Origin of the sequence: Thermotoga sp. Cell2 (genome assembly GCF_000789375.1) — a bacterium.
Taxonomy (GTDB): domain Bacteria; phylum Thermotogota; class Thermotogae; order Thermotogales; family Thermotogaceae; genus Thermotoga; species Thermotoga petrophila.
In genome coordinates this window covers 401,836-459,506 of sequence record NZ_CP003409.1, presented here as the reverse complement: position 1 = coordinate 459,506, position 57,671 = coordinate 401,836, and the positions used below count along the sequence as shown (strand labels likewise).

Annotated in this window: 54 protein-coding genes, 4 tRNA genes, 1 other RNA gene and 3 pseudogenes (2 of these 62 only partly in view); 14 read left to right on the top strand and 48 right to left on the bottom strand. The window is 47.1% G+C overall.

All coding sequences use genetic code 11. From position 1 onward, the window contains the following. Positions 1 to 1,857, top strand: the final stretch of a protein-coding gene (gene rpoC / locus CELL2_RS02395; protein ID WP_038033610.1) for a DNA-directed RNA polymerase subunit beta'. Its footprint begins 3,216 nt before the window's first position; only the last 1,857 of its 5,073 coding nucleotides appear in the window; its start codon lies beyond the left edge, outside the window; its stop codon occupies positions 1,855 to 1,857. Between the two features lie 50 nt (positions 1,858 to 1,907). Here the strand turns inward: rpoC and CELL2_RS02390 are convergent, their stop codons facing one another. The 26 genes and pseudogenes from CELL2_RS02390 to CELL2_RS02270 all read right to left on the bottom strand — a co-directional run bounded on the left by CELL2_RS02390 (position 1,908) and on the right by CELL2_RS02270 (position 25,671). Further along, on the bottom strand, positions 1,908 to 3,755 hold the full coding sequence (locus CELL2_RS02390; RefSeq protein ID WP_038033612.1) for an ABC transporter substrate-binding protein: 1,848 nt from the start codon (positions 3,753 to 3,755) through the stop codon (positions 1,908 to 1,910). Positions 3,756 to 3,815: 60 nt separating this feature from the next. Continuing rightward, positions 3,816 to 6,344, bottom strand: coding sequence for a DNA polymerase III subunit alpha (locus CELL2_RS02385; protein ID WP_038033614.1), 2,529 nt, complete (start codon positions 6,342 to 6,344; stop codon positions 3,816 to 3,818). Next, on the bottom strand, positions 6,341 to 7,222 hold the full coding sequence (locus CELL2_RS02380; protein ID WP_235231274.1) for an RluA family pseudouridine synthase: 882 nt from the start codon (positions 7,220 to 7,222) through the stop codon (positions 6,341 to 6,343). The genes CELL2_RS02385 and CELL2_RS02380 overlap by 4 nt, the downstream gene beginning before the upstream one ends. Further along, complete coding sequence (gene lspA / locus CELL2_RS09495) at positions 7,134 to 7,694, bottom strand: signal peptidase II (protein ID WP_081952617.1); 561 nt, start codon at positions 7,692 to 7,694, stop codon at positions 7,134 to 7,136. The genes CELL2_RS02380 and lspA overlap by 89 nt, the downstream gene beginning before the upstream one ends. Beyond that, entirely contained in the window at positions 7,695 to 8,543 is an 849-nt protein-coding gene (locus CELL2_RS02375) for a protein-glutamate O-methyltransferase CheR (protein WP_038033618.1), read from the bottom strand. Beyond that, positions 8,485 to 9,201 carry a hypothetical protein gene (locus tag CELL2_RS02370; RefSeq protein ID WP_038033620.1) on the bottom strand — a complete coding sequence of 239 codons (717 nt, stop codon included), beginning with the start codon at positions 9,199 to 9,201 and terminating at the stop codon, positions 8,485 to 8,487. Before CELL2_RS02370 ends, CELL2_RS02375 begins: the two co-directional genes overlap by 59 nt. A gap of 8 nt (positions 9,202 to 9,209) precedes the next feature. After that, entirely contained in the window at positions 9,210 to 9,971 is a 762-nt protein-coding gene (locus CELL2_RS02365) for a YebC/PmpR family DNA-binding transcriptional regulator (RefSeq protein WP_038033622.1), read from the bottom strand. Then, complete coding sequence (locus CELL2_RS02360) at positions 9,971 to 11,308, bottom strand: PP2C family protein-serine/threonine phosphatase (protein WP_038033624.1); 1,338 nt, start codon at positions 11,306 to 11,308, stop codon at positions 9,971 to 9,973. The genes CELL2_RS02365 and CELL2_RS02360 overlap by 1 nt, the downstream gene beginning before the upstream one ends. Further along, complete coding sequence (locus CELL2_RS02355) at positions 11,301 to 11,669, bottom strand: response regulator (RefSeq protein WP_011943094.1); 369 nt, start codon at positions 11,667 to 11,669, stop codon at positions 11,301 to 11,303. The genes CELL2_RS02360 and CELL2_RS02355 overlap by 8 nt, the downstream gene beginning before the upstream one ends. After that, positions 11,662 to 12,255 carry a TIGR03936 family radical SAM-associated protein gene (locus CELL2_RS02350; RefSeq protein ID WP_012310559.1) on the bottom strand — a complete coding sequence of 198 codons (594 nt, stop codon included), beginning with the start codon at positions 12,253 to 12,255 and terminating at the stop codon, positions 11,662 to 11,664. Before CELL2_RS02350 ends, CELL2_RS02355 begins: the two co-directional genes overlap by 8 nt. Next, positions 12,252 to 13,241: a YbhN family protein gene (locus CELL2_RS02345; protein WP_081952616.1), complete on the bottom strand. Its 990-nt coding sequence runs from the start codon at positions 13,239 to 13,241 to the stop codon at positions 12,252 to 12,254. The genes CELL2_RS02350 and CELL2_RS02345 overlap by 4 nt, the downstream gene beginning before the upstream one ends. 40 nt (positions 13,242 to 13,281) lie before the next feature. After that, positions 13,282 to 13,911, bottom strand: coding sequence for a diguanylate cyclase (locus CELL2_RS02340; RefSeq protein WP_038033629.1), 630 nt, complete (start codon positions 13,909 to 13,911; stop codon positions 13,282 to 13,284). Next, positions 13,908 to 14,474 carry a pyridoxal 5'-phosphate synthase glutaminase subunit PdxT gene (gene pdxT, locus CELL2_RS02335; protein WP_012310556.1) on the bottom strand — a complete coding sequence of 189 codons (567 nt, stop codon included), beginning with the start codon at positions 14,472 to 14,474 and terminating at the stop codon, positions 13,908 to 13,910. Before pdxT ends, CELL2_RS02340 begins: the two co-directional genes overlap by 4 nt. A gap of 3 nt (positions 14,475 to 14,477) precedes the next feature. Continuing rightward, on the bottom strand, positions 14,478 to 15,359 hold the full coding sequence (gene pdxS / locus CELL2_RS02330; RefSeq protein ID WP_004081493.1) for a pyridoxal 5'-phosphate synthase lyase subunit PdxS: 882 nt from the start codon (positions 15,357 to 15,359) through the stop codon (positions 14,478 to 14,480). Between the two features lie 13 nt (positions 15,360 to 15,372). Further along, positions 15,373 to 16,668, bottom strand: coding sequence for a nicotinate phosphoribosyltransferase (locus tag CELL2_RS02325; protein WP_038033632.1), 1,296 nt, complete (start codon positions 16,666 to 16,668; stop codon positions 15,373 to 15,375). Between the two features lie 10 nt (positions 16,669 to 16,678). Further along, positions 16,679 to 17,203: a cysteine hydrolase family protein gene (locus tag CELL2_RS02320; protein WP_012310554.1), complete on the bottom strand. Its 525-nt coding sequence runs from the start codon at positions 17,201 to 17,203 to the stop codon at positions 16,679 to 16,681. Positions 17,204 to 17,240: 37 nt separating this feature from the next. Continuing rightward, positions 17,241 to 17,329, bottom strand: a tRNA-Ser gene (locus CELL2_RS02315). Positions 17,330 to 17,396: 67 nt separating this feature from the next. Beyond that, positions 17,397 to 18,680 carry a hypothetical protein gene (locus tag CELL2_RS02310; protein WP_038033635.1) on the bottom strand — a complete coding sequence of 428 codons (1,284 nt, stop codon included), beginning with the start codon at positions 18,678 to 18,680 and terminating at the stop codon, positions 17,397 to 17,399. A 34-nt stretch (positions 18,681 to 18,714) separates the two neighbouring features. Next, positions 18,715 to 19,917, bottom strand: a complete 1,203-nt coding sequence (locus tag CELL2_RS02305; protein WP_012895888.1) for an S-layer homology domain-containing protein — start codon at positions 19,915 to 19,917, stop codon at positions 18,715 to 18,717. 82 nt (positions 19,918 to 19,999) lie between these two features. Continuing rightward, positions 20,000 to 21,205 (bottom strand): tyrosine--tRNA ligase, encoded by a 1,206-nt coding sequence (gene tyrS / locus CELL2_RS02300; protein ID WP_012310551.1) that lies wholly within the window; start codon positions 21,203 to 21,205, stop codon positions 20,000 to 20,002. A gap of 4 nt (positions 21,206 to 21,209) precedes the next feature. Next, positions 21,210 to 21,440, bottom strand: coding sequence for a preprotein translocase subunit SecG (secG, locus tag CELL2_RS02295; protein ID WP_004081487.1), 231 nt, complete (start codon positions 21,438 to 21,440; stop codon positions 21,210 to 21,212). A 19-nt stretch (positions 21,441 to 21,459) separates the two neighbouring features. Further along, a complete protein-coding gene (gene uvrA / locus CELL2_RS02290; protein ID WP_038033638.1) occupies positions 21,460 to 24,210 on the bottom strand; it encodes an excinuclease ABC subunit UvrA in 2,751 nt (916 codons plus the stop codon). Then, positions 24,207 to 25,309: pseudogene (locus CELL2_RS02285) on the bottom strand (TIGR00529 family membrane protein). Before CELL2_RS02285 ends, uvrA begins: the two are co-directional and overlap by 4 nt. A 108-nt stretch (positions 25,310 to 25,417) precedes the next feature. Beyond that, positions 25,418 to 25,492: transfer RNA gene (locus CELL2_RS02280), tRNA-Gly, on the bottom strand. Positions 25,493 to 25,503: 11 nt separating this feature from the next. Beyond that, positions 25,504 to 25,590, bottom strand: a tRNA-Leu gene (locus tag CELL2_RS02275). Positions 25,591 to 25,595: 5 nt separating this feature from the next. Further along, positions 25,596 to 25,671: transfer RNA gene (locus CELL2_RS02270), tRNA-Lys, on the bottom strand. 99 nt (positions 25,672 to 25,770) lie between these two features. Between CELL2_RS02270 and CELL2_RS02265 the strand changes: the two genes are divergently transcribed. Beyond that, positions 25,771 to 29,208: an acyl-CoA dehydratase activase gene (locus CELL2_RS02265; RefSeq protein ID WP_235231266.1), complete on the top strand. Its 3,438-nt coding sequence runs from the start codon at positions 25,771 to 25,773 to the stop codon at positions 29,206 to 29,208. Then, complete coding sequence (locus CELL2_RS09490; protein WP_235231265.1) at positions 29,205 to 30,017, top strand: hypothetical protein; 813 nt, start codon at positions 29,205 to 29,207, stop codon at positions 30,015 to 30,017. The genes CELL2_RS02265 and CELL2_RS09490 overlap by 4 nt, the downstream gene beginning before the upstream one ends. Here CELL2_RS09490 and CELL2_RS02260 read toward each other — a convergent pair. The 4 genes from CELL2_RS02260 to CELL2_RS02245 are packed head-to-tail and all read right to left on the bottom strand — an operon-like array spanning position 30,001 to position 32,660. Next, positions 30,001 to 30,780, bottom strand: coding sequence for an ABC transporter ATP-binding protein (locus tag CELL2_RS02260; protein WP_235231264.1), 780 nt, complete (start codon positions 30,778 to 30,780; stop codon positions 30,001 to 30,003). The two genes, CELL2_RS09490 and CELL2_RS02260, sit on opposite strands and share 17 nt — an antisense overlap. Next, positions 30,705 to 31,655: an ABC transporter substrate-binding protein gene (locus CELL2_RS02255; RefSeq protein ID WP_011943079.1), complete on the bottom strand. Its 951-nt coding sequence runs from the start codon at positions 31,653 to 31,655 to the stop codon at positions 30,705 to 30,707. Before CELL2_RS02255 ends, CELL2_RS02260 begins: the two co-directional genes overlap by 76 nt. Beyond that, positions 31,652 to 32,404 carry an ABC transporter permease gene (locus CELL2_RS02250; protein WP_011943078.1) on the bottom strand — a complete coding sequence of 251 codons (753 nt, stop codon included), beginning with the start codon at positions 32,402 to 32,404 and terminating at the stop codon, positions 31,652 to 31,654. The genes CELL2_RS02255 and CELL2_RS02250 overlap by 4 nt, the downstream gene beginning before the upstream one ends. After that, positions 32,376 to 32,660 (bottom strand): MTH1187 family thiamine-binding protein, encoded by a 285-nt coding sequence (locus CELL2_RS02245; protein ID WP_011943077.1) that lies wholly within the window; start codon positions 32,658 to 32,660, stop codon positions 32,376 to 32,378. Before CELL2_RS02245 ends, CELL2_RS02250 begins: the two co-directional genes overlap by 29 nt. A gap of 72 nt (positions 32,661 to 32,732) precedes the next feature. Here CELL2_RS02245 and CELL2_RS02240 point away from each other — a divergent pair, with 72 nt between their 5' ends. Continuing rightward, positions 32,733 to 33,041, top strand: a complete 309-nt coding sequence (locus tag CELL2_RS02240; protein ID WP_011943076.1) for a metal-sulfur cluster assembly factor — start codon at positions 32,733 to 32,735, stop codon at positions 33,039 to 33,041. Further along, positions 32,990 to 33,838 (top strand): peptide chain release factor N(5)-glutamine methyltransferase, encoded by an 849-nt coding sequence (gene prmC / locus CELL2_RS02235; protein WP_012310546.1) that lies wholly within the window; start codon positions 32,990 to 32,992, stop codon positions 33,836 to 33,838. The genes CELL2_RS02240 and prmC overlap by 52 nt, the downstream gene beginning before the upstream one ends. On the opposite strand, the gene CELL2_RS02230 is transcribed toward prmC, so the two are convergent. Genes CELL2_RS02230 through CELL2_RS02220 form a run of 3 tightly spaced genes read right to left on the bottom strand, consistent with a single transcriptional unit; the run spans position 33,819 to position 35,669 of the window. Beyond that, entirely contained in the window at positions 33,819 to 34,343 is a 525-nt protein-coding gene (locus tag CELL2_RS02230; protein ID WP_011943074.1) for a DUF6115 domain-containing protein, read from the bottom strand. The two genes, prmC and CELL2_RS02230, sit on opposite strands and share 20 nt — an antisense overlap. Further along, positions 34,340 to 35,074, bottom strand: coding sequence for an NAD-dependent protein deacylase (locus CELL2_RS02225; protein ID WP_011943073.1), 735 nt, complete (start codon positions 35,072 to 35,074; stop codon positions 34,340 to 34,342). Before CELL2_RS02225 ends, CELL2_RS02230 begins: the two co-directional genes overlap by 4 nt. Further along, positions 35,046 to 35,669: a DUF4897 domain-containing protein gene (locus CELL2_RS02220; RefSeq protein WP_227738421.1), complete on the bottom strand. Its 624-nt coding sequence runs from the start codon at positions 35,667 to 35,669 to the stop codon at positions 35,046 to 35,048. Before CELL2_RS02220 ends, CELL2_RS02225 begins: the two co-directional genes overlap by 29 nt. A gap of 48 nt (positions 35,670 to 35,717) precedes the next feature. On the opposite strand from CELL2_RS02220, the gene trpS reads away from it, so the two are divergent. From trpS to scpB, 3 genes are read left to right on the top strand one after another with little or no spacing between them, the layout of a single operon-like run. Next, a complete protein-coding gene (gene trpS, locus CELL2_RS02215) occupies positions 35,718 to 36,704 on the top strand; it encodes a tryptophan--tRNA ligase (protein WP_011943072.1) in 987 nt (328 codons plus the stop codon). 9 nt (positions 36,705 to 36,713) lie between these two features. Next, a complete protein-coding gene (locus tag CELL2_RS02210) occupies positions 36,714 to 37,403 on the top strand; it encodes a ScpA family protein (RefSeq protein ID WP_011943071.1) in 690 nt (229 codons plus the stop codon). Further along, the gene (scpB, locus tag CELL2_RS02205) at positions 37,381 to 37,884 is read left to right on the top strand and encodes an SMC-Scp complex subunit ScpB (RefSeq protein WP_038033641.1); all 504 of its coding nucleotides are present in this window, start codon (positions 37,381 to 37,383) and stop codon (positions 37,882 to 37,884) included. The genes CELL2_RS02210 and scpB overlap by 23 nt, the downstream gene beginning before the upstream one ends. On the opposite strand, the gene CELL2_RS02200 is transcribed toward scpB, so the two are convergent. The 9 genes and pseudogenes from CELL2_RS02200 to CELL2_RS02160 all read right to left on the bottom strand — a co-directional run bounded on the left by CELL2_RS02200 (position 37,849) and on the right by CELL2_RS02160 (position 46,180). Beyond that, a complete protein-coding gene (locus CELL2_RS02200) occupies positions 37,849 to 39,105 on the bottom strand; it encodes a PhoH family protein (RefSeq protein ID WP_012310545.1) in 1,257 nt (418 codons plus the stop codon). The genes scpB and CELL2_RS02200 overlap by 36 nt on opposite strands. A 4-nt stretch (positions 39,106 to 39,109) precedes the next feature. Continuing rightward, positions 39,110 to 39,671: pseudogene (locus CELL2_RS02195) on the bottom strand (PolC-type DNA polymerase III). A 12-nt stretch (positions 39,672 to 39,683) separates the two neighbouring features. Then, entirely contained in the window at positions 39,684 to 40,538 is an 855-nt protein-coding gene (locus tag CELL2_RS02190) for a VIT1/CCC1 transporter family protein (protein WP_011943067.1), read from the bottom strand. Further along, positions 40,522 to 41,514 (bottom strand): ABC transporter ATP-binding protein, encoded by a 993-nt coding sequence (locus tag CELL2_RS02185; protein ID WP_008192160.1) that lies wholly within the window; start codon positions 41,512 to 41,514, stop codon positions 40,522 to 40,524. Before CELL2_RS02185 ends, CELL2_RS02190 begins: the two co-directional genes overlap by 17 nt. Before the next feature lie 12 nt (positions 41,515 to 41,526). After that, entirely contained in the window at positions 41,527 to 42,015 is a 489-nt protein-coding gene (locus CELL2_RS02180; protein ID WP_008192162.1) for a hypothetical protein, read from the bottom strand. Further along, positions 42,012 to 43,166, bottom strand: a complete 1,155-nt coding sequence (locus CELL2_RS02175) for an ABC transporter ATP-binding protein (protein ID WP_008192163.1) — start codon at positions 43,164 to 43,166, stop codon at positions 42,012 to 42,014. Before CELL2_RS02175 ends, CELL2_RS02180 begins: the two co-directional genes overlap by 4 nt. 3 nt (positions 43,167 to 43,169) lie before the next feature. Beyond that, positions 43,170 to 44,175: pseudogene (locus CELL2_RS02170) on the bottom strand (ABC transporter ATP-binding protein). Between the two features lie 12 nt (positions 44,176 to 44,187). Then, positions 44,188 to 45,129, bottom strand: a complete 942-nt coding sequence (locus CELL2_RS02165) for an ABC transporter permease (RefSeq protein ID WP_038033643.1) — start codon at positions 45,127 to 45,129, stop codon at positions 44,188 to 44,190. 13 nt (positions 45,130 to 45,142) lie between these two features. After that, complete coding sequence (locus CELL2_RS02160; protein WP_039446201.1) at positions 45,143 to 46,180, bottom strand: ABC transporter permease; 1,038 nt, start codon at positions 46,178 to 46,180, stop codon at positions 45,143 to 45,145. Positions 46,181 to 46,302: 122 nt separating this feature from the next. Here CELL2_RS02160 and ssrA point away from each other — a divergent pair. The 3 genes from ssrA (at position 46,303) to groL (ending at position 48,763) form a co-directional block, all read left to right on the top strand. After that, positions 46,303 to 46,659: a transfer-messenger RNA gene (gene ssrA / locus CELL2_RS09090) on the top strand. Positions 46,660 to 46,856: 197 nt separating this feature from the next. Next, positions 46,857 to 47,132 carry a co-chaperone GroES gene (gene groES / locus CELL2_RS02155; RefSeq protein ID WP_008192171.1) on the top strand — a complete coding sequence of 92 codons (276 nt, stop codon included), beginning with the start codon at positions 46,857 to 46,859 and terminating at the stop codon, positions 47,130 to 47,132. Between the two features lie 14 nt (positions 47,133 to 47,146). Beyond that, complete coding sequence (gene groL / locus CELL2_RS02150; RefSeq protein ID WP_008192177.1) at positions 47,147 to 48,763, top strand: chaperonin GroEL; 1,617 nt, start codon at positions 47,147 to 47,149, stop codon at positions 48,761 to 48,763. 188 nt (positions 48,764 to 48,951) lie between these two features. Here groL and CELL2_RS02145 read toward each other — a convergent pair whose 3' ends face one another. The 4 genes from CELL2_RS02145 to tmung are packed head-to-tail and all read right to left on the bottom strand — an operon-like array spanning position 48,952 to position 52,750. Next, the gene (locus tag CELL2_RS02145; protein WP_038033646.1) at positions 48,952 to 50,751 is read right to left on the bottom strand and encodes an AAA family ATPase; all 1,800 of its coding nucleotides are present in this window, start codon (positions 50,749 to 50,751) and stop codon (positions 48,952 to 48,954) included. Next, complete coding sequence (locus CELL2_RS02140) at positions 50,723 to 51,652, bottom strand: SDR family oxidoreductase (protein WP_038033648.1); 930 nt, start codon at positions 51,650 to 51,652, stop codon at positions 50,723 to 50,725. Before CELL2_RS02140 ends, CELL2_RS02145 begins: the two co-directional genes overlap by 29 nt. After that, positions 51,649 to 52,167 carry a metal-dependent transcriptional regulator gene (locus CELL2_RS02135; protein ID WP_004081427.1) on the bottom strand — a complete coding sequence of 173 codons (519 nt, stop codon included), beginning with the start codon at positions 52,165 to 52,167 and terminating at the stop codon, positions 51,649 to 51,651. Before CELL2_RS02135 ends, CELL2_RS02140 begins: the two co-directional genes overlap by 4 nt. A gap of 4 nt (positions 52,168 to 52,171) precedes the next feature. Continuing rightward, positions 52,172 to 52,750, bottom strand: coding sequence for a type-4 uracil-DNA glycosylase (gene tmung / locus CELL2_RS02130; RefSeq protein WP_038033650.1), 579 nt, complete (start codon positions 52,748 to 52,750; stop codon positions 52,172 to 52,174). Positions 52,751 to 52,859: 109 nt separating this feature from the next. On the opposite strand from tmung, the gene fliJ reads away from it, so the two are divergent. Then, complete coding sequence (gene fliJ / locus CELL2_RS02125) at positions 52,860 to 53,294, top strand: flagellar export protein FliJ (protein WP_038033652.1); 435 nt, start codon at positions 52,860 to 52,862, stop codon at positions 53,292 to 53,294. On the opposite strand, the gene CELL2_RS02120 is transcribed toward fliJ, so the two are convergent. Together CELL2_RS02120 and CELL2_RS02115 are read right to left on the bottom strand one after the other, a co-directional pair. Further along, on the bottom strand, positions 53,291 to 54,796 hold the full coding sequence (locus CELL2_RS02120; protein ID WP_004081420.1) for a YifB family Mg chelatase-like AAA ATPase: 1,506 nt from the start codon (positions 54,794 to 54,796) through the stop codon (positions 53,291 to 53,293). The two genes, fliJ and CELL2_RS02120, sit on opposite strands and share 4 nt — an antisense overlap. Further along, positions 54,793 to 56,526 carry a proline--tRNA ligase gene (locus tag CELL2_RS02115; protein WP_038033659.1) on the bottom strand — a complete coding sequence of 578 codons (1,734 nt, stop codon included), beginning with the start codon at positions 56,524 to 56,526 and terminating at the stop codon, positions 54,793 to 54,795. The genes CELL2_RS02120 and CELL2_RS02115 overlap by 4 nt, the downstream gene beginning before the upstream one ends. Before the next feature lie 71 nt (positions 56,527 to 56,597). Here CELL2_RS02115 and CELL2_RS02110 point away from each other — a divergent pair, with 71 nt between their 5' ends. After that, entirely contained in the window at positions 56,598 to 57,509 is a 912-nt protein-coding gene (locus CELL2_RS02110) for a TIGR01212 family radical SAM protein (protein WP_012310537.1), read from the top strand. Between the two features lie 114 nt (positions 57,510 to 57,623). Then, on the top strand, positions 57,624 to 57,671 hold the beginning of the coding sequence (locus tag CELL2_RS02105; RefSeq protein ID WP_039446261.1) for a clostripain-related cysteine peptidase. The gene runs 873 nt beyond the window's last position; 48 of the gene's 921 nt are visible here — the first part of the coding sequence; its start codon is at positions 57,624 to 57,626; its stop codon lies off the right edge, out of view.

Below are 57,671 nucleotides of genomic sequence, written 5' to 3'. Positions count from 1 at the left end.
AGAAAGGGACAGGTTGACACGGCAATGAACACATCCTTTGCGGGATATCTGACGAGGCGTCTTGTGGATGTAGCCCAGAGCGTCACAGTATCGGAACCCGACTGTGGAACACATGAGGGAATCAGAGCCATGGATCTGATAAAAGAAGGAACAGTCGTGGAAAAGATGAACGAGTTCCTCTTCGGTAGAGTGCTCGCAAGGGACGTGCTTGATCCAGAAACAAAAGAAGTTTTAAAGAATCCAGAAACGGGCAAGGAATACACGAGAAACACCATGCTCACAGACGACGATGCGAACTTCCTGGCTTCTTACAAGAAAATGGTTGACGTTGTGAGATACGAAGAGATAGACATAACAGAACTCTCGCTTCCCAACATGTACGCCGAGATAGCAGAACCCGTTGGAGAGTACGAAGAAGGAACGGAACTCACCTGGGATGTGGTAAAAGCTGCTAAGAACGAAGGGAAATACCGCATAAAGGTGAAGGTCTATCCTGTCGTTGGAACCGTTTACGCGGAAGAGGAACCTTTGTACGATAAAAAAGGTGAAAGACAGCTTCTCGTGTACCAGGAAGTGATAAACGAGATCGTGGCGAAGATGCTCGAAGAGAATGGAATAGAAAAAGTTCCCGTGAGACCCGATATCATTGTGAGATCACCTCTCACCTGTGAGTCTGAGTACGGCGTCTGCGCTGCCTGCTACGGTATGGATCTTTCCAACCACAAGATAGTGAACGTCGGTGAGTCTGTGGGAATCGTAGCCGCTCAGTCCATAGGAGAGCCTGGTACACAGCTCACAATGAGAACATTCCACGTTGGAGGAGTCATGGGTGCGAGCGACATCGTCAGCGGTCTCACAACTGTGGAGAAGACGTTCGAACCGTACGCGTTCTTGAGAGAAGAAAAGAGCGGTGGAAAGAAAGAAATCAGAAAATACTATGGATCCGAAGCCATTCTGTGTGAGGTCGATGGTTTCGTTAAAGACATAGCAACCGATGAAAGTGGTAGAACGGTGATTTACATCGAGGATTACGCCGGTAACATCCACGCTTACAAAGTACCGAAGAGAGCGAAAGTAAGGGTAGAAAAAGGCCAGAAAGTCCTGAGAGGAGAAACCCTCACCAGCGGTGCCATTGTGTGGTGGAAACTCCTGGAGCTCGAATCGGAAAAAGGTGTAATGACGGCGATGAATCTTCTGAAGATCATAAAGAACGCCTATGTCCAGCAGGGCGTGAGTATACACGACAAACACTTCGAGATCATATTCAAACAGATGCTCAGCATGGCAACGATCATCGATCCAGGTGACAGCGATTATCTACCGGATCAGCTTGTACCGCTTGTGGATATAAAGAGATTCAACAGGGAAATCCTCGAAGGAAATGCGAAAGTGGAAGAGAACAGGAAGTGGGTCATAGGAAAGACGCTCGCAAAGAGGATCATCACGGAAACAGAAGGGGGAGAACTTGTAGAACTCGCTCAAAAAGGCGATGAAGTGACTGAGGAACTTTTGAAGAAGATCATAGAAGCGGGAATAAAAGAGATCGACGTCTTCGAAAAAGATAAAGTTGTGACGTACCAGATTCTCCCGAAGGAACCTATCAAGTACAAGAGAAGACTCCTGTCGCTCAAAAAAGCAGCTCTCAACTACCCTGGCTGGCTCAGTGCGGCTGCGTTTGAAGAAACTGCGTGGGTGTTGACCGCAGCGGCGATCGAAGGAAAGGTCGATCCGCTCATTGGATTGAAGGAAAACGTGATCGTTGGTCAGTTGATACCCGCAGGAACCGGTCTCGATGTCTTCGCGGGAATCCAGGTGGAAGAAACCCCAAGGGCCGCGGTGGAAGAAGAACTCGCGTGAAGAACAAAAAGAAAAAAAGAAGGGGCTCCGAAAGGAGCCCCTTTTATTTTTTACTCTTCTGCTTTCCAGAGCACGTAGTAGTCGTCACCAGGTCTCATTGGATTGTAGTACCATCCTTTGACCCAGCTTCTCTGGACTCTCACACCGAGCGGCTGGTAGAGAGGCATACCAAGGGCGTGCTTCATTGCGAACCTCTGGATCTCTTCGTAGAGTGCCTGTCTTTCTGCGGGATCGGTCTTCGCGATCGCTTCTTCTATGAGCTCGTCGAGGCTTCTACCACCAAGGTCGGGATGTGGTGTGGAAACGAACTTCCTGAAGTTCTCACCCTGTCTTCCAGAGTAAACTCCTGCACTATGGTAGTATGTGAAGATGAAGTTGTGAGGATCCGGATAATCTGCGAGCCATCCTATGATGAAGACAGGCACTTCTCCTCTCTTGGTTGCGTCGAGATACGTAGGCCACTGAACGCCTCTCACTTCGACCTTGAACTTCGTCGGATTGATCATCTCGATGTATGCCTTCAGCATTTCTGCGGCTGCTCTTCTCACATCGTTACCGGTGTTGTAAAGCAACGTGATCTTGAATCCTTTCTTCCAGACCTCACCGTTCCACGCCTTCTTGAAGTACTCCGTTGCTTTCACAATATCGAAGTGTGGAGCGTCTGGATCGTTCAGCAGCTCTTCGTTGAATCCGAGGAGTCCTTCTGGAAGGTCTGTTGGTATCTTTCTACCAAGACCTTTGAGCACTTCGTTTATGAATGTGTCGTAGTCGAACGCGTAGATGAAGGCTTTTCTCACGTTTTCATCAGTGAAGAAGTCTGGTGGTATTCCGTTTCCGTCGAGTTTTCCAGAGCCTATGTACTTGCTGTCTTCGGGAACGTTCCACGCGAAGTGAAGGGATGTTACCGCAAGTTCAGGAAGTCCCTTTATAACGGTGACACCGGGTTTTCCTTCCACCTGCTCGAGGTACTGGGTTGGGACAGCACAGATATCGGCGTCTCCCTGAAGGAACATCGCCCTTCTTGTGCTCCACTCGTCGATTCCCCAGATGATAACTCTTTTGATCTTCGCGGGTTCTCTCCAGTAGTTGTCGTTTCGCTCGAGGATGACTTTCTGCTGAGCTCTGTCCCATTCGACGAATTTGAAGGGTCCAGTTCCGTTCATTCTCGCGTAGAGAGGAGAATCTTCTTTTCTGATATCGTGGTACTTCCACCAGGTATCGGCTCTTCCGTCCCAGCATCCTATCTCTATACACCACTCTTTGTCGAGGACAGCACTCCAGCTGGCGCTCTGGGCGAGTATGTACATGAACGGTGCGAAGGGTCTCACGAGGTGGAACACAACGGCGTCACCTTCAACTTCGATGGCGGGATCGATGTAATCCGTGTAGATCTTTATGAGGGCGTCTCTGTACTCTGGAAGCGGCTCACCGTTTTCGTCGAAGAGTTCGCTGTAAGGCTTGCCGATCTTTTCCTCGACGAAAGTTTCCAGTGAATCCACACCGAACAGGGCTTCCCAGAGCATCCACATGGGACCCGCTGTTGGGTCGAAGATGAGACCTCTCTCAAAGCTGTATTCCACGTCTTCTGGTGTGAGATCTCCTCCTTCGTGGAACTTCACACCTTTCCTGATGTAGAACTTGTAAGTTTTCCCGTCGTCCAGAATTTCCCATCTTTCCGCAAGGCGTGGTTCGAATTCTGTGAGGCTTTCTCCTTTGTAAGCGATCAGGTTCTCGTACACGTTGTAGATAACTTCGCCACTCGCCGTGTCATAGGCGTAGTGTGGGTCGAGAGTGTCGGGTTCTCCAATGGTGGCATCGATTATGGTGTCAGGGTTTTTCACTTCGGCCAGTACCAGAACTGACAGGATTGCCAGAAACAGCACAAACAGTTTCTTCATAACGAAACCCCCTTTCCAAAAATGTGATGACTCCTTACTATATTTGAATTATAGCATAGATCACCGAGGAACGACTCTGTAGCGATATTCATCCGTTAGAGGTCTGTATCCTTCATACCTTACAACAGCCCCGTTTTTAAGGACTTCCGTTATCTCGTTTTGACCGGCCTTTTCCAGTGTCGCGGTAAAATCCACTCTGTACACGAACCTGGTGTTTTCATTGAAGGGCCAGATTTTGATGATCTTCTGAAGGGGTGAGAGGAGCACAAGGTGAACACCATCGGGAACGTCTGCCCTTACCCGGCAAATAGAAAGGCCATCCGTCACGATGTTTCTCGAAACTCTTTTGACGAGCACAGGAAGAGTCCTACCATACGTGAAGACATCGGCTATACCGGCAAAGAGTCCTGTAGGAACTTCAGGAACGGGTGTCAACGGAAATCCCATGCTCTTCTCTTCGAGTTCGGTGATGTCTCCTATTTTGATGTTTGAACTTTCCTGCTCTACCTTTTCTCCGAAGAGGCTTCGAATCTCAAGAATATCTTTCTCAACCTTTTTGTTCAGTTCTTCCAGTGCCAGTTTTCTGTTTTCATAAAGTTTGTCGAAGACGCCTGCTGTGATCAGGCTTTCCACAACGTTTCTCGGAACTCCGGTTACCCTTTCCTGAAGTTCTCTCACACTGTTGATCGGCCTGATTTTTTCGATTTGTTCAACCAGGGTTGCTCCCACTCCTTTCACAACCGTCAGGGGAAGGTAAACGTCTTTACCGTGAAAGACCAGTTCTTTTCCAGAGGTGTTGATATCTGGAGGATGTACTCTGTATCCTTCGCTTCTCAGTTCCTGAACGGCAAGGAAGATCTTTTCGGTGTCTGAAGAATTGTACGCAAAGTAGAGCTTGAAGAATTCTTCAAGATGATGGACTTTCAAATATGCCGTCTGGTATGTGATGTGGGCGTATGCGACGCTGTGAGACTTGTTGAAGGCATAGGAGGAAAAGTTCAGGAGGATCTCGAGGATCTGTTCTGCGTTCTCCATGCCTTTTTCAAGAAGGCCTTTTTTCATCTTTTCAAGGAGAGGTTCCATTTTTTCTCTTTCTTTCTTTGCAATGGCCCTTCTCAAAATATCCGCTTCGGTGCCTGAGAGACCCGCGAACATGGCGAGTCGCATGATCTGTTCCTGATAGATCAGAACCCCTCTTGTCTCTGGAAACGTCTTCCTGAAAAACGTGGGAACGTTCTTCGGATTCGAAAACATAACATCCAGGCCAGACCTCAATGGACCAGGTCTGTTGAGGGCAAGGAGAATGGAGAGTTCGTCCATGTTTCTGGGAGAGATTCTTCTGCAGAGCTTTCTCGCCTGGAGGCCTTCGAGCTGAAACACACCAAGGGTTTTTCCCTTAGAGATGAGGTGATACGTTTTTTCATCAGAGTAATCGAAAATCTCTTTTTTGAAATCTTTTATGAAAGAAATGGTTTTAAGACCCAGTATATCGATCTTCACAACACCTATTTCTTGAAGATCGTACATGTCGTAGTCCGTTATCGGGATATCTTCTTCCATTCTTGTAGGCAACGGCAGAGGGTTTTCTGAGATCACGACTCCCGCGGCGTGAACACTGGGGTGGTGCGGCAGTCCGTAAACGGTTTTGTAGATTTCGTTTTTCTCTTCAAGAGACGCATCTGGAAGAACGGAGTTTATGAGGTTTTTCAGAGATTTCTCTGTGAGGTTTCCAAAGGTTGAAACCTGATAGACTTGAAAAGACTTTGATAATTCCTTTATCAGGTCTTTTCTTCTCCTGTCTTCCACATCCACATCTATATCGGGGGGTTCCTGCCTTTCTTCGTTCAAGAAGCGTTCGAAGAGAAGGTCGTATTTTATTGGATCTACCTCTGTTATTCCGCACAGGTATGCAACGAGAGAACCAACCGCACTTCCTCTTCCAGGCCCAACTTTTATGCCCATTTTCTTTGCGATCTCTACCACTTTTTCCACCGTGTAGATGTACGGGGTGAAACCCTTTCTTTTTATCACCTCGAGTTCTCTTTTCAGACGGCTAATGTACTCTTCACCCAATGGTTCTGCCTTTTTTATTAGTAATTCGTTCCAATTTTTAGGAGGAGTGGGGAATCTGTGATTCACTCTGAGATCGTAGGCTTCTGCGTTCAGAATGTCGGCCACATCTTCACATTTTTCTGGAAAACCCTGAACGTCTTCGTCGAGTCCGAAGATCTTTCTCATGAAGATGCTGGCCTTCTTTTCAGAGGCATCGAGATATCTTACAGGTGTGAGTTCGCTTTCGTGGAAAACAGGTATGTCTTCGAGTTCATGTGTTTCTCCGTTGTAGTATCTGACCAGGCTGTCAAATTCCTCTCTGTTTCTCGCGACGAAGATGCTGCCGTCTTTCCAGAGACCGTGAACCGGTATCAGGCCGTGTTTTCTCATGATCGTGTTGAACTTCACAGCGGCGTGGAAGTTTCTGTCGGCGAGGATGACAGATTTCAATCCCTTACTTTTCAAGAGAAGGGCCAGTTTTTCGAATCGAACGACTGAGCCATCGAAAGAATAGGGAGATATCACCCATGGAATCATGATCTTTCCCTCACGTATTCATGGATCCTTCTGATGGCTTCTTTGAAGTCCTCTGGCAGAGGTGAGACGAACTCCATCCATTCGCCCGTTCGAGGGTGGAAGAAACCGAGTTTCAGGGCGTGAAGCATCTGCCTTTTTATTCCGAAGATCTCATCCTCTTTCGGCTTCCCGTAAATTTTGTCTCCCATGATCGGATGCCCGAGGCTTTTCATGTGCACCCTGATCTGGTGCGTTCTACCTGTTTTAGGAAAGGCGAGAACGAGCGTCGCAACGTCATCGAACCTTTTCAGAACTCTGTACTCCGTGATCGCTTCTTTCCCTGTTTCAACGACGGCCATTTTTATCCTCAGAACAGGGTGCCTTGCGAGAGGAAGGTCTATAACTCCTTCATCACTCTTCACTCTACCTTTCACTAGGAGTATATAGGTCTTCTTCACCTTTCGATCTTTGAACTGCTTCGAGAGGCTCTGATGGGCAAAATCGTTCTTGGCTACCACTATGACACCGGAGGTCTCTTTGTCGAGTCTGTGAACTATTCCCGGCCGGAGCTTTCCCCCAACTCCCTGAAGATCTTCGCAGTGATGAAGAAGGGCGTTCACGAGAGTTCCGCTGAGTTTGGAGGGAACAGGATGAACGATCATGTCTCCAGGTTTGTCGATAACTACGATGTCTCTATCCTCATAAAGAACTTTCAATTCTATCTCTTCGGGTTGAACTGTCGCTTCCTGTGGCTTTTCAGGGAGGTCAACCTCTACTATCTCACCCTCTTTCAACTTGTAACTCGGCTTTTTAATCTGACCGTTGACCTTCACTTTGCCCTCTTTTATCGCTTTTTGAATCAGTGATCTCGAGATCCATGACGGTGTCTTCTCCTTCAAAAACTGATCCAGTCTCCAACCCTCTTCTCTTTTTTCGACTCTCCAAACTTTCATTGTCTCCACCTCTGAAAACTCCCAGTATCATAAGTGCTCCTCCGACTATGATGAACACATCCGCTAGGTTGAATATCGTTGGGAGAAAGGTCAAGTTCAGAAAATCAAGAACGTATCCGAATCTGATTCTGTCGAGAAGGTTGCCGAGAGCTCCCCCAAGAATGAAGCCCATGGCTATTCTTTCCAGCCTGCTGAACTTGAAAATATAAGGAAGCAGGGAGAGAAAAACAACAACGAACATCACGGTCCAGAGAAGCTGTTCGGAAAGATTTTCAAACAACCCGAGTGCGATTCCTCGGTTGGTTGCCTTCACGAATCTCAAAAAACCCGGAACTATAAAGAAAGTTCCGTGTATCTCGCTTGCTATCCGCTTTGTAAGCTGATCCAGAACAATTGTGAGAACCATCACAAAAGTCATTTACTCCACCTTTCTGTAGATGAACGGTTTGTATATCTCAAATCCCAGTTCTTTGTAGTTGAAAATTCTTTCGGTGTTTCCGACGAAGAGGAACCCTCCCGGTTTCAGAGATTCAGCGAACTTTCGGTAAAGCTCATTTTTCGCTTCTGGTTCGAAGTAAATAACCACGTTTCGACACACTATCAGGTCGAAGTTCTTTTCGAACGGATCCTTCAAAAGATCGTGCCTTTTGAATTCCACGATTTTCTTCACAGAATCTTTTATCCTGTACCTTCCATCCGGTAGTTTCTCGAAATATTTTTCCAGGTATTCCTTTGGAGTACTGACGAAGGCCCTTTCTTCGTAAATCCCTTCCTGGGCCCTTCTTAGCACGCCGATGTCGATGTCCGTTGCCAGAATACGTGTTTTATAGGAAAGATTGAGTTCGTGAACCAGGATGGCCAGAGAATACGGTTCTTCTCCAGAGGAGCAGCCCGCACTCCAGAACTTCATTCTCAGAGAATTTTTTGCAATCAAAGGAATGATCTCATCTCTCAGTTCCCACCACTTTTCCGGATTTCTGAAAAACTCTGTCACGTTTATCGTCATCTTATCCATGAATTCATCGAGGTATTTCTTGTCCTTTATGAGCATGTTCAAATACTCTCTGTATCCCACGTTGTACTTTCTGAGAAGAAGTTCTGTTCTGCGCTTTACCCTCTGTGGTTTGTAAGAAGAGAGGTTCAGTCCGAACCTCTTTTCAACCTCTTTCACAAACCATTCGAATTCTTCCTGAGGAAATTCCTTCCACTCAAAATTCGATTGAAAGTTGAAAGGCCCAATTTTCTTTTCCGATCTTTCCTCCTGCATGGAATCTTCCCACCTTCCACTGTCCTTCTACGTAGTCACTGTTGATGAAGATCCAGCCGTTTTCCTCCAGTAATGCCAAACCGGGTTTGAATTTTCCATCGTAAAGAAAACGAACCACCGTTTTTTTATGTTCAAAGATCAAACCAACCCAGTTCGAAACACCAACTTTTAAACTTCCAAGTTCTAACCAGACACCGGGCTTTTCGTTTTCAACGAAGAGTTCAAGACCTGTATCGAACACTTTGAAGTTCAGCCCAATGTGGTAGTTATCATCGTTCGACAAAACGAGAAACACGGGTTTCTCCGTGAAGAAGAAAACATTTTCTCCGTTCCAGATTCCACCCATGAAACCAAGTCTCACATTCCAGCTCTTTTTGAACGGTACAAAGGTCGCTTTCAAGACTGCTGGTGCGTGATATTCGAACGAAAAATCATCGATTCCGAATCGAAAATAAACAGGATTGTCATAAATGAAAGGAAGGAGAGAGAGCTCCCCTTCCGAAAAACTTGCAAAAAAATCGAACCTGAACTTTCCTTCTATGAAGTCTGTTTTGAGCTCAGGAGACAGTACAAAACCCACCGTGGGAACTTCATTATAAACTCCTGCTCCCACTTCGATGAAACCAGCGTATGCAGGAACAGTTACCAGAATAAACAAAAGTAAGATCAGCCCTCTAACCTGGAAAGTATCTCCTCCATCTCTTTGTCGTCCATTTCAAAGTTCGAATACACTTCCTGCACGTCGTCCATATCTTCCAGCGCGTTGAGAAATTCAAGAACTTTTTCGGCATCTTTACCCGTGACTTTCACCGTGTTTTTCGGAATGAATGTTACCTTTGCTTCCAATTCGTAACCGGCTTCTTCCAGTCTACTCTTCACTTCCGAAAGATTATCAGGTGCTGTGATTATCTGTATCGGATCTTCTGTGTCTTTTATGTCTTCTGCTCCCGCGTCTATAGCAATCATCATGAGTTCTTCCAGGTCTTTCACCTTGTCTCTTGAGATTTCGATAACTCCTTTTCTCTCGAATATCCAGCTCACCGAACCGCTTTCCGCAAGACTGCCACCGTATCTGCTGAACAGATGCCTGAGTTCTTGGGCAGTTCTGTTCTTGTTATCTGTGAGCGCTCTGATGTACACAGCGACTCCTCCGGGTGCGTATCCTTCGTAGATCACTTCCTGGTAATCTACTCCTTCGAGTTCTCCTGTTCCTCTCTTTATGGCCCTTTCAATGTTTTCTTTGGGCATGTTTTCTGCCCTTGCTTTTTCAACTGCCGCTCTCAATCGCGGATTTGTTTCTATGTTTCCTCCTCCTTCTCTTGCTGCAACGATGATTTCTCTGATCAGTTTTGTGAAGATCTTGGATTTCTTCGCATCCTGGGCCATCTTCCTGTGTTTAATATTGGCCCACTTGTTGTGACCTGACATCATTCCACCTCCTGCTGTCCTTTATATTTTAACACCACGATTGTCATATCATCGTGCTGCTGGGCATCTCCCATAAACGACTTAACGTTTTTTCTCAGTGCCTCCAGCAGTTCAGCGGGTGTTTCACCCTTGAATTCCCTCAATATATTTTCCAACTTTTCGTATCCGAATTCTTCGCCCGCTTCGTTCCTTGCTTCTGTCAATCCGTCGGAGTAAGATATCACGAATGTATCTGGTTTCAAATGAATGGTGTGCTTTCTGTATTCCCACTCTGTTATACCGATTGGGATCGCAGAAGCTTCAATCTTGACGAGCTCTCCCTTATGCAGGAAATAAACTGGATTGTGGCCTGCGTTTATAAGATTCAAAGTTCCATCTGGAGATATCTCTATAAAAGCCATCGTTACAAAGCGGTCGTTTGTCATGTTTTCGCAGAGAATGGAGTTCAACCTGTTCACGAGTCTTTCCAGATCGGGACACGTGGTGACCAGCACTTTCAGATAACTCCTCACTGCGCTCATTAGCAGAGCCGCCGGTACACTCTTTCCTGCCACATCACCCACGACTGTGAGAAACCTTTTCTCCTGTGACACGAAGAAATCGTAATAGTCCCCACCAACTTGAACAGCAGGTTGAGAGCAGGCATCTGCTTCTACGAAACCAATCTCTGGAATTTTTCGGGGAAGAAGATTAGTCTGTATCTGTCTTGCTATGTTCAATTGTTCTTCCAGTCTTTCTCGCTCTATCTCCTTTTTGAGAAAATCCAGTCTGTCGAGAGCACTCGCTATGTATCTTGCCGTCATCTCAGCTATTTTCCTGTCACCTGCGGTGAAAACTCCTCCGTCTTCTTTTCCAGTGAAGCACATGTATCCGTAGTATCTGTTTCCTTTTATCGGTACAAACAGAAGATTTGAAAACTTCTCAGATTTTCCGGGCTCTATCAGAACGGTCTTCTCTGGATTTCCTATTTCTGCTTCTATTTCTTCTCTGTTTAGATCCCCGGCTGTCAACTCACCTTCCAGATGAACAACATAACCCTCAAATTTTATCACGTTCCTGAGGAGTCGAATGACTTTTTCCAGTTTGTTCTGCAAGTTCAAAGGGAACTCGAACGTACCGAAAATCTCCGAGATTTCGAGCAGAGTTGATATTTCTTCGTACGAGCGCGAAAGCTCTTCGATTTGAGCTTCCATGAACATGGCCTGTTCTTCTAAGCTTTTTCGATATTCGTTTATTTCGTACTCCAGGATCTCCAAAAGATCATCTATTCCTTTCGAACAGTCGTGTTCAAGATTCAAGATTTCAGCGATTCTTTCGCAAATTTCCCTTTCATTCATTTAGTAAATGCTTCACCTCCTCGATGAATTGGGAGGGGCTGAACGGCTTTCTCATGACCTTTCTGGCACCCAGGGAAAATGCCAGAGATTCGTCCTCTTCACCACCCTTTGCCGTGAGGACTATCACCGGGATTCTTTTCCAATTTTCTTTTTCTTGAAGTTTTTTCAAAACGGTGAATCCATCCATTACGGGCATCATTATGTCGAGAACTATCAGGTCTGGTGTGAACTCCGAGAGCTTTTCTAGGGCTATCTGCCCGTTTTCCGCTTCTATCACTTCGTAACCTTCTTTTTTCAGATTGAAAGAAACGATTTTTCTCAGAACCGCTGAATCGTCAACAAGAAGAATCTTTTTAGACACGCGTACCACCCCTTTCGAGGAGAGAAGAGAGAGGACCGTGCCCGGTCATGGCTTCTTCACATATGGGTAAGAAAAAAGTTCCTTCTTCTGCAAGGAGTAACGGGTTTATCAGTTTCTCCCTCTTTTGAGTATACCTGAAGATGTGATACTTTTTTCCACTCGATACTTCAAAATCAAGAAGACTCTCTTTGAACGAAACTTTTTTGTTCTTTTTCAAAATAGTCTTCTCCAGATCCACAGGTTTTTCTGAGATCACTAAGAAACGATACGAGTTGACCAGTTCGTTGATGTTTCCATCGAAGATCCATGCGCTTTCTAAAGCGAAATCCTTTGGGAGGATGTTTTTCAGAGTCTCTATGTGTTTTTCTGAGATGTTTTTCACAAAGAGTTCCACGTAGAAAGCGAGGTTCACCACACCCACCGGCATGGCGTCGAGGAAACTCATCTTCGGTTTTGGATGGAAACCTTCCGTGAAAACGATTGGAAAATCTGCTCTCCTTATGGATCTTTCCACGAGTTTTATAGACTCAAGTGTTGAGAGAAATCTCCTCATTCCTTTTTTCTTGAATCTGAGAACGATCTTCATTTTGCCACTTCCTTCGGATAGCGGTAAATCAAGAGGAATGCAATGCCGATGAATATCGGAAGATAATAGGTAGAAATCCTCCAGATGAGAATGGAGGCGAGTGTTTTTTCAGAAGAATTCAAAATCTTGGAAAAAACGATCTGATAAACCGCTTCCACTCCTCCACTCGCTCCAGGAGTGGGTATGTAAAACACGACCAAACTCAGGAAATAGAAGAGGCCTGTGACGTCGAGAAAACCTATTTTTCCGGATGTGAGCCAGATGGCAAGGTAGAGAACAAAAGATTGAACAAGCAGGGAAATGAAAGTGAGAGGAAAATCGAAAAACATAAAGCCACTTTTCCAGAGTACTTGAACGCTTTCTTTTAATTTTTCTGTCCATTCGAGAAATCTGGTATCCCAATCTTCTATTTTGGTGATCTTTTTGATGAGTCGATCTATCCATCTTATTCTTTTGAAAGCGTTAAAAAGACGTGCGATAAGAGGAGGATTTATCAGCGCAGACATCAAAACGGCTATGAACGATACGCTGATGAGGTACGCGAGAAGTATCAACTTTGAAGTCAAAAGTGCGTTCGAGAAGAGAAGGTTTCTGTATCTCACAAGGCCCAGAATCGAAAGAACAGTAACAGAGATCAGGTATTCTACGAATCTGGAAAGAATCACGTTCACATTGTGCTCAGATTTGAAACCCATCTTTGAGAGGTGATACGTCTGGAAAAACTGTCCTCCAAAATAAAAAGGGGTGAGCATACTGAAGACAAAACTCATGTAATTGTTGAAGAAAGAATCGTACAGTGGAAACTTCTCTTTCCATACGAACGAGTAAAGCCACTTCATCTTGAGAGAGTCTATGACGATAGAAAAAACAAATGTTCCGCAGAGGAGGAACATGTAAAGGAGAGATTTTAAATGAAAATATCTGGAAAATTCAGCGGGATCTACTTCCCTGAAAATAAAAAAGACGGCGAGAAATCCAAAAGCCAGCGCCAGAATTATGTTGATCCACTCTTTTTTACTCAGATTTTCACAACCTCCTCAAAGAAGATTCGAGGGATGCAAGCAGATCTTCAACGGTTTCCATCCAGTCTTCGACCTGGGCGACTCCGTACTCAAGCATCGGCTGTTTCGTCCAATCCAATCTCAGGAACTTTCTCTTCAACCTTTTGAGGAGTCTTTCCGCGCCTTCTTTCGATGTTCCGGGAAGAACGATCATTATTTCGTTTCTCTTCAGGAAATCGAATCTATCAGAAGACCTCAAAAGTTCTCGAAGGAGTTCATAGACACGTCTTGCCGTACCGTCATCTTCGAAAAAGAGATAGATAACAGAAAGTGGAAATCCGTATCGCTTTGATTTTTCGAAGTCGTCTTCGAGATAGCTGAGGATACCAGATGGGAATATCAGGTACGCTTTCATCATTTCGAATTTTCTTCTCAGCAGAAAATCCGGAAGGCGTGGATCGATCACGTCCAGCACACCTTCCGGAATCTTCTCAGGTACGTTCTTTGAGACCAGAATCACCCACCGACCCTGTTCCTTCAAATCGTCGGTGATGATCACATCCGCCGATTCATTTATGAAAAAACCTACCTCTTGAACGATGCTGGCTATTCGTTCACGAAGTTTTTCATCTTCCAGATCGATTTTCACTTTCATTTCACCATCTCCAGGAAGTATCTGTGCAGTCTCAAATCGTCGGTGAGTTCTGGGTGAAACGTGCACGCGAGTATATTTCCTTCTTTCACCAGAACAGGGTCATAATCGTAAGTTGCCAGAATTTCCACATTCTTTCCTGTTTCAACGATCCTTGGAGCCCTTATGAAAATGGCTCTGAATGGATCTTTTCCTACAGCGGGTATCTCTACAAACGTCTCAAAGCTTTCGACCTGTCTTCCGTAGGCGTTTCTTTCAACGGTTATGTCCAAAACTCCAAGTTTTTCCTGGGAGTAGTTTTCGATGCGCTTTGCGAGAAGGATCACACCGGCACACGTTGCAAAGACGGGAAGGCCGTTGTTTATTCTTTCCACCAACTTTTCATCCATATCCATCTCTTTGAGAATTCTTATCATGGTGGTCGATTCTCCACCAGGCAGGATGAGACCATCCACCATGTCCAGCTGCTCTGGAAGTTTCACTATCAGGGTCTCAACTCCGAGCTTGTGGAGAGCTTCCACGTGTTCTCTGACGTCTCCCTGAACACCCAGAACTCCTATTTTCATCCCTTACCACCCTCTCTCCTGCATTCTCACTTCGAGTTCTTCGACATCGAGCCCTCTCATCGGCTCTCCTATGTCTTCGGAGATCTTGAGGAGTATCCTTGGATTGTCCCAGTAGGTAACGGCCAGCACCATGGCTTTCGCCATCTTTCTTGGATCCTTGGATTTGAAGATACCGGATCCCACGAACACTCCATCTGCTCCGAGCATCATCATGAGAGCCGCATCCGCAGGAGTTGCCACACCACCCGCTGCGAAGTTCACGACGGGAAGTCTTCCAAGTCTTTTGACCTCTCTGAGAAGCTCGACGGGAGCTCCTATCTCTTTTCCGTAAGCGACGAGTTCTTCGTCTTCCATCTTCGTCACCTGTTTTATCTGTTCCATCACCCTTCTCATGTGCTTCACTGCTTCTACAACGTTTCCCGTTCCGGCTTCTCCCTTCGTTCTGATCATGGCTGCACCTTCTGCTATTCTTCTGAGAGCTTCTCCCAGGTCCCTTGCACCGCAGACAAAGGGCACTTTGAATTCGTGTTTGTTGATGTGGAACCTGTCGTCAGCTGGTGTAAGGACTTCGGATTCGTCGATGAAGTCAACTCCGAGTTCCTCCAGTATCTTTGCTTCGGCTATGTGACCGATTCTCACCTTCGCCATCACAGGGATGGATACTGCCTCCATGATTTCCCTGATCTTTGCGATGCTTGCCATTCTGGCGACTCCGCCCTCTTTTCTGATATCGGCCGGAACTCTTTCGAGGGCCATTACCGCAACGGCTCCCGCTTCTTCTGCGATCTTGGCCTGTTCAGCAGAGGTGACGTCCATGATGACACCGCCTTTGAACATCTCCGCAAAACCCTTCTTTATGATCCAGGTACCCTTTTTGATTTCCATTCCATTCACCTCCTCACTCTTCCTCCCAGTAGCGTTTCCCCACTTTTTTCAATCTGGGATTTTCTATCTTGTATCTTCCCACCTTTGCGCAGTGTCTTCCATTGACTTCAACGATGTCTGCCGTGATATCCACCTTCTCCCTCAGCAGGCGAGAACCAACACCGTACGCGTCTGCCGGTACCCCCAATCTTTCGAATAGATCTATCTTCTTCTCGTCGAATCCTCCGGAGACGACTATCTTCAGATCCTTGAGCCCCACTTTGTCGAACTCCTGACGGGCTCTCCAGACGAGTTCCGGACACACTCCAAAAGAGGATTCGTCTTTTGGGACCACAGATTTATCCCTCAGATTCCCGGAGGTGTCGAACCTCACACCCCATATCTTGTTCTTTCCAGGACCTATGATCGGTGAAGGATCTGTCACTCCGAGTTTGAACGGCTTTTTCATCACGTACTCGTAGAACTTTTCGATGACCTTGAAGGTTGTTCCTATCACATCGTTGTCCCAGTCCACAAGAACGATCCTGTTCACATCTTCCTCCATGTGTTTGTCAAAAGCGATGGCAGCGTCCTCGGTCTTCCCATCGTAGCAGGCTATCAGGGCGTGAGGCATCGTTCCCATGGATTTGACACCCCAGTAGTCCGCGTTCGCGTCTGTAGAAACTCCAAAGGCCCCCGCTTTGAGAGCTGCGTAGCCGTCTGTTGCCTGGACCCAGTAGTGATCGAAACGGGCACTGAAAAAGAGCACGGGTTTTCCTCTCGCTGCCTTCACCACTTTCTTGACGGCCGTTGCCGTGCTGGTGGCTCTTGCGATCACACCGAGAAGCACCGTTTCGAGATACCCGAAATAGGTGGGATCTCCCTCTATTGTCATTATCGGCTCTCCTTCTTTCGCTTCCTCGCCGTCGTAGAGGGCGTGTACTTCTATTTCATCCCATTTGTCTACCCAAAGATCGTTCAGTTTCAATCTGAGGTCCCACTTTTTCTGAGTGAGCTCCAGAATCTTCTGAACGTCCATTTCAACTGAAGCAGCCTGCATTTCTTTGTCTAATTTCAAGATCTCTTCGAAGAGTTCCCTCGCTTTTTCCTCGTCTTTGTAGTATCCCGTGCAGAACTTCAGAATGGCGAGGGCCTCGTCAATTCCGCAGATTACGGCGTCTTTCCTCGGAAAGAACTGATAGTACACCCGTGGATGGCGGTTGTCCCTTTTCAAGACCTTCACATAGTTTATGAAGTATATGTCCGAGTAGTAACCGTTCCTGATGCGGTCGATGGGAACCTTGAAGACCTCGGGACTGAGTCTTTTCACATTGATCACCTCAAATGAATTCTGCTCCTAAAATTTCTTTCATTTCCCTCAGTGCAAAGCGGTGAAGCTCTTCATCGTAAGAAGCAACGCCTTCAGTGATTATTTTAACAGGGATATCCCTGTTTCTCAACTCTTCGACGGTGAAGAGCACACAGATGTGTGTTACAACTCCACAAACGTAAACTTCGTCTATCTCGTTGTCTCTGATTATCTTTTCAAGATTCGTGTTGTAGAAGGCACTGTAACGGTTTTTTTTCACAGAGAAGTGATTGGGATAATCTTTCAAAGCTTTCTCGAGTTTTTCAGTGAGTCTTGCACCATCAGTGTTTGCAACGCAGTGTTTTGGCCAGATGTTGAATTCTCTGTCTTCAGGATCGTGCCAGTCCTGTGTGGTGATGATGGGAAGGTTTTCCTTTTTGAACTCTTCAACCCACTTCAAAATGGGATCGATCACCTTCTCTGCTCCTTCGAAGTAAAGAGCACCGTCTTTGTCAACGAAATCCCTCTGGAGGTCCACCACAAGAAGGGCTCTCACGTTTTCACCCCCTAAAAAGAAAAGCCCCGTGCGGGGCTGGCGGAGGCGGTGGGACTCGAACCCACACGGGCCTTCCGGCCCACCGGTTTTCAAGACCGGCTCCTTAGCCAGTTCGGACACGCCTCCAGTTTTAAATTATACAACAAAACAAAACCCCCGGCAAGTGCCGGGGGTTGATTTGCGGTGGTGTGGATTAGAATGCAACGGAAGCTTTCAAGTAGAGGTACCAGGTGAAGTAATCGTTGATATCAGCAGTACCATCACTATTGGAATCAAACAGAGTTCCGAAGAAGAATCCTGTTGTGAGAGGACCGTAGACGTAGCTGGCGTCGACGTTGTAACCCAGTTCGTTGGTGGCAACTTTGTATTGTGCAGCTGCTTTGACTGTAAGATTTTCAACGGCTGTGACTGTCAGGTTGGCATCGATGGTGACATTAGTAGCAGAAGCGACAGCATCATCCCAGGAAGCGCTCACATTTGCCTCTGCCATATCGGAGTCGTAAGCAAGAGCAAGCGTCACAGGCAGGCTGAAAGAATTGGCATCAAGATCGTAAGTCGGTGTCAGTTCTGCACTGAAGGTCACTTCATCGGTGACACCAGCTTCCGCTTTGAGACCAACTTTCACGAGTTTGGATCCCCAGGGTGCTGTCCAGCCATCGTCATCAACAGAATCATCGTCGTAGTATGTGGGGGCTCCTTCAGAATAGACAAAGTATGGAGACACCGTCAGAGTAACAGGTTCCATTTCAAAGGATTTGCTGTACTGTGCTTCTACCAGGTACATGCTGGTTGCTTCGTAGGCGTAGGCAAGATCGACCACGAGATTTTCAAGGATGTCTTTTCCAGTGAGATTCAAGTGGGCAGCATAGCCATAGGCGCTTGTGGCATTGTTCGTATCAGTATCATAGAACGCACCGAAGAGTGTCGCATCAAGGAGATCAAGGTTCGTCACACCGAGTTTCAGAGCAACAGCGTCGTCGAAGTAATTGTTGGTATCATTCGTGGCGTTGGTGAGATCTGTCTCAGACACAATGTCTGCAAAGTAGGCGGTCAGAGAAATTCCTTCAAGACCAAGTTTTGGCGTAAATTTTCCTTCAAGACCAAGTTTTGGCGTAAATTCAAGTGCTCTGTCTCCTACGTAGTAGAACACATAGCCATCCCCATAGATATCAGAGTTGTAGTAAGTGAGATCGAACAGATCCGTTGTGACAGCTATCTTGCTGAGAGAAGTGTCTGTTCCAAGGACGTCAATGGAAAATTCTGCTGTAATGGTAGCAGGTGCTGTTACACTGCCAGAGCTTGGAGAAATGGACACAGACAAATCACTAATATCACCTTCGAGGTCGATGCCTTCTTCGTCGAGGTACGCGTTGAAGTAGCCAGTTCCAGAGACATTGACTTTAACGACGTCTTCGTAGGCAAACGCTGCTGTGACTAAAAGACCCAGTACCAGGAAAAGAGCGAGCAACTTCTTCATAACATCTTACCTCCCCTCAGAATAAATTTTGGTTTTATTTACCACTGATTGCGATCAGAATGAGACCGAGAATTCCAAAGAACGCACCTGTGAGGATGCTGAGATTCCTGTTGTAAGCCTTCACGCTTTCGATTTTGTCCTCGAGTTCCGCCTTCACCTGATCGATCTTTTCGTTAGTCTCGTTGTACTTCATGTTGAGGTCTTCTTCGAGAGACGACGTTTTTCCGTAGAGGTTGACGATATCCTGTTCATGAAGATCAACCGTCTTCTGTATCTCCGCGTCCTTTTCCTTGAGAGCGGAAATTTCATCGTTCAATTTGCTTTCTGTGTCGAGGAGTTTTGTGTAGACCATGTTCAACGTTTTCTCCTGTGACTCTATTTTAGCAGAAAGTTCGGCCTTCGTGTCAAGTATTTTTTTGTTGAGATCTTCGTTGAGTGCAGCGACTTTGTTGTAGAGGTTTATGATGTCTTTTTCGTGAAGTTCGACCATTGCGGAGATTTCTTCATCTTTCCTGGAGAGTTTCTCTTCTGTCGCGGCGATCTTGTTGTTGAGTTCCTCGTTAACGGAACTGATCTTGTTGTAAATGTTTATGATGTCTTTCTCGTGTAGATTGACTATTCCTTCGAGATCGGCGATCTTGTTTCCAAGGTCCTTTTCAAGGGCTGCGAGTTTTTCGTTCACTTCAGAGATCTTTGCGTCCACATTCTCCTTGTATCTTTCGTAGTCTCTGGAGAGATTTCCAAGTTTGAGCCCGATGTTGTTCACAACTTCTCTGTTGAGCGAGATCTCTTTGTCGAACTCCATCTCGATCTCTTCTTTCACAGAATCGATCTTCTCGAGCAGTTCTCTTTCGGTTTCTGTGAGATTGGCCTGAGTGGTACCTATCTGGGATGCCAGAGTGTCCAGTATGCCGGTGAGACCGTTAACCTTCTCCTCGAGGGCCATGTACTTGTCGGAGAGATTTCCAACAACCTGTGCCAGATCACCTGAAGCACCTGCAAGCATCTTCTGTTCGATGAAATCGAGGAGCCTGCTCACCGCAGTCGCTGCTTCGTATCTGGTGATGTACCTGTCCCCTTTGAACTCGCCGTCCGGATAACCTATGAAGATACCCCTCTGCCACAGCTTCCAGACGTACTCGTAAGCCCAGTGATCTTTTGGAACATCAGGGAAGAACGCGAACATCGCTGAGAAGAAAACGGACAGCATTGCAACGGTAAGAAGAACTCTCTTCATGGGACAAACCTCCCTTCTCATTGATCACAGTTAAATCCTGTGGTGATTATACCATCCCGTCCAAAGGAAATTCAAGAGTTTTCTAAAGTTTTTTTGTCTCTCCACCTGATATTCTGTAGAACTTCCTCTTTCCAACTCTCAAAACTCGCTCTCCATCAGGTTCTACAGTGAATTTTATGTCCTCTATCCTCTCTCCGTCGATGTACACTCCACCTTGAGAAACGAGTCTTTTAGCCTCACTTTTGCTGGATGCAGCTCCTATCTCCACGAGGAGATCCACGATGTTCTTATCCTGAGAAATCTCAACGACCGGCATCTCGTCAGGAATTTCTTTCTTTTGAAAGACTTTCACGAATTGTTCCTGGGCCTTCTTTGCGTTTTCCTCTCCGTGGAAGAAACGGGTTATTTCGTACGCGAGAACCATCTTTACGTCTCGTGGATTGATCGTTTTTTCCTTCATCTTTTTCTCGTACTCTTCGATCACTTCTTCTGGGATGTTCGTGAGAAGGTGCATGTATTTTATGATGAGTTCATCAGGTATGGACATGAGTTTCCCGTACATCTCCTCGGGCGGATCGTTGAAAGCGATGTAGTTTCCGTAGCTTTTGCTCATCTTCAATTTTCCATCCGTTCCTTCGATGATCGGCATCGTCATGACGATCTGGGGCTCTTGACCGTATTCTTCCTGTATCTTCCTTCCCACAAGGAGGTTGAAAAGCTGATCCGTTCCGCCGAGTTCCACATCTGCCTGGATGGCAACGGAATCGTAGGCCTGTGCGAGCGGGTACAGAAACTCCGATACGGCGATGGGAATGCCTTCTTTGAATCTCTTTGCGAAATCGTCTCTCTCGAGCATCCTCGCAACCGTGTACTTTGAAGCCAGAACGATCACATCCGCGAAGGTCATCCTGTCGAGCCATTCACCGTTGAATCGAAGCTCCGTTCTTTCTGGATCCAGTATCTTGAAGGCCTGTTCCTGATAGGTCTTTGCGTTCTCCAGAACCTCTTCTTTGGTCAGCATGGGACGCGTTTCGTTCCTTCCAGAGGGATCACCAATGCGTGCGGTGAAGTCTCCTATGATCAGAACGACCGTGTGACCGAGATCCTGAAACTCTCTCAGCTTCCTCAAAACGACCGCATGTCCCAAATGCAGGTCGGGCCTTGAGGGATCCACGCCGAGTTTCACGCGGAGTTTTCCCTTTCTTTTTATTCTGTCGAGGAGTTCTTCTTCGCTTATGAGGTCAACAACATTTCTTTTGAGAATTTTCACCTGTTCTTCCGGCGTCATCCCATCACCTCGTTAGGACGAAAGCTGTTACTACGCAGGAAACGAAAAAGAGTACAGACAGGACAAGAGTGATCTTTCCACCGGTGTCGAGGCCTTTCCTCCTTCCAAAAACGGTGTGAAGTCCTCCACTTCCGAAGGCACCACCGAGCTCTGAGAATTTCGACATCTGTACCTGGACCATGTAGATGAGAGCCACGCTTATGATGGTGTGAACGATTAGGAAAAACGTCTTCATCACTACACCTCCCTGGGCATTATAACACGTTCTTCAAGAATCTTCCGGTGTAAGAGTGAGGATTCTTTGCTATTTCCTCTGGTGTTCCCGTTGCAACTATGTAGCCACCTTCTTTTCCACCTTCAGGACCGAGATCTATGATGTGGTCTGCGTTTTTTATGACATCGAGATTGTGTTCTATCACGATTACGGTGTTTCCTCTATCTACCAGCCTGTGGAGAACTTCCACGAGTTTTCTCACGTCTTCAAAGTGAAGTCCAACAGTTGGCTCGTCGAGTATGTAGAGGGTTCTTCCCGTATCTCTTTTTCTCAACTCAGAGGCGAGTTTGATTCTCTGCGCCTCACCCCCGGAGAGGGTGGTGGCTGGTTGCCCGAGTTTCACGTATCCCAAGCCCACATCGTGCAAAACCTGAAGCGTTCTCTTTATAGAGGGTATGTTCTTGAAGAACTCCAGCGCTTCATCCACCGTCATATCGAGTATATCAGAAATGTTTTTTCCTTTGTAGGTTATCTCGAGTGTTTCTCTGTTGTATCTCTTTCCCTTGCAAACATCGCACTCCACGTACACATCGGGAAGGAAGAGCATTTCTATCTTCACGTAACCCTGACCCTGACAGGCTTCACATCTTCCTCCCTTCAGATTGAAGCTGAATCTGCTCTTGGTGTAACCACGTGCCTTAGCAGCGGGGGTCATGGCAAAGAGGCTTCTTATTTCGTCGAACACCTTGGTGTAGGTAGCCGGGTTGCTCCTCGGTGTTCTTCCAATGGGAGATTGATCTATCGCGATCACCTTGTCGATGTTCTCGTGTCCTTCGATCGAATCGAATTCTCCAGCGGGAAGTTTGGTTTTGTGAAGGAGATTCATCAACGCCGGGTAGAGCGTTTCCATGACGAGGGAAGATTTTCCAGATCCCGACACTCCCGTGACACAGACGAAGACACCGAGGGGAATCTCAACGTCTATGTTCTTCAGATTGTTGTGACGAACGCCTTTGATCTTCAAAGACGCGTAAGGAAGCCGCCTCGTTTTGTTTACTGCGATCTTTCTTTTCCCCGAGAGGTATTCACCCGTCAGAGAGCTGTCTGGATTTTTCAAAAGTTCATCCACGGTACCCTGGAAGACGACCCGACCACCGTTCGTTCCCCCGCCCGGTCCGATGTCTATGATGTGGTCAGCGTTCCTGATCACTTCCTCATCGTGTTCCACCACTATCACCGTGTTTCCAAGATCTCTGAGCTTTTTGAGGGTTTTTATCAGTCGCTCTGTGTCCCTTGGGTGGAGTCCAATAGTCGGCTCGTCCAGAACGTAGATGACTCCCGTGAGACCCGAACCTATCTGTGTTGCGAGCCTTATTCTCTGAGATTCTCCTCCAGAGAGTGTGGTGGCGGATCTGGAGAGAGTGAGATATTCGAGTCCAACGTCCACGAGGAATTCGAGCCTTTTTTCTATTTCCTTCAGGAGTTCTCCCACGATTTCTCGCTCTCTTTCGGTGAGATTCAGATTCTTCAAAAATTCGAGTTCTTCTGAGATAGAAAGCTCGGTGAACTCGTGTATGTTCAAACCGTTTATCTTCACAGAGAGGGCTTCCCTGTTCAGTCTTTTCCCACCGCAGACGGAGCAGGTTCTCTGTACGATGAAGTTCTTTTCCAGCCACTCCTTCATCTCGGGAGATTCCGTTTCTCTGTGCCACCTCTGAACTTTTGGAACCACTCCTTCGAAACGATCATCTCCGTACAAGATGAACTCTTTCACATCTTCAGGCAGATCTTTGAAGGGAAGGTGAGGGGAAACACCTCGCTTTTCTATCTCCCTTGCGACCCATCTCGAGAGCCTTCTGTCCCATCTGTACGGAATGATCGCACCTTCGAGAACGCTCTTCTCTTCGTCTATCACGAGGGATGGATCCACCTCAAATGTGAAGCCGAGGCCGTGACAGTTCGGACACGCACCGTACGGACTGTTGAAAGAAAACAGCTTTGGTGTGATCTCTGGAAACCCGATACCACACACCGGGCACATGAGGTTTTCGCTGAAGATCTTGCATTCTCCGGTGTCGACGTTTCTGATCTCGACGAATCCTTTTCCTTCCCTCATTGCTAGCTCGAGACTGTCCAGTATCCTGTGTTCGTTTCTGGTTTCAAGGATCAACCTATCGACCACCAGCTTCACAGTGTGTCGTTTGTTCTTGTCGAGTTCCGGCACTTCCTCGAGCCTGTAAATCTCGCCGTCTATTTCTATTCTCGCGAATCCTTTGGAGATGAACTCTTCGATCTCTTTTTTGAATGTTCCTTTCTTCTCCGTCGCAACTGGTGCGAGTATGTAGATTCGACTCCCCTCTTTGAAAGAATTGAACAAATCCTGAAGGATCTCATCGATGCTCTTTTTCTCGAGAGGCCTTCCGCACTCAGGGCAGTGGGCTTTTCCTATCCTCGCGTAGAGCACCCTCAGGTAATCGTAAATTTCCGTCACCGTTCCAACGGTCGATCTGGGATTGTGAGAGACGGTTTTCTGATCTATGGCTATGGCGGGGGAAAGCCCTTCTATCTCGTCAACATCGGGTTTTTTCAGGTTGCCGAGGAACTGTCTCGCATACGTAGAAAGTGACTCCAGATATCTTCTCTGCCCTTCGGCGTATATCGTGTCCATGGCGAGTGAAGACTTCCCCGATCCTGAAACTCCCGTTATGACAACAAGCCTGTTCTTTGGAATCCTCACGGTTATGTTTTTCAGATTGTGAATTCTTGCTCCTTTCACCACGATTTCGTTCACAGGATCACCCCCAAAACGAGGGCGCCGAGGATCAGAGTCAGCACCAGTGGGAGGAACACCTTCTTTAGAATGTCGAACACCTCTACCTCGAAGAATTTCGCAGACAGCACGACGCACAGATGAACCGGAGACAGTATGACACCACCCACAGCGAACATGTAGGTGTACACGGCGTACTTGCTGCTGAACACCTCCATCAAAACAGGAAGAGAAATACCGACGGCTGCCTGTGTGATACCCGTGGAGATTCCCGACACGAGAGGTAAAAAGATGAGAAGGATCCAGGGAGAAAGATTCCATCTGACAAATTCAGCCGCGATGCCTTCACCCACGCCGGAGTGTTCAACTATGACCTTGTAGATGTAAACAAGAAAAAGGACGAGAAAAACATCCCACTTATTGAAAACCTGCTTCAGAGTCTTTAGAAGGTATCTTCTCCTGAATACCGCATAACCCGATGTGCTCAAAAGAAGTGCGAACCATCCTGGAACTTTGAAAATAAGTATGAGAACACCCGTTCCCAGAACGGGTATCAGTGGAAGAAGATTGAAGAAAGATCTGGGTTTAGAGAGACGGGGAAGTTGCTTTCCATTGAAAAAAACCATCCCAGAAGAAAGGCTATGGCAAACACAGGAAAGAGAGTCAGAGAAACCTTTCCCGGATGGATCCCGGAGAGTTCAGAGACGAGCACCACAGCTGGATATATGGGCCAGAAGAATTCTATCGTGTGTCTGAACCAGTAGTTCTTGACGGCGAGTTTCAGCGGATTCTCTTCGGGAAGTGAATTCTTCACTATGGGAGCTGTGAAGAGAGCTCCGCCGGGCATCGACATGAGACCTATGAGAGCGGGGACGAACGAATCCACGTTCTTCGAAAAGATAGTTCGCATTTCCTCGGGAAAGCGGTTGTAATCACCTGAATTTTCCATCATTCCTGAAAGAAGGTATATCAGAAAAACCGTCGCAATGAGTGACCAGAAGGAATCTGAAGAGATCGTCCAGGAAAGAATTTCCGGAATGTTTCTCACCTTGAGAGAGAGAATCATCACGATGACACCAGAGAGCAGAGAAATGGAAAGTTTTTTGAAAACTCTCTGCACAACAATGACTGTGAAAAGGGATAACAACACTGACAGAGTGTTCAAGACTCTTCTACCTCCACGACGTAAAGAAAAAGAAGAAGGGGAGATTTCCCCTTCTTTCTTGTCTGGAGCGGGCGACGGGATTCGAACCCGCGACCCCCAGCTTGGCAAGCTGGTGCTCTACCACTGAGCTACACCCGCCTGCTCTATCCTGGTGCGAGAGGTGGGACTTGAACCCACACGGGCTTCAGCCCACTGGATTCTAAGTCCAGCGCGTCTGCCAGTTCCGCCACTCTCGCACCGCTGGTGACCCGGGTGGGATTCGAACCCACGACCCCCTGATTAAAAGTCAGGTGCTCTGCCTGCTGAGCTACCGGGTCGCCGGTACAAATGATATCACAGAGTGGAGAGGATTTCAAGAGGTGAGTTGAGACTGCGAACGTTAGGTGTTAAAATATTCAACAAAGAGGTGATGTGAAATGACCGGAGTGTGCATCGGTTCCTCGAGTGTTTCATTCTACAGTGAAAGGGAGAAAGGAAATCTTCCTCACAACGGAGATCCCCTCGCTCTGCTTTCCATGATGATCCCCGCTTTTCTCGATGAAGGGCCCGTGGTCATCACAGGTCGAAAGACAAGAGAAATAATAGATCTGCCTCAGATATCCGAAGCGGAGGCAACGGAAATCGCCTACAGGCATCTCATGAAAAAATACGGAAAGGTCGAAGCCGTTGTCAGTGCCGGTGGGGAGAACACCATTCTCTACAGAGTGAACGATAAGGGAATCATAACCGGCATATACACGGGTAGCAAGTGCGCCTCGGGAACGGGAGAATTCTTCCTTCAGCAGCTTCAGAGGATGGGAATATCTCTTGAGGAAGCCAACAGTGTCGAGACGGAAGAGTACTATGAACTCTCCTCGAGGTGTACCGTTTTCTGCAAGAGTGATTGCACCCACGCGCTGAACAAAGGGGTTCCAAAGGAACTCGTTCTGAACGGTCTTGGAAAGGTGATGGCCGACAAGATAGTGGAACTGGCTCACAAGGCAGGAGTTAAGAAGATCCTCCTTGTCGGTGGAACGACGAGAAACAGGCTCATGTTGAAGCACCTGGAAAGAGTTCTGGAAGTGATCGTTCCGGAAGAAGCGCTGTTCTTCGAAGCCTACGGGGCTTACCTGTGGGGAAAGCTGAACGGAGTGGTATCGAAAAAGACCTTCACGATCAAAAAAGAAGAAATTACCAGTTTTCCCACTCACGAGCCTCTCAAAAAGTACCTGCACATGGTCGAGTTCAAAGAAATGCCGTTCCAGCAGGCAAGAGATGGGGATGTGTGTGTGCTGGGAATAGACGTTGGATCCACCACAACGAAAGCGGTGCTGATGAGATACGATGATGAAGCCATCCTGGCGGGAGTGTACCTTCGAACTCTGGGAGATCCCATAAGAGCGGCAAGGCAGTGCTACTCCTCTATATTGGAGCAGCTCAACGGGACGAAAGTGAAGATAATCGGACTCGGTGTGACGGGATCAGGGAGGAAGATCGTTGGGCTGTATTCTCAGACCGACGCCGTGTACAACGAGATAATGGCGCACGCGAAAGCGGCCGCTCATTTCGATCCAGAGGTGGACACGATCTTCGAGATAGGAGGTCAAGATGCCAAGTACACCTATCTGGTGAACGGGGTTCCGGCGGATTACGCGATGAACGAAGCCTGTTCGGCCGGGACGGGATCTTTCCTCGAAGAGGCAGCGGGAGAGTCCCTTGGAGTCCACTACACCGAGATCGGAGATCTCGCTCTGAAAGGCGAAAATCCTCCGAACTTCAGCGATCAGTGCGCGGCCTTCATAGGAAGCGACGTCAAGACGGCGGTGAACGAAGGGATCTCTAAAGAAGACATATGCGCCGGGCTTGTGTACTCCGTGTGTATGAACTACCTGAACAGGGTGAAAGGAAGCAGACCTGTAGGAAAGAAGATCTTCATGCAGGGCGGAGTTTGCTACAACAAAGCGGTGCCTGTTGCCATGGCTGCTCTCGTTGGAAAGAACATAGTTGTTCCCCCGCACCCGGGTTTGATGGGCGCTTACGGAGTGGCTCTGCTCACCAAAGAGAATCTTGAACTCGGTTTTCTGGAAAAGAAAGAGTTCAAACTGAAGGAATTGATCTCCAGAGAAGTCAGATACAGAGGAACGTTCATCTGTCCCGGTGGGAAAGAAAAATGCGATAGAAAGTGTGAGATCAGGATCATAGAGATCGATGGAAAGCGGTTCCCGTTCGGTGGTGCCTGCAACAAGTACGAGAACGTGCTGAGACACGCCAACATAGACAGCACAAAGTACAACTTCGTCAAAAACAGGGAGAAATACATTTTCCACCTCGAGAGAGAAGTGAAGGGAGCAAAGACCATCGGTTTGAGCAGATCTTTGGCGATGAACAACCTTTTCCCGCTTTTCTACACCTTCCTTACAGAACTCGGTTTCGACGTTGTGGTTCCCGAAAAGTCCGACAGACGCGGCTGGGAGATGATGAACTCCGAATTCTGCTTCCCGGTGGAACTCTCCCACGGCTACATGTACGATCTGATCTCGAAGAATCCGGATCTGATATTCGTTCCAAGGTTGAGAGGAATCAAAGTGGAAAATTCAGAGAACTACAACGTCTTCTGTCCCTTTGTTCAGAGTGAAGTTGACTGGCTCACATCTGCGTTTCCTGAAATGGAAGAAAAGCTCGTGACGGGCTATTTCGATTTCTCGCGCGGTGATGAAAAGGAAGAATTTCTCAGAGTGGCTGAAAGGCTTGGAAGATCACGCGAGGAAGGGGAACGAGCCTTTGAAAAGGCCTGGAAGGCTTTCAACGAAAGGTTTAGTCTCATAAAGAAACAGTGGAATGAATTTCTGAAAATTCTTGACGAGTCGGAATTCGGTGTGGTTCTCTTTGGAAGATCTTACAACGCCTTCTCTTCCGATGCGAACATGGGAATCCCCGAAAAATTCGCCACCCGCGGAATTCCCATCATCAACTTCGATTCCATACCCTTCGAGGATGAAAAGGGCTACAGAAACATGTACTGGTCGTGGGGAGAGATGATTCTCAAAGCGTCACGATTCGTCGAAAAGCATCCAAAACTCTTTGGGGTTTACATCACCAACTTCAGCTGTGGGCCCGATTCTTTCATCATCTCTTACTTCAGAGACATAATGGCGAAGAAACCATCACTCGTTCTGGAACTCGACAGTCACACAGCGGACGCGGGCATAGAAACGAGAATCGAAGCCTTCATAGACATTGTGAAGAGTTATCTCAGACTTCAGAGAAAGAAAGAAGAAAGAAAGAGTGCGAAAAGACCCCAAACAGTGCTGGAGAAAAACACCCTCTACGTGATCACTCCGGACGGAGAGAGACTGCGGCTCAACGATGAAAGGGTGAAGGTTGTTTTCCCGTCGATGGGTCAGTTCGGGTCTCAGTGTCTTTCTGCGGCTTTCAGATACTACGGTGTCAGGTCCGACGTGTGTCCTCCACCGGACGTCGAGGAGTTCAAACTCGGAAGGGGGAACTCTCTTTCGAAGGAGTGTCTTCCTCTTCAACTCACTCTTGGAAGCCTCATAAAGTACATCAGAGAGAAAGCATCCGATGACGAGATCATACTTTATTTCATGCCAGAGACGATGGGACCGTGCCGTTTCGGGCAGTACAGTGTCTTCATGAACCTGTGGCTCGACAGGAACAACGTGAGAAACGTGACGCTCTTCGGTTTGAATTCCGAAAACGCCTACGCGGGGCTTGGAATCGCTTTCAGGATCAGAGCATGGCTGGCTGTTGTCGTTTCCGATGTGTTCTTCGATGTGGAACGCGCTGTGATGACGCTGGCGAGGGACAAAGAAGAAGCGAAAAAATCCTTGAAGGATGCAGGGAAAAGATATTGAACAGTCTTGCAAACGATTCTCTCAGGGACTTCTTCAAAACACTCGATGAAGTCTCAGAGATACTTTCGGGTGTTGAGAGAATAATGGATTACGAAAAGGCACCGAAGGTACTGCTCACAGGAGAAATCTACGTGAGAAGAGACGAGTTTTCCAGAAAACACCTCGAAAACCTGATGGAGAAGAACGGGATCATCATGCACATATCGCCGGTCCACGAGTGGATCTATTACACGGATTATCTGTACCTCAACAGGTTGATCTCTCCGAATTCCACCCGCGTGGACAGGCTGAAGAAGCGAATCGAGATCCTCGTGAAAAGGTACGTAGAGAGAAGAGTGAAAAAAATCTTGGAAAAAAGCGGCTTTTACAGGTCTCATATGGTGGATGTAGAATCCATTGTTGACGCGGCGAAAGACTACCTGAATCCAAAGCTCACCGGAGAAGCGATCCTCACCATAGGAACCGTCCTGCATGAGATCGTAAACCACTACGATGGTATCATCTCAATAGGACCCTTTGGTTGCATGCCGAGCAGGATAGCGGAAGCGGTTGTGAAAAAAGGCTTGAAAGAACAAAAAGAGAAGACCACAGGGGTTTTGAGAAAAGTACTGGACGAGTTCGGAGACCTTCCCGTGATACACATAGAGTCCGATGGGAATCCGTTCACACCAACGGTACAGAGCAAGCTGGAGGCGTTCATGTTCCAGGTCAGAAGATTGAGAAACTACCTGAACGGTCTGCTGAACACGGAGAACACCCTGGAGGAAACTGAAGAGACTCTCCCTGAAAATATCAGGGTTGATTCATGAGAGTCTCCAGCACCTCTTCTTCTATTTCTGAGAAACGAGGATCGGAAAAAGTTTTTATGGTTCTCGGCTTTGGAAACGGCACGCGTATTTCCTTCAAAATCCTTGCGGGGCGATCGGAGAGGATCAATATTCTGTCTGAAAGGAAGACCGCTTCCTCCACGTCGTGAGTGATGAGTACGACCGTACTTTTCATCCTGTGTACGATCTCAGAAAGCCATATCTGGAGTTTCTTTCGAGTGTAAGCATCTACCGAAGAAAAAGGTTCATCGAGTACGAGGAGCTCCTCGCCCGATAGAACGGCCCTCAGAAGAGACAGTCTCTGCCTCATACCGCCACTCAGCTGGTACGGCCTTTTCTCTTCAAAGCCAGAAAGACCGAATCGTTCAAACAATTCTTTTATGTTTGATGGCGGCAGTTCTTTTCTGAGAACGAGTGGGAGCACGGCGTTCTCATAGGCGGTCATCCAGTCGAACAGCACATCCTTTTGAGGACAGTATCCGAGACGAGATGTGAAGATCTCTATCTTTCCCTCGTAGGGAATCAATCCCAGAATAGCCTTCACAACGGTGGTCTTTCCACATCCGGATGGTCCCACAAGGGAGAGGATCTCTCCCCTTTGAACCTCCAAGGAGAGATCCTCCACCGCTTTGAGTTCTCCGTAGCAAACCGTGAGGTGGGATACCTTTATCACGGTAGGAACTCGTTTGTGAACGCCTTCGTCACGTCTATCGTCTCTTTCAGGAATCCCATAGAGTGAAGCCATTCCGCGTATCTCCTCCAGACTTCTTCTTTCTGGTAGCCCCATTTTTCCGCGTCCGCTTTGTACTGACCTGCGAGGTACTTTTGAGATTCTACAACGATCTTTTCATCCAGTTCCGGAGCGTATTTGAGGAGTATTTTGGCTGCCTCCACAGGGTGCTGTATTGCGTACTCGTATCCCTTGGCCGTGGCTCTCAAAAATCTTCTTACGAGATCTGGATTTTGCTTTATGAGAGATTCGCTCGTTATCAGAACCGGCGTGTAGTAGTCAAAGACTTCGTCTATATCCTTCAGCGGGAGGAACTCTATCTCTATCCCTTTCACCTTGCTGGCAACACCGTCCCATCCGTAGAAGATCCAGGCAAAATCGAACACATTGTTCAGCGTTCCCGCAAAGAAATCCATCTGTCCCACGTTCACAAAAATCACCTTTGAAGGATCTGCACCGTATTTTCTCATGATGTATTCTATGGTCGCCTTCTCTATAGGAGAACCCCAGCTTCCGTATCTCTTACCCTCCCAGTCTTTCACACTTTTGATTCCTTCATCCTTCAGCCAAGCGAAACCCGATGTGTTGTGCTGGATGATGGCAGCTATGGAGACGATGGGCATCCCTTCTCCTCTGGAGAGGGTGACCGCTTCCTGATAACTCACGCCAAATTCCGCTTTTCCACTCGCTACAAGCTGTTCCGCTGTCAACCGAGACGGTTGAACGATCTTCACATCCAACCCTTCTTCTCTGTAGTATCCAAGGTCCTTGGCTACGTAGAGCCCCGTGTGGTTCGTGTTGGGATACCAGTCCAGTACGACCGTTACCTCTTCAGCGAAAAGTGCAAGGACAGAGATCAAAAACATCGCAATGAAGGTCAGTCTTTTCATTTTACCAGCCTCCTTTCCTCGAACCAAGGTGTGAGTTTTCTGGAGAGAATATCAGCTATCTTGAAGACGGCAACGCTGAGCACAACCACAACTATCACAGAGAGAAAGAGCCTGTCAGCTCTGAAGGTGTTCATTGCCCTTATCATGTATATGCCCAGGCCTTTTTCTGCTCCAAGCCATTCTCCTATCACAGCGGAAACCACAGCGTATGTGGCGGATATCTTGAGCCCAGAGAGAACGTAAGGTAACGTGTGCGGTAGTACAAGGTACCTGTAGATCTGGATCTTCGTTGCCTTCATCACTTTGAAAAGATCCAGAGCGTCCTGATCGATCGTTCTGAATCCTTCGAGAGTGTTGAGCGCAACCGGAAAGAGTGTGACGAACGCTACTATGCCTATTTTCGTGCCCACGCCCAGACCGAACCAGATGATGACGAGCGGTGCCACAGCAACGATGGGTATCGCCTGTGAGATGATGAGGATCGGGTACATTACCTCTTTCACCGTCTGGAACAGATCCATCAGGACCGCAAGCCCCATTCCCAACACGAGGCCTATAACCAGGCCAGAAAAAGCCTCAAGGATCGTGTAGAGACTGTGATCCATCAAGATTTTCCACTGCGAAAGTCCCTCGAGAACTATGGAAGAAGGTTTGGGAAGAAGATACTGTGGGACTTTCGAGAACTCCCACACGAAAATCAGAGCTATAAAAAACAGCCATTTAGCGGTACTTCGATACCTTCTCTTCAATCGTGATACCTCCGACTTTGTAATCGATGTCCAGCTGAAGAACGAATCGTTTCGCGAACTGTTCAAGGTATCTGACGAGCTCTTTCACACGATCCATGATCTCTTCGAATTCACCTTCCACGGTGGTGTTGGAAGGACCCACTTCGTATTTCATGCCCCACGAAGAGATCTTTTCGATCGCTCTGTCGATCACCTCGTGGAGTCTTCCATCTTCCACGGCGGGAATCACCTTTATGGAAACCGTTACTTTCGGCATTTTTTCACCTCCTCAATTCGGCTCTTCTAATTTGAATTATAACATAGTATAATAGAACCGGGAGGGATGCCGATGTCGAAAAAGGTGACTAAAGAAGATGTTCTGAACGCCCTGAAAAACGTGATCGATTTTGAACTCGGTCTGGATGTGGTGAGTCTGGGTCTGGTGTACGACATCCAGATAGACGATCAGAACAACGTGAAAGTCCTCATGACAATGACCACACCCATGTGTCCTCTTGCCGGAATGATTCTTTCCGACGCTGAAGAGGCGATAAAGAGGATCGAGGGAGTCAACAACGTGGAGGTGGAGCTCACATTCGACCCACCATGGACACCAGAAAGAATGTCTCCGGAGCTGAGAGAAAAATTTGGAGTTTGATAAAAGACTGCTCTGGAAAACTCGAGGGAGTGACCGAAACTCCTGTTCTTGAGGTGTTACTCATCGTTTCCCGGGTACTTGGGATCCGCAAGGAAGATCTCTTTTTGAAAGACTTGGTAGTTTCTCCAACTGAGGAAAAAAGGATTCTGAAACTCGTGGAGAAAAGAGCAAGTGGATATCCCCTGCACTACATTCTCGGCGAGAAAGAGTTCATGGGTCTTTCTTTACTCGTGGAAGAAGGTGTATTCGTTCCAAGACCGGAGACGGAGGAACTGGTCGAACTCGCCCTCGAGCTGATAAGAAAGTACGGAATAAAAGCAGTCGCAGACATAGGAACAGGAAGCGGTGCCATTGGAGTGAGTGTAGCGAAATTCTCCGATGTGGTTGTTTTCGCGACGGACGTTTCTTCCAAAGCTGTTGAAGTCGCCAGAAAAAACGCGGAGAGGCACGGTGTTTCCGACAGATTCTTTGTGAGAAAAGGTGAGTTTCTTGAACCGTTCAAAGAAAAGTTCGCATCGATCGAGATGATCCTTTCGAATCCTCCATACGTGAAATCAAGTGCTCATCTGCCAAAAGATGTTCTTTTCGAACCTGCAGAGGCGCTTTTTGGAGGAGAGGACGGCCTCGACTTTTACAGAGAATTTTTCGGCAGGTACAACACGAGTGGAAAGATTGTGCTGATGGAGATAGGAGAAGACCAGGTGGAGGAGTTGAAAAAGATCGTTTCCGACGCTGTTTTCCTGAAGGATTCCGCCGGAAAGTACCGTTTTCTCTTTCTCAACCGGCGTTCCTCTTGAACAGTTGGAGTATCAGTCTGACTTCTCCAACCGTGATACCCAGTTTTTTGGCGATATCCACTTCTGAAAATCCCCTGTCGTACATCGAGACGATTCTTCTTTCTAAAGCGGTTTCCAGTTCCTCTTCTTTTTCTTCCGCTTTCGTTTCATCCTGCTCTTGAATAACAGGGATAATTGGTTTTTCCATCTTTTCAGATTTTTCCCCTTCATCTTCAGAGGAGAAGATCCTTTCTCTTTCTATTTCGGACATCTTGACCATCAGCCTTGACATCACGGTGTTGGCTTCGGATATGAGTTTTCTTAACTCTTGTGTCTTCTTTTCGAGGAGTTCGAGTCTGTTGGCCGACAGGTAGCGGAACTTTCCCATGAGTTCCATGATCCTCTCTTCTACATCCTCCTGATTCGGCTCTTTTGAGTTACCGTTCCTCCCAAGGAGAAGATACGTCCACGAAAAGACCACCGTTCCCACCGTGGAAAGCACCACCAGATAGTCTACGAGATTCATGAGATACCTCCTTCTTCCATCACTCTTCTGGCGAACTCGACAACGTCCATGTTGTACTTCAAAGTTGCGATATCATCGAAAGGAGTTTCTCCCAAATTCACGATAACGAGCTTTCCACCGCTCCTGACAGTTATGAGGGGAAGCTCGGCAGCGGGATACACAACGAGCGAAGATCCCAGGACGATCATCAAACTGGCCTTGGATGAAAGTTCGATCGCTTCCCTGAGGGCGTCTTGCGGCAGATTTTCCCCAAAGAACACGATGTTCGGCCTGATCAAACCGTTGCAGTCATCACAGCGTGGAACATCCAATGATTCGAGTTTCTCTATAACATCTTCGACGGTGTATTTTTTCTCACACCTCACACAGTAATACTCCTCAACGTTTCCGTGTAGCTCTATCACTTTTTTACTGCCCGCTCTCTGGTGAAGTCTGTCTATGTTCTGTGTGATCACAGCCTCTATCAGGCCCTTTTCTTCCAGTTTTGCGAGCAGCACGTGTGCAAGGTTCGGTTTTGCTTCTAACATAGGGAAAATACCTTCCTTGGCGAATTGGTAGAATTCCTCAGGGTGAGAGTAGAAGAAATCAATGTCGAAGACATTCTGGGAATACTTTTTGTATATCCCATTCGGTCCTCTGAAATCTGGTATGCCGCTTGGGGTACTGATACCGGCTCCCGTGAGAGTGACGGTCAATCTGGATTCATTGAGAAGATCCAGGAATTCCTTCATTTTCATTCACCCTTTTAAAGATAACTTTTGGAAACACCATGGATGAATCTGGACGCCAGATCAGAGTGTTGTTCTCACGTTCAGATGGGGTTGGTGTGACCGATATCACAGCTGCGTCTTCAGGTAATTTCACGACGATCTCCGTTTCACCCGCTACGTTCATTGTGAGACTTCCCATGCTGGTGTCCAAGACATCACCCTTCACCTGTGCAGCTCCCCTCAGGAGCGTTGTTTCTGTGACTTCGAGCATACCTCCTGTGTCTTCAACTCTCACGTTGTAATCCAGTGGAACTATTTCTCTTCCAACTTCTTTGCTGATCTGAGAAAAGTATTTATTCAACTCCTCCTTAGATGCAGAAGCATAATTGATCTTGTACTCTTCTTTTTTCTTCTCATCTTTAAAATAAAGCTTCGCACTGGTGGTGAACGTGGCGTTCCCGGAATAATCGTATTCCATGGTGCTCCTGTAGTATACTATTTCAAAGGGAGCTCTTCCTCCCAGAAAGAAAAAGAGAAATTCGACGAGCATGAAAACAACCATGATGATCAGCAAGATGTAGATGGTTCTTGAGCTCAACCTTTTCACTCTCCTCATTCTTGATATTCTCAATTAATATTATCACAGAACATGGAGGGATAAAAGTTGAGAATACTGAGCGGCATGAGACCTACCGGAAAACTCCATATAGGTCATCTCGTGGGAGCTCTGGAAAACTGGGTGAAGCTTCAGGAAGAAGGAAACGAATGTTTCTACTTTGTCGCGGATTGGCACGCTTTGACCACCCACTACGACGATGTTTCGAAGCTCAAAGAATACACCCGCGACCTGGTGAGGGGATTTCTCGCCTGTGGAATAGATCCTGAAAAGTCCGTGATTTTTGTTCAGTCTGGTGTCAAAGAGCACGCTGAGCTTGCACTGCTTTTCAGCATGATCGTTTCTGTTTCACGTCTCGAGAGGGTTCCCACTTACAAAGAGATAAAAAGTGAGCTGAACTACAAAGATCTTTCCACGGCTGGTTTTCTCATCTATCCCGTTCTTCAGGCAGCCGATATTTTGATCTACAAAGCTGAAGGAGTACCAGTCGGTGAAGATCAGGTTTACCACATAGAACTCACGAGGGAGATCGCCAGGCGTTTTAACTATCTCTACGATGAAGTCTTTCCAGAACCAGAAGCAATTCTGTCTCGAGTTCCAAAGCTTCCAGGAACGGACGGCCGAAAGATGAGCAAAAGCTATGGGAACATAATAAACCTTGAAATCACGGAAAAAGAACTGGAACAGACTATACTGAGAATGATGACCGACCCGGCAAGAGTGAGAAGGAGCGACCCTGGAAATCCGGAGAACTGCCCCGTATGGAAATACCACCAGGCGTTCGATATCAGTGAAGAAGAGAGCAAATGGGTATGGGAAGGCTGTACAACGGCCAGCATCGGTTGTGTTGATTGTAAGAAGTTGCTGTTGAAGAATATGAAACGAAAATTGGCACCGATCTGGGAAAATTTCAAAAATATAGACGAAGATCCACATTACGTAGAAGACGTTATAATGGAAGGGACGAAGAAGGCCAGAGAAGTAGCCTCTAAAACGATGGAGGAAGTGAGAAAGGCCATGAACTTGATGTTCTGAGGTGAAAGAATGGAACTTGTCTTCAAACTTCCCGTTTTCGAGGGACCTCTCGATCTTCTGCTCTATCTTGTGAGAAAGAAAAAGGTAGATATCAGAGAAATACCCATCGCACAGCTCGCAGACGAGTTCGTAGAATACCTCGAGCAGATGAAAAAGTTGGATATGAAGGTCACCTCCGATTTTCTGGAAATGGCCTCCACTCTGATGGAGCTCAAGTCGAAAATGCTCATTCCGAGAGTGAGAGAAGAAGAAAAAGAAGAGGTAGACAGAAAGAAAGAAGAACTCTACAGAAGAATTGAGGAATACTCCAAGGTGAAGGAAATTATCCAGAGAATCAGAAATGAAACGAATCTTCTGAAGAGAAAACAAATCAGGGTGAGAAGTGTCTTCTTTGAAAGAATAGAAGGCCTGGAAAGGTTCAGGAAAACGCTCGAGAGGATATGGAAAGAAGAATCACTACGTGAAGCTGTACACAAGGTGAGGAGCGAAACTCTTTCTGTTGAAGAGATGATGGAGAGAATACTTGATGAAATAGATGGTGAGATCGAGATCCTGCGATTGCTTTCCAGAGCGGAGAATGTCTACGAACTGATAGTCAGACTTCTTGCTATCCTCGAGCTTGTGAAGATAGGGAAATTGATTCTCGTGGGAGAAAGCAGGATCAGGAGGTACACAAATGCAGCTCAAGGCCGCTATTGAGGCACTCATATTTGCTTCAAATGGTATCACTCTGGAAAGGCTTATCAAAATACTCGAAAAAGATCCTGAAGAGATAAAAAGAGTTCTCGAAGAATTGAAAAAGGAATACGAAGACGAAGCACACGGAGTTGTTCTGAGAGAGGTGAATGGAAGGTATCGTTTTTTCACCAAACCTGAGTACGCTGATTTCGTTTCTAAGCTGTCCGGAAGGAAGTACAAAAATCTCACCGATGCGCAGATGGAAGTGGTGGCACTGCTTCTCCTCTCAGGACCGATTCCAAAGAGCGAAATAGACGCGTTCAGGGGGAAAGACTCATCCGCTGTTCTCTCCTCGCTTCAGAGAATGGGAATTGTCAGAAAGAAAAGAAAGGGGAAAAGCTATCTGTATCAGCTTTCCCCTTCGTTTGTTAAAAGCACCATGCTGGATGAAATATTGAAAGAGGTCTCACAGAAGCTCAGCAGCGATGGTGGCGAGTCTTGACCTTTCTCCCTTCTCCAGCTTTATCACCGCGGAAAGATCCGATTCCAGAAGTTTCAAGGCTGCGTAAACCAGTCCGTTCGTGTCTTTGTCCAGATACGGGGTGTCGATCTGGTACGGATCTCCAACGAGAACTATCTTGGTGTCTTCTCCCACACGTGTGAGGATCGTTTTTACCTCGTGTGGAGTGAGGTTCTGTGCTTCGTCTATGATGATGAACTGCTTTGGTATGGATCTTCCCCTGATGAAAGATATCGCTTCCACTTCCAGTATTTCCTGTTTCTCGAGTTCCTTGATTTTCAAACCGGAAAGAGAAGATATGAGTTCAAGATTGTCCATTATCGGTTGGAGCCACGGTTTCATTTTCTTTTCAAGTTCTCCGGGGAGATACCCGATATCGCGTCCCATGGGAACCGTAGGACGAGTCACTATCAGTTTTTTGTAGCGTTTTTCAACGAGGACTTTGTAGAGACCGCAAGCGAGAGCGAGAAGCGTCTTTCCGGTTCCTGCGATTCCAACAAGGAAGACCAGAGGTATTTCGTCATCCAGAAGGGCATCCATGGAAAAGATCTGTTCTCTGTTCCGCGGAGAAATGCCCATAGTCTCGAAAGGTTCCACTCTCAGAACTTTTCCTTTGCGATATTTCCCGTACACTCCACCCAGATCTATGTAGAAATTGTCGAGAAGGTCGAGTTTCTTTTCCACAACTCCTTTCACTTTTAACTGTTTTTTGAGTTCTTCGTCGTCGATTTCGACATACCCCTTAGGCATCGTCTCCAGCTCGGATCGATCGGTCAGATAGTCCTGGGCGGGAATACCAAGAGAGTCCGCTTTCACCCGAAGATTTATATCCTTGCTGACGAGAATGGTGGGGATCTTTTCTCTGTTCATGAGCTCTATCACGTACGCGAGAATGATGTTGTCCACGTAGCGTTCGTGAAGGAATCTTGGAACGTTCTCCACTTCTCTTTCCAAAACCATGACGCGGAGAATTCCGCCGTTCTCCAGCGGGATTCCTTTTCTGAGATTTCCTTTCTTTCTGAGTTCATCGAGGTGTCGAATCACCTCTCGGGCGTTCTTTCCCACACTTCCGTGTTCTCTTTTCAGCTTGTCGAGCTCTTCAAGAACGGGAAGAGGAATGATCACGTTGTTGTCTTCGAAGGAGAAGATGGAATCTGGATCGTGAATCAAGACGTTCGTGTCGAGAACGTAGTTCTTAACCATTTTATTACCCCCGTTTTCCACGGATGAATTCGTTGACTCTGTTTTCACCAAGAAATTCAACAAGCTTCACAAAAAACTCTTGCGGTCACCAGGGCATCTGGAAGTGCACGGTGCCGTATCGTGGTTTTTATCCCAAGTCTTTCGCAGAGCCATTTGAGAGAATGGGGTCTTCCAAAGATCTCTTCTGAAAGATCGAGTGTGTCAATGTAGGGATTCGTTATTGGAAAATTTCCCGTTTCTTTTGCCATCATATCCAGAAAAGTGAGGTCGAAGTTGGCGTTGTGAAACACGAGCACCGTCCCTTTCACGTAGTCTCTGAAGAGATTGTAAACCGCATCCATATCAGGTGCTTCCTCAATGTCCATGTTGCTGATACCGTGAACTTTCTGAATCAGCGCAGGGATTCTTATTCTGGGATTCACGAGAGAGTGAAACGCTTTGTTCCTGTAGATCTTCCCCTTGAAGACAGGAACAGCGGCTATTTCAACTATCCGGTCTCCGGCAAAGGGATCGGTTCCCGTGGTTTCTGTGTCTACGACGCAAAAAACGGTGTCGTTCCATATCATGGCGAGCACTCCTCAGATTTCGATTCCAAAGATCTTCCTCGCGAGTATACCGACGAGGAAAGAAAATCCTGCCACACCGAAACTCAAAAGGAACATCTCAAGAAAGTATTTCGCGAAATCCTTCTCTTTAACCACCGAGACAAAAAAGGTGAAAAGAAGAACTATGAGAACGGCTCCCGTCAAAGTAAGGACAAGTGATAAGAATGGGTTTTTGAGTATGAGGTATGGAGCCACCAGCACGGCGACCGTTACGATGTAAGCGATGCCTGTGTAGATGGCGGCTTTTAAGGGTTTGGATTCACCTGATCCTTCTTCCGCTCTCTGCGAAAGATACTCGGAAGCTGCCATGGAGAAGGCTGCAGCGATACCGGTTATCAAGCCGGACAATCCGACTATCTTGGTGTTTTGAAAGGCGAACGTGAGACCAGCGAGTGCCCCCGTCAGTTCCACGAGAGCATCGTTCAACCCGAGAACCATAGAACTCACGTAATTGAGACGCTCTTCGTCGAGCATGTTCAGAAGCTCTTCTTCATGCTTTTCTTCGTCTTTGAGAATATGGACTACTTCTGGATACTCTTTCTCCAGTCTTTCATAGGCTCTTTCCGCTTTTTTCTCGTTGTTTTCCATGAGTTTGAGAGTGAAAGTCAAACCAAAAAGAACGGAAAGCAGTGAGTACCAGAACATCCTGATATAGGAAGGCTTAACATCCTTCCCGGTGATGTTTTTCAGTTTTTCGTAGTGGCTTTTCTCATCTTCCGCTATCGCAAGAAGGATCTCAGCGTTTTTCTTGTTCGTTCTCTTCGATAGCTTTCGATACACGTGGTATTCAGTGATCTCGTTTTTCTGAAAATCAAGAATTTCTTTCAAGACTCACTTCCTCCTCAACCGGATTGAAACATCTGACGTAGTGGTTTTCTTCTATCTCGGAAAGCTCTGGTAATTCTTTCAAGCACCTCTCCACTCTTCTTGGACAGCGAGGCAAGAAGGGACACACCGGTGGTATGTCGACCATCCTTGGGGGTTGCCCCGGTATGGACTCGAGCTTTTCAAGTCTTTTATCCACTCTCGGCACGCTTCTCAGGAGCATCTTCGTGTAAGGGTGTCTGGGTGAGTAGAAGATCTGATCGGATGTTCCTATCTCGACCTGTCTTCCTCCGTACATCACCATAATCCTGTCTGCCATGGAAGCGATCACACCAAGATCGTGTGTTATGAAGATGAGTCCCGTTTTGAACTCTTTTTGAAGTTCTTTCATGAGTTCCAGGATCTGTGCCTGTATGGTCACATCGAGGGCGGTGGTGGGCTCATCCGCTATGAGCACACTGGGATTGCAGGACAGGGCGATGGCTATAACCACCCTCTGCCTCATTCCACCTGAGAATTCGAATGGATAGTTGTTCATTCTTTTTTCGGGTTCCGGTATTCCAACGAGTTCCAGCATTTCCACCGCTCTCAGATAGGCTCTTCTCTTGTCGTAGCCAAGATGATACCTGATCGTTTCCATGAGCTGGTCTCCTATCGTGTAAAGCGGATTAAGAGACATCATCGGATCCTGAAAGATCATTGCGATCTCTTTTCCTCGAATCCTGTGCATTTCTTTTTCGGGTATCTTCAGTATATCCTGACCTTTGTATATGATCTCACCGCTCACTATTTTTCCGGGAGGCTTTATGAGGCGCATTATGGATTTCACTGTCACACTCTTGCCGGAACCAGTCTCACCGACAATTCCGAGAACTTCGTTGGAATTCAGCGAGAAGTTCACATCGTTCACGGCTTTGACTACACCTTCTTCCATGTAAAACCACGTGCTGAGGTTTTTCACTTCCAGAAGCGTTGCCAAACCGTTCACCTCCTATTTATCGAGAAAAACGAGTTCTCCAGTTGACGGATCGTACTCCGCCACACATTTTCCGTTTGAAAACACGTAGATCTCCCCGCAGTAGTAAGAATTCTCAAACAGAGACTGATTTCCTTCAAAGAAACTTTCGATCACAGCTTCCAAAAACACCTCTGCTGTAGCCATCTGTGATTCTGTGGCGGAAAGCTCTATCTTTTGAAAGAACGGTTCAACCAGTTCTTTCACCTTCTCTTTCACTTTCTCCGGCCAGTCCAGGTGGAGAACTACTTCGTTTGGCGGTACGATAGCTCTGTCCTTTTCTATTATCAGAGCTCTCTCTCTGGTGTCGGTGAACTTGTATCTGTAACGTTTTTCCCGAAGAATTTCCTCAACCATTTTTTTGATCTCTGGATCTTCAACGTGTATTCTCTTCACTTCCCACTTCACTCTAAAAAACAGAATGACGATGGCGATCAACAAAATTACCAGCCAGTACCTTCTCACCTCAGCTCACCCGGGAAGTGACAGGCGACGAAGTGTCCCTCTTCAACCTCTCGAAAAGCCGGTTCTTCCTTGGAGCAAATCTCTTTCGCTATGGGACATCTTGTGTGGAATCTACAGCCAGACGGCGGATTTATAGGGCTCGGAACATCTCCTTTGAGAATGATTCTTTCCCTCTTCTTTGTTGGATCAGGTACCGGTATCGCAGACATGAGAGCTACAGTGTAAGGGTGGAGCGGTTTTTCGAACAAGTCTTTTTTAGGAGCAAGTTCCACCATCTTTCCAAGATACATCACACCTATTCTATCGCTTATGTGCTTTACAACAGCCAGATCGTGCGAAATGAAAATGTACGTGAGTTTGTGTTCCCTCTGAAGATCTTCCATGAGGTTTATGATCTGACTTCTTATCGAGACGTCCAGAGCAGCGACGGCCTCGTCCGCCACGACGAGTTTGGGTTCCAAAGCCAGGGCACGTGCGATTCCGATTCTCTGGCGCTGACCACCGGAGAATTCATGTGGAAACCTGTACACGTAAGCCGAAGGAATACCCACATCCTCCAAGATTTCTTTGATTCGTTTCTCTACTTCTTCCCCCCTTGCGATCCTGTGTGTGACGATGCCTTCACCCACTATGCTCTTCACTCTCAACCTCGGGTTCAGGGAACTGTATGGATCCTGGAACACTATCTGCATCTCTCTTCGAAATTTTTTCCTTTTCTCCGGTAGATCATCGAGAAGAATGGACATGAACTTCTTTGGAGAACCCTTTGCCTCCTCAAAGAAAATACGGGCGTACTCTCTGTCGACACCTTCCAGTTTTTCCACATCTGACTCCTTCATGTTGACGAACCTGCTCAGATAGGTGCGCTTTATGTATTTTTTTGCCTTGGAACGCGGCATGAAGTAGTAGGTCGTGTCTTCGTTGTCCACGATGATGCGTCCCGATGTTGGCTCGTACAGTCTGAGCAGGGTCATTCCAATCGTGGTTTTTCCACAACCCGACTCTCCAACGAGGCCGAAGGTTTCTCCCTCGTTTATGCTGAAGCTGACACCATCGACGGCCTTCACCCATCCAACAATTCTCTTAAAAACACCAGCCCTTATGGGAAAATGTTTCACCAGATTTTCAACTCTAAGGATTTCCCTGCTCACGTTTCACACCTCGCTTTTTGCATGTCTCATTTCATCGAGTTTTTGCCAGAAGAAACACCTCACCTTGTGATTGCCATCCAGGTCTTCCAGTTCAGGTTCTTCAACGTCGCATTTTCCTTTTTCGAAGAATTCACATCTGGGATGGAATTTACATCCCGGAGGGAAGTTGAGCGGGTCGGGTACGTTTCCCGGAATGCTCTTCAGTCTCTCCTGTTCTACGTCTATTCTGGGAATGGATTCGAGAAGAGCATAGGTGTAGGGGTGCTTGGGTTCGGTGAAGATGGTTTTCACGTCTCCGTACTCGACCACCTTTCCCGCGTACATGACAGCAACTTTATCGGACATTTCCGCAACGACGCCCATATCGTGGGTGATCAGAATGATTGCCATTCCGTATTCTTTCTGGAGTTCCTTCATGAGCTCCAGGATCTGAGCCTGTATGGTCACGTCGAGAGCGGTGGTGGGTTCGTCCGCTATGAGAAGACTCGGTCTGCAGGAGAGTGCCATGGCTATCATAGCCCTCTGTCTCATCCCACCGGAGAGCTGGTGGGGGTACTCATCCACTCTCTTTTCAGGTTCGGGAATTCCCACTTTTCTGAGAAGATCTATAGCCATTTTTCTCGCTTCTTTTTCAGAGACGTTTTTGGTGAAGAATTATTGCCTCCATTATCTGATCCCCTATCGTGAAAACAGGGTTCAAAGCCACCATGGGTTCCTGGAATATCATGGCGATCTCTTTTCCTCTGATCTTTCTCATTTCGTTCTCTGAAAGTTCGAGAAGATTCCTTCCTTTGAAGATAATCTTTCCGTCAACTATCTTTCCGTTCTGATCCAGGAGTCTCATTATTGAGAGCGATGTTACACTTTTACCACTACCGGATTCCCCAACGATGCCCAGAGTTTCTCCCTCTCTGACCTCAAAAGAAACACCATCGACCGCCTTCACTACACCGTCTTCTGTATAGAAATAGGTTTTCAGATTTTCCACTCTAAGCAGAGGCTCTGTCAATTCGATCCCTCCTTAGAATTTTAGCCTTGGATCGAAAGCGTCTCTGAGCGCATCGCCCAGCAGATTCCATCCCAGAACGAAGAGAACCATAGCGGTACCGGGATAAACGAGAGCGTACCAGTGCTTTCCTATCTCCATTATCCAGTCTCTCGAGTAACTGAGGATGGATCCCCAGTCGGCGTATCCCTGGGGGGCACCGAGTCCCAAGAAGCTGAGCACAGCGGCCGTTATCACGAGAGATCCCATGTTCATGGAAGCCCATATCAGGACAGGGAAAATGGTATTCGGAAGAACGTGTTTCAATATGATGAGAAAATCGGGCACACCTATTGCTTTCGCTGCCAGGACGAATTGTTCTTCCCTCACCTGAAGAATGTTTCCCCTGATGAGCCTTGCCGCTCCCATCCATCCGAACACGATCATTGCTATCATAACCTTGTCGAGACCCGTCCCGAGAACGGTTGTCAACACAACAGCTGCTATGAGGAAGGGGATAGAGAGAAAGATATCGGTGATCCTCATGAGAACCTCATCTATCCATCCTCCAAAGTAACCTGAGATTGAACCTATGAACACTCCTATCAAGAGTCTTGCGAGTGTGACTATGAGACCTATCTTGAAAGCCGTTCTTGTGCCCCAGACGATTCCGTATAAGATATCACGGCCACCAATGACACCGAATGGGTGATAATCAACGCAGCGTATGGGTTCTCTGTTGGGATTCTTCGCCAGGGCATCCTCTTTCGTGGTAGGGGGTTGTGGGCTCTGATTCCAGCTCACCACAGGCATCAAGTAAGGATCGGGTAGCTTGGCTCTGGTGAGCGGGTGAATGGGAGGAGCTATAACAGGCGCGAGAATGGCTATCACCACGAAGAAGAGCACTAGAGAGAACCCTATGATGGCGGATGGATCTCTAAAAAATCTCTTCATTATTCTTTTGAATTCCTGATTCACGTCGTTTCACCTCTCATCCAAGTCTTATTCTGGGATCTATAAGAGCGTACAGAATATCTATGATGAGATTTCCAACTACAAGAATTGTTGAGAAAAACAACGCAGAAGCCATCACCGAAGCGTAATCGAGCTGCAGGGCTGCCTGCGCGGTGAAACTTCCCACACCCGTTCTGTTGAAGACCGTTTCCACGATCACAGTACCGGAGAAGAGACCGATGACCATACCACCGGCGACAGTGGTGACAGGAATCAAAGCATTTCTTCTGGCGTGTTTGTTTATAACCACATCCTCGGGAAGACCCTTTGCCCTGGCGGTTCTCACGTATTCTTTGTTCAGGACTTCCAGCATGCTCGGCCTGGTGATTCTCAGAAGATACGCCCACCAGAGCCACGAAAGAGTTATGATGGGACCTATAAGGTGCTTTAGCCCATCCCAGAAGATGTCCAATCTGCCGTTCAAGAGTGCGTCTATTGTGATGAGCTTTGTGTAGCGATGAAATTCTGGTGATTTGATCACTTCTTCAGCCCACATACTCAGATTCCCAGGAGGAAGCCAGTTCAGTATGCTGTAGAAGATCATCAGAACGAGCAATCCAAAGACGAAATCAGGGAAAGACCAGCCAACCACGGCGAAGATTCTTATGAAATGATCGAGGAATTTTCCTCTGTGAACCGCAGCCTTCACACCAAGCCATATTCCAACAAATACAACAGGGAAGATGGCGTAAAGCGCAAGTTCAACGGTGTATGGAAGTCTTCTCAAAAGAGCATCTTTCACCGGCTCTTTCCCAACAAGGGACCACCCGAGATCACCTCTCAGAGTGTTTGCGAGCCATTTGACGTATCTCACAACGAAAAAGTCGTTCAAGCCGTACTTCTCCTTTAGAGCGTCCATCTGCTCGGGCGTTAACTTGTCCAGCATGTTCGGGTTGACGTACGCTGCGAGTAATTTATCCGGCCCGAGGGACTGGATCATGGAAAAAACGATGAAGGTGACTCCTAAGAGAATCAGGGGCAAGAGCAGAAGTCTTCGTATGATGTATGCGGTCACCTGGTACACCTCCTGGTCGTAAATTGGGTATGCACCTTCATATGATTATACAACATACCCTGAACCTTCCGACATTTGGAAGAGTCTGAACAGTGGTATAATAAGGATGGATTGATAAACCAGGGGGCGAACGGGTTCGACGGGGATGGAGTCCCCTGGGAAGCGAGCCGAGGTCCCCACCTCCTCGTAAAAAAGGTGGGACAAAGAATAAGTGCCAACGAACCTGTTGCTGTTGCCGCTTAATAGATAAGCGGCCGTCCTCTCCGAAGTTGGCTGGGCTTCGGAAGAGGGCGTGAGAGATCCAGCCTACCGATTCGGGCTTCGCCTTCCGGCCTGAATCGGGAAATTTCAGGAAGGCTGTGGGAGAGGACACCCTGCCCGTGGGGGGTCCCCCCTGAAATCGAAAACACGGGCTGCGCTCGGAGAAGCCCAGGGGCCTCCATCTTCGGACGGGGGTTCGAATCCCCCCGCCTCCACCAGAAAAAGGGCGCTTCAAGCGCCTTTTTACTTTTCTTCAACCTCTTTGACTCATTGTTTACCCATTATTAACGATAATGTTGAGTTTGTGTTCGTTTTTCTTAATCAATATCCCTTGAAGAGGCTCGTAAAAAGTAGTATATTTATATTAGCAGTCGAACGATGAGAGTGCTAAAAATCTACGAAGGAGGGATGGATGATGAAAGTGATACCTCTCGGTGAAAGGCTTCTCATCAAGCCCATCAAAGAGGAAAAGAAGACTGAGGGAGGAATCGTTCTTCCAGATTCCGCAAAGGAGAAACCGATGAAGGCAGAGGTCGTAGCCGTGGGAAAGATCGATGACGAGGAAAAATTTGACATCAAAGTTGGAGACAAGGTTATTTACTCCAAATATGCGGGTACAGAAATAAAGATTGATGATGAGGATTACATCATCATCGATGTGAATGACATACTCGCGAAAATCGAAGAGTGAAGGAGGTGTGAGATATGCCGAAGATTCTGAAGTTCAATGAAGAAGCGAGAAGGGCACTCGAAAGAGGTGTGGACAAGGTTGCTAACGCGGTAAAGGTGACTCTCGGACCGAAGGGAAGGAACGTTGTTATCGAAAAATCGTGGGGTTCTCCAACAATAACCAACGACGGTGTTTCCATAGCCAAGGAGATTGAGCTCGAGGACAAATTCGAAAACCTCGGGGCTCAGCTCGTGAAAGAAGTTGCTTCCAAAACAAACGACGTTGCCGGTGATGGTACAACAACTGCTACGGTTCTCGCACAGGCTATGATCAAAGAAGGTCTCAAGAACGTTGCAGCGGGCGCCAATCCAATTCTCCTCAAGAGGGGTATAGACAAAGCCGTTGAGAAAGCCGTTGAAGAGATCAAGAAGGTCTCCAAGAAACTTTCCGGTAGGGAGGACATTGCCCACGTTGCCGCTATATCTGCGAACAGCGCCGAAATAGGAGAGCTCATCGCAGAAGCTATGGACAAGGTAGGAGAAGACGGGGTCATCACTGTGGAAGATTCCAAAACACTCGAAACCTACGTTGAATTCACCGAAGGTATGCAGTTTGACAGAGGTTACATCTCACCATACTTCGTCACGGATGCCGAGAAGATGGAGGTCGTTCTGAAGGAACCCTTCATACTCATCACTGACAGGAAACTCAGCGCTGTGAAACCTCTCATTCCGATCCTTGAAAAGGTCGCTCAGACCGGAAGACCACTTCTCGTTATAGCGGAAGACGTTGAAGGAGAAGTTCTGACAACACTTGTTCTCAACAAACTCAAGGGTACTCTCCAGTCCTGTGCCGTGAAGGCTCCTGGATTCGGTGAAAGAAGAAAAGCCATGCTTCAGGACATAGCAATTCTCACCGGAGGTCAGGTGGCAAGTGAAGAGCTCGGAATCAATCTCGAAGATCTCACCCTTGAAGATCTCGGAAGAGCCGATCTTGTGAGGGTCAAGAAAGATGAAACCATCATAATTGGAGGAAAAGGTGATCCAGAGGCTATCAAGAAGAGAATCGCTCAAATCAAAGCCCAGATAGAGGAAACCACATCTGAGTACGAAAAAGAAACTCTCCAGGAAAGGATGGCAAAACTCGCAGGAGGAGTAGCCGTCATAAAGGTTGGAGCGGCCACCGAAACAGAGCTCAAGGAAAAGAAACACAGAATTGAAGACGCACTGAGCGCTACAAGAGCAGCCGTTGAAGAAGGTATCGTTCCCGGTGGAGGAGTAACACTCCTGAGAGCAAGAAAGGCCGTTGAAAAGGTCATAGAAGAGCTCGAAGGCGACGAGAAAATAGGAGCTCAGATCGTTTACAAGGCACTCTCAGCCCCCATTAAGCAGATTGCTGAAAACGCAGGATACGACGGAGCGGTGATCATAGAGAAGATACTCTCGAATGACGATCCAGCCTATGGATTCGACGCACTCAGGGGAGAATACTGCAACATGTTTGAAAGAGGAATCATTGACCCAGCAAAGGTTACAAGGAGCGCCCTGCAGAACGCCGCGTCCATCGCTGGAATGCTCCTGACAACGGAAGTGCTCATCGTTGAAAAACCCGAGGAGAAAAAAGAAACACCGAGTATTCCTGAAGAATTCTAAATGATAACAAGGGGGCCAAAGGCCCCCTTTACTTTTTTTACTTTCTGTGGTATGATGAAAATATCAATAGTTCCTTTCAGGTATGGAAATCTGTTGCGGAATAGATCCAAGAACTCGTTTGAGTTGATTCAATACTTCCTCAGAGGTCTTAAAAAAAGAAGGGGCGTTTGCCCCTTCTTTTGGTTTCATCAAACGCTGAACTTTTCTTCGAAAATTTTCGTTGTTTCCTCGTCTATATTGCATATGCGGATTTCTTCCAGAGCGGTATCCGGATGTTGATCGATGAAATCTTTTATTGCCTTTGAAAAGATTCCCACCGCTCTTTCTTTCGGAAATCCGAAGATTCCTGTGCTGATGGCAGGCATTGAGATGCTTTTCAATTTCAGTTCGTGAGCTCGAAGGAGTGCGTTGTAAACTGCTTTGTAGAGGAGTTCGTCCTCTCCATGACTGCCTCCTCTCCAAACGGGTCCCACAGCGTGAATCACGTATTTTGCCTTCAGCTTTCCAGCGCCGGTTACCACCGCTTCGCCTGTCGGGACTCTTCCTCGTTCTTGAACGATCCTGTCGCTTTCTTCCTGGATAACGCTTCCACCTGCTCTCACGATCGCTCCCGCTACTCCTCCTCCGTGTTTCAGATATTCGTTCGCCGCGTTCACTATGGCGTCCACTTCTTCTCTTGTGATGTCTCCCTTTACGATTCTGATCTTTTTCCCTTTGTATTCCAGTTCTTTTCTCACTTCGGCCATACTTTCACCCCCGTACTTCTCGGGCCAGAGTTTTCTGAGCCTTTCAAAGAGTTCTTCCTCAAAACCTACTCTCTTTGGCTGGAAGATGACCTCATTTTTCAACTTTTCTGGAAGATAGTTCGTTTTCACGAAACCACCGAAATCATGGGGATAAAGATACCCTTCTCCGTATCCACGCTTTTTCATCTCTTCGGTGACGGGATTTCTCAGAAAAAGCGGTACGTCCTCCACAGGAAGTTCCTGGACTTTTTTCATTGCGAGATAAACAGAGTTGCTCTTGGGAGCGAGGGAAAGATAGACGGCACACTCTACAAGGTTCATCAAACATTCGGGAAGTCCCACGTGTTCGACAGCGATGGAGGTCGAAACGGCGATATGTAGAGCGTTTGGGTCGGCGAGTCCAACGTCTTCGCTGGCGAATATGATCATTCTTCGTGCTATGAATCGCGGGTCTTCTCCCATCTCTATCATTTTGACGAGGTAGTAAACAGCGGCGTTTGGATCGCTACCTCTCATACTCTTTATGAAGGCCGAAGCGAAATCGTAGTGTGATTCCTTCGTGTACCCGCTCACGTTTCCCAGCAGAGTTTCCAGGTCCTCAAGAGTTACTCTCTTGTTTTTGAACGCCTGGTGGACGATCTCCAGGGTGTTCAAGAGTTTTCTGGCGTCTCCTTCGGAATGCCTTACTATGGCTTTCTCTACCGATTCTTCCAGATCGATGTTGAGAACCTCTGTTGCTTTTTTCAAGATCTTCATCAGGTCCTCGTCAGAGAGTTTTTTGAAATAAAGAATCCTGCACCTTGAGAGAAGTGCGGGTACGATGACAAAACTCGGATTTTCAGTTGTTGTCGCAACCAGTACGATGTCTCCTCGTTCAACATGGGAAACCAGAACCATCTGCTGGTTTTTGTTCAGGCGGTGTATTTCATCGAGAAAGAGAAGCAATTTTTTTCCATATTTTCTCAACTGTTCTCCTCTTTTGAGAACGTTCTTTATTTCAGAAACCCCGTGAACGGTGGAGCTCAGATAAACTACCTCGCCGTTGAAATACCGTTTCAACAGCGAAAAAACCGAGGTCTTACCAGACCCCGGTGGTCCATAGAGGATAGAAGAGAACATGTTGCCTGTCTTTAAAGTTCGCCGGAGAATCCCTTTATTACCGAATATATGATCCTGACCGACGAAATCCTCGAAGTCTTTCGGCCTGAGCAGTTCACTCAAGGGTTTTTCTGAAATACTCAACGGTGAGCTTCAATCCCTCCTCAAGGGAAACTTTGGGTTCCCAGCCGAGCTTTTCCTTCGCCTTCGTGTAATCGAGAATGCTCTTTCTCACGTCGCCCTTACGCGGTGGTTTATAGACAGGCTCTTTATCGTAGCCAGTGATCTCTTTCAGCAGTTTGAAGAGCTGGTTCACGGTTGTGCCCCTTCCCGTTCCTATGTTGAAGACTTCGTTGTCGCCTTTCTCCATGGCGAGAAGATTCGCTCTGACTACGTCATCAACGTAAACGTAGTCTCTGACGTACTCTCCATCACCGAATATGTGAACTTCCTCTCCCCTGAGCATCCTTTCAGTGAAGATGGCCACCACGCCCGCTTCACCGTACGGATCCTGTCTTGGCCCGTAAACGTTGGCGTATCTGAGAACTGTGTACTTCAATCCGTACTCTCTCGCGAAGAATTCCAGATACATCTCGGTGCTGTACTTCGCTATGCCATAAGGGGATATCGGATGAGGTGTCTCCGTTTCCGGTGTTGGAAAGACCTTCACATTCTCTCCGTATATCGCCCCACCGGTGGACGAAAAGATGAATTTTTTAACACCGTACTTGATGGATTTTTCAAGAAGCACAAGAGATCCGATGATGTTCGTTTTTGCGTCTCTGGCGGGTTCCCTAACAGAGATGGCGACACTAGCCTGAGCGGCGAGGTGAAAGACATACTCGGGTCTGTGTAGAGAGAAGATCCGCTCCATCATTTCTTCGTCCTCTATACTCTGTTCATAAAACAGTGCGTTTCTGTTGAGGTTTTCGACCTTTCCAGAAGATAGATTGTCCACCACAATGACACCGTATCCGTTTTCTATCAGTTTGTCCACCACGTGGGATCCTATGAAGCCCGCTCCGCCTGTTACCAGAATGTTCATGGTTGAGCCTCCTCTTCTTCATCTTCTTCCATAATTCTGGCTTCTTCAGGGATTTCCCGAACGTTCACGAGTCTTCTGCTCTCTTCGAGAAATTCCTTCAGTTCCTGCACCTTGCTCTCATCGAAATTCACCATTATGTCGTAAAATCTCTTGAATCTTTCTCTCGTTTTCGTATCCAGGAAGTGTGAGAAATGACGCGAGAGTTTTTCCGCGGTGGGTGAAGGTATTCCCATCACGTAGAAGAAAAAGTTCCTGAGTCTGTTCTGAGAACCTCTCAACGATCTTGCTCTTCTTTTACCCTTCTCGGTAAGGGTTATGTATCCGTACTTCTCGTATTCGACGTATCCAAGTTCCGCCAGTCTTTTCATGGCATTCGTCACACTTGGAAGGCTCACTCCCATCTTTCTCGCGATGGTGCTCACCCTCGCCGCGGGTTGTTTCTGAAGTATCTCCTGAATCACTGCAAGGTAATCTTCGAGCGCAGGTGTCAGGGTTTTCTTCCTTCCTCTAGGCATGCTATCAACCCTCCTTCTTTATGAAACTTTTTGCTTTCTCAATATCCTCAAGAACGATCCTTCTGAGTTCATTACTTCTATTTCTCAGGAGATAACTCGGATGGAATGTTGGAATGACCTTTTTTCCTGCGAGCCAGTCGATGGGATTTCCTCTGATTTTGGTTATGGATACCTTTTTCCCATCCATGAGGAAAGACAATGCCGTGGCTCCGAGAGCAACTATCACATCTGGGTTGATGATTTCGATCTGAGCGAGTAAAAAATGTCCACATGCCGCCTGTTCTTCAGGAGTGGGTGTTCTGTTGTTGGGAGGCCTGCATTTCACAACGTTGCATATGTAAACATCTTCTCTTCTGATACCTGATTCTCTGAGTAGCTCCGTCAGAAGCATTCCCGCTCTTCCGACGAAAGGTCTTCCCGTCTTGTCTTCTTCCTCTCCCGGTCCTTCTCCCACAAAGACAATCCTCGTATCCAGATTTCCTTCTCCTACGACAACGTTTGTCCTATTCAGATGAAGTGGGCAAGCCGTACACTTTTTCACTCTTTCTGACACTATCTCCATGAGTTCTTCCCTTGTATACAAGCCTTTCTCCCCCGGATTCTGGTAAAATATTTCTGGAAATTATCAGAACCTTACTTAATTTTATCATCCACTATAAATTTTTCCAAAAATCTTATTGGGGTGATGATTCGTGCCTTTTAGATTTAGACTTCAGAGAATATACGATGTTCGAAGAAAGGAAGAAGAAACTTTGAAAAACGATCTCTCAAAAATCAATGAAAAAGTGGAAAATACCCAGAGAATTATACAACAACTTTCCGCTGAAAAGAAGCGAATAGAAAGTAATTTTCTTCACAAAAAGGTTCTCAGAAAGGAAGATCTCCTGAATATGGAGATGCAGATGATGTTTTATGAAGAAGAGATCAAAAAAAAGCAAAGTGAACTTTCTGAACTGATGAAGGAACAGGAAGAAACGAGAAGAAAACTTTTTGAAAAAATGAAGGAGAGAAAGATTCTTGAAAAATTAAAAGAAAGAAAGATGCGAGAGTACTTTCGTGAGGAAAACCTCAAAGAAAGGAAGACCATGGATGAAATAGCGGAGAGGAAATTCTGGTGGGAAAGCTAACTCTCTCTGAACCTGTACTGAAGCGCTTCTGCGAGGTGACTCATTTCTACACCGTTCGAACCTTCCAGATCCGCTATTGTTCGTGAGATCTTCAGAACTTTGTCGATCTTCCTACCCGACAGTCCATATCTTTCCACGTATCTTTTCAGGAGATCCTCACTCTTCTCGTCCAGCTGGACAAACCTCCTCAGCATTCTGTGAGACATCTGTGAATTGCAGGAAATATGAGTATCCCTGAAACGTCTTTTTTGTATTTCCCTCGCCTTCATCACCCGCTCTCTGATTGAAGAGCTTTTCTCTCCTTCGGGTTTTTTCATCATTTCCTCGAAGGAGAGCTTCGGGACGTTGATCACCAGGTCCATCCTGTCCAGAAGAGGACCCGAGATTTTCTTTCTGTACCTCATGATGTCTCTGGGAGAGCAGACACAGGGTTGTTTCGGGTCACCAAGATTTCCACAGGGACAAGGGTTCATGGCACCAACAAGCATGAAGCGGGCGGGGTAGGTGACGGTGAACTTCGCTCTGGCAACCGTGACGATACCTTCTTCGAGAGGCTGTCTCAGGGCTTCCAGCACATCTCTTTTGAACTCCGGTAGCTCATCGAGGAACAGAACACCGTTGTGTGCGAGAGAAATCTCACCGGGTCTTGGGTTGGTACCACCACCGATGATGGAGACGGTCGACGCCGTGTGATGGGGAGCTCTGAAGGGACGGAGTTTCACGATCCCGGGATAACCAGATGCGCTGTACACCTTGCTCGTCTCGAGGATTTCCTCTTCGGACATGGGAGGAAAGATCGTGGGAATTCTCTTCGCTATCATGGTCTTCCCGGAGCCGGGATTTCCTACCATGAGGATGTTGTGAAAACCTGCGACGGCTATCTCCACCGCTCTTTTCACCATCTCGTGGTCTCTAACATCGGAGAAATCGATCTCGTATTCCAAGTTCGTGTTTTCTATACCCGAATACTCGATCCGTTTCAGCGTTCTATCTCCCCTCAAGAACTCAACGCATTCTCTGAGAGATTCCACTGCGTATATATCCAGTTCTTTCACGCATTTTGCTTCCTCTTCGTTCTCTTTTGGGATGAGCACCGTACCACTGAACATTTCTGAAAGAGAAAGGAGAACGGGAAGAACCCCGTTCACCCTCTTCACTTCTCCATTCAGCGAGAGTTCTCCTATAGCGAGGATGTTTTCGCTCACCTGAACTATTCCTGTTGAAGCGAGTATGCACAGTGCGATTGGCAGGTCGAGCATGGAACCTTCTTTTCTCACGTCTCCAGGAGCGAGGTTCACCACGTATTTACCGTGTGGAAGAGAAAATCCACTGTTCAGAATAGCGCTTTTCACCCTTTTTCTGCTCTCTTTCACGGCGGTGTCACCGAGGCCAACCACGTCTATATCGTTGAAAACGCTCCTGTTGTCGAAATCTACTTCAACATCTATTTTCATTGCTTCTATTCCCTGTATCGTGGCGGAGGAGAGTTTGTTGTAGTTCACCTGACAGCCTCCTTGGGATCGTACTCCCGCTTCATCTTTTCCAGTGTCTCCAGAAGCGCACCGAAACCGTTTTTGATGTTCACCTTGACGAGTTCTTTCGAATAGCGTTTCTTCAGTTCAACAACACCTTCCTTGAGGGATCTTCCCACGTTTATTCTTATGGGAAAGCCTATGAGATCGGCGTCTTTGAATTTGAAACCAGGCGAGACTTCTCTGTCATCCAGAACAACCTCTTCTCCTTTTTCTGAGAGAACCTGGTAAATCTTTTCTCCCACCTGCTTCTGTTCAGCGTCGTTCATGTTCAGAATGTCCACCACAACGGTGTAAGGGGCGATCGAAAGGGGCCAGATCATACCGTTCTCATCGTGGAAATGCTCCACAACAGCCGCCATCGTTCTGGAAACTCCCCAGCCATAACAGCCCATGATGAAAGGCTTCATCTCACCGTTTTCATCCATAAAGTAGGCCTTCATGGCTTCGGAGTATTTTGTACCGAGTTTGAATATGTGACCAAGCTCTATCCCTTTTGTTGCCTTGAGAGGCTCACCACAGACGGGACAGGGATCGCCCTCCACCATCGTTCTCAGATCGTACCACTCGTCCACCTTGAAATCTCTGGGATGGTTTGCGTTTACGTAGTGCGTGTCCTCTTCCATACCCCCAACGACGAAGTTTTTCAGCCCCCTGACGCTGTGATCGGCCACTTTCTTCACATCCACACCGATGGGTCCAATGAATCCGACAGGAACACCGAAGTCCTTCAGAATTTCTTCTGGAGTTGCCATTCTCAGCGACTGATCTTTCAAATGTGCTTTGAGTTTCGCTTCATTGAGCTCCAGGTCTCCTCTTATGAGTACCATGACGTATCCTTCTCTTCCTTTGTAAAGAAGAGACTTCACGATCTTCGACGGAGGAACACCGAGAAACTCTGAAACTTCCTCGATCGTCTTCACCCCGGGTGTGGGAACCTTCTTGAAGGGTTTCTCTTCTTCCTGTTCCTGAGTATATTCACCTTTGTATTCGGCTTTTTCGTCGCTTGCCTGGTAGCCGCACTTTTCACAGAAGAGTACGTTCGTCTCTCCTATTTTTGCAGGAACGACGAACTCGTGGGAAGCGTTCCCTCCGATGGCACCCGTTTCTGCCTCTATGATCATGTACCTCACGCCGAGCCTTTCCATAATTCGGGAGTACGCTTTTTTGAACTCTTCGTACGTCTCGTCCAGAGATTCCCAGCTTGCGTGAAAGCTGTAAGCGTCCTTCATGATGAATTCTCTTGCCCTGAGAAGGCCAAAACGGGGTCTGATTTCGTCTCTGTACTTGTTCGCTATCTGATACAGAGTGAGAGGAAGCTGTTTGTACGAACGGAGCTCGTTCTTCACAAGGTCCGTGACGATCTCCTCGTGCGTGGGACCGAGTGTGAAGTCTCTTTCGTGCCTGTCTTTGAGTTTCATCATTTCGGGACCGTAATCGTCCCACCTTCCTGACTGTTTCCAGAGTTCCGCAGGTTGAAGGATGGGCATCAGAATTTCCTGTGCCCCTATCCTGTTCATCTCTTCCCGAACTATATTCTCTATTTTGAGAAGCACTCTTCTCCCTAATGGGAGGTAGGTGTATATACCGGCAGCTGTTTTTCTGATGAAGCCTCCTCGAAGAAGATACTCGTGGCTCACTGTCTCAACATCGGAAGGGGTTTCTTTGAGAGTAGGAGCGTAGAGGTCTTTCATCCGCAAGGCCGATCTCCTCCTCGATTTCGAGTTCTTTTGAAACTATTGTATCATAGATAGGAAAAGGAGGATGGGCCGTGCGATACAGAAAGCTCAGCGATTATCTGAAGGAAAGATACGGTGAAAGGGTTCAAAGAATAGTGATACACGGGGGATTCTCCTGTCCGAACAGGGACGGTACGAAAAGTAGGGGTGGCTGTATCTACTGTGATGCCACGGGAAGCGGTTTTACCACTCTGATGAGGCTCCCGATAAGAGAGCAGGTCATGGAAATGAAAAAAAAATACGAAAAGCGTGGAATCAAGAAGTTCATCGCGTACTTTCAGTCGTTCAGCAACACCTACGCTCCTGTTGAGGTGCTCAGAGAACGCTACGAGGAAGCCCTCGTGGACGACAGTATAGTCCAGCTCTCCGTTTCTACAAGGCCCGATCTCGTGTCCGAACGAGTTTTGGATCTGTTCGAAGAATTCAAAAAGCGTGTCGATGTTTCCGTTGAGCTTGGCCTTCAGACGGCAAACTATCGAACACTCAAGAAGATCAACAGAGACCACACCCTCGCGGAGTTCGTGGATGCCGCTGTGAGAGTGAAAAGGAGAGGCATCGAACTCGTGGTGCATGTGATTTTGAATCTGCCCTGGGACGATATGGAGGATGTGGTAGAGACGGCCAAGATTCTCTCCGCTCTGGATGTAGACGGTGTGAAACTCCACTCGCTCTACGTAGTGGAAAGAACAAAACTCGCGGAGATGTACAAAAAGGGAGAAATAAAAATCTGTTCACTCGAGGAGTACATCGACAGAGCGATCACATTTCTCGAATACCTCTCCCCAAACGTGGTCATTCACAGACTGGTCGCAGATCCTCCGAGAAAGGGAACGATTTTCGGCAATTGGGGAAAGAGCAAGATAGAAATCATCAACATGATAGAAGAAGAACTCGAGAGGAGAGATACGTATCAGGGCAAGAAGTTTGATTATCTTAACAGGTAGTCTGTTTCTTCTGCTCTCCGGCTGCTTTTTGTTCCAAGGCACACACTCTCTTTCCTCGTGTGGATAGCCGCAGACAACGATCTGGAAAAATACGTATCTCAGGACCTGGAGGAGATGAAAGAAAACCCATCTTGGATAGAAGTTTTCGCTATGGTCGATTAT

Excerpts from the sequence above, each read along its gene's own strand:
- CELL2_RS02390 (WP_038033612.1), bottom strand. The coding sequence starts at position 3,755 with ATGAAGAAACTGTTTGTGCTGTTTCTGGCAATCCTGTCAGTTCTGGTA.
- CELL2_RS02385 (WP_038033614.1), bottom strand. The coding sequence starts at position 6,344 with ATGATTCCATGGGTGATATCTCCCTATTCTTTCGATGGCTCAGTCGTT.
- lspA (WP_081952617.1), bottom strand. The coding sequence starts at position 7,694 with ATGACTTTTGTGATGGTTCTCACAATTGTTCTGGATCAGCTTACAAAG.
- CELL2_RS02375 (WP_038033618.1), bottom strand. The coding sequence starts at position 8,543 with ATGCAGGAGGAAAGATCGGAAAAGAAAATTGGGCCTTTCAACTTTCAA.
- CELL2_RS02365 (WP_038033622.1), bottom strand. The coding sequence starts at position 9,971 with ATGTCAGGTCACAACAAGTGGGCCAATATTAAACACAGGAAGATGGCC.
- CELL2_RS02360 (WP_038033624.1), bottom strand. The coding sequence starts at position 11,308 with ATGAATGAAAGGGAAATTTGCGAAAGAATCGCTGAAATCTTGAATCTT.
- CELL2_RS02350 (WP_012310559.1), bottom strand. The coding sequence starts at position 12,255 with ATGAAGATCGTTCTCAGATTCAAGAAAAAAGGAATGAGGAGATTTCTC.
- CELL2_RS02340 (WP_038033629.1), bottom strand. The coding sequence starts at position 13,911 with ATGAAAGTGAAAATCGATCTGGAAGATGAAAAACTTCGTGAACGAATA.
- pdxT (WP_012310556.1), bottom strand. The coding sequence starts at position 14,474 with ATGAAAATAGGAGTTCTGGGTGTTCAGGGAGACGTCAGAGAACACGTG.
- pdxS (WP_004081493.1), bottom strand. The coding sequence starts at position 15,359 with ATGGAAATCAAAAAGGGTACCTGGATCATAAAGAAGGGTTTTGCGGAG.
- CELL2_RS02310 (WP_038033635.1), bottom strand. The coding sequence starts at position 18,680 with ATGAAGAAGTTGCTCGCTCTTTTCCTGGTACTGGGTCTTTTAGTCACA.
- CELL2_RS02305 (WP_012895888.1), bottom strand. The coding sequence starts at position 19,917 with ATGAAGAGAGTTCTTCTTACCGTTGCAATGCTGTCCGTTTTCTTCTCA.
- tyrS (WP_012310551.1), bottom strand. The coding sequence starts at position 21,205 with ATGACGCCGGAAGAACAGGTGAAAATTCTCAAAAGAAATGTTGTTGAC.
- secG (WP_004081487.1), bottom strand. The coding sequence starts at position 21,440 with ATGAAGACGTTTTTCCTAATCGTTCACACCATCATAAGCGTGGCTCTC.
- CELL2_RS02265 (WP_235231266.1), top strand. The coding sequence starts at position 25,771 with ATGACCGGAGTGTGCATCGGTTCCTCGAGTGTTTCATTCTACAGTGAA.
- CELL2_RS02260 (WP_235231264.1), bottom strand. The coding sequence starts at position 30,780 with ATGGCTTCACTCTATGGGATTCCTGAAAGAGACGATAGACGTGACGAA.
- CELL2_RS02255 (WP_011943079.1), bottom strand. The coding sequence starts at position 31,655 with ATGAAAAGACTGACCTTCATTGCGATGTTTTTGATCTCTGTCCTTGCA.
- CELL2_RS02245 (WP_011943077.1), bottom strand. The coding sequence starts at position 32,660 with ATGCCGAAAGTAACGGTTTCCATAAAGGTGATTCCCGCCGTGGAAGAT.
- CELL2_RS02240 (WP_011943076.1), top strand. The coding sequence starts at position 32,733 with ATGTCGAAAAAGGTGACTAAAGAAGATGTTCTGAACGCCCTGAAAAAC.
- prmC (WP_012310546.1), top strand. The coding sequence starts at position 32,990 with ATGGACACCAGAAAGAATGTCTCCGGAGCTGAGAGAAAAATTTGGAGT.
- CELL2_RS02230 (WP_011943074.1), bottom strand. The coding sequence starts at position 34,343 with ATGAATCTCGTAGACTATCTGGTGGTGCTTTCCACGGTGGGAACGGTG.
- CELL2_RS02225 (WP_011943073.1), bottom strand. The coding sequence starts at position 35,074 with ATGAAGGAATTCCTGGATCTTCTCAATGAATCCAGATTGACCGTCACT.
- CELL2_RS02220 (WP_227738421.1), bottom strand. The coding sequence starts at position 35,669 with ATGAGGAGAGTGAAAAGGTTGAGCTCAAGAACCATCTACATCTTGCTG.
- CELL2_RS02210 (WP_011943071.1), top strand. The coding sequence starts at position 36,714 with ATGGAACTTGTCTTCAAACTTCCCGTTTTCGAGGGACCTCTCGATCTT.
- scpB (WP_038033641.1), top strand. The coding sequence starts at position 37,381 with ATGCAGCTCAAGGCCGCTATTGAGGCACTCATATTTGCTTCAAATGGT.
- CELL2_RS02200 (WP_012310545.1), bottom strand. The coding sequence starts at position 39,105 with ATGGTTAAGAACTACGTTCTCGACACGAACGTCTTGATTCACGATCCA.
- groES (WP_008192171.1), top strand. The coding sequence starts at position 46,857 with ATGAAAGTGATACCTCTCGGTGAAAGGCTTCTCATCAAGCCCATCAAA.
- groL (WP_008192177.1), top strand. The coding sequence starts at position 47,147 with ATGCCGAAGATTCTGAAGTTCAATGAAGAAGCGAGAAGGGCACTCGAA.
- CELL2_RS02140 (WP_038033648.1), bottom strand. The coding sequence starts at position 51,652 with ATGAACATTCTGGTAACAGGCGGAGCGGGCTTCATAGGATCCCACGTG.
- CELL2_RS02135 (WP_004081427.1), bottom strand. The coding sequence starts at position 52,167 with ATGCCTAGAGGAAGGAAGAAAACCCTGACACCTGCGCTCGAAGATTAC.